This window comes from Roseateles sp. P2_H4, from assembly GCF_056403315.1.
On sequence record NZ_JBFUFR010000052.1, the window covers coordinates 1 to 41,157 of the forward strand.

General features: G+C 68.2%; 38 protein-coding genes and 1 pseudogene. 25 read left to right on the forward strand and 14 right to left on the reverse strand.

The window, feature by feature from the left end:
• Both AC1DW3_RS27225 and fabI read right to left on the reverse strand, forming a co-directional pair.
• A partial coding sequence (locus AC1DW3_RS27225) for a hypothetical protein (protein WP_477936810.1) occupies positions 1–365 on the reverse strand: 365 nt, incomplete at its 3' end.
• A gap of 217 nt (positions 366–582) precedes the next feature.
• Positions 583–1,362, reverse strand: coding sequence for an enoyl-ACP reductase FabI (fabI, locus tag AC1DW3_RS27230; RefSeq protein WP_477936812.1), 780 nt, complete (start codon positions 1,360–1,362; stop codon positions 583–585).
• Between the two features lie 248 nt (positions 1,363–1,610).
• Between fabI and rimP the strand changes: the two are divergent.
• From rimP to AC1DW3_RS27315, 17 genes and pseudogenes are all read left to right on the forward strand, one after another.
• Positions 1,611–2,117: pseudogene (rimP, locus tag AC1DW3_RS27235) on the forward strand (ribosome maturation factor RimP); the annotation flags it as partial.
• Between the two features lie 128 nt (positions 2,118–2,245).
• Positions 2,246–3,724 (forward strand): transcription termination factor NusA, encoded by a 1,479-nt coding sequence (gene nusA / locus AC1DW3_RS27240; RefSeq protein WP_477936814.1) that lies wholly within the window; start codon positions 2,246–2,248, stop codon positions 3,722–3,724.
• A gap of 47 nt (positions 3,725–3,771) precedes the next feature.
• Positions 3,772–6,789, forward strand: a complete 3,018-nt coding sequence (gene infB, locus AC1DW3_RS27245; protein WP_477936816.1) for a translation initiation factor IF-2 — start codon at positions 3,772–3,774, stop codon at positions 6,787–6,789.
• 62 nt (positions 6,790–6,851) lie between these two features.
• Positions 6,852–7,232, forward strand: a complete 381-nt coding sequence (rbfA, locus tag AC1DW3_RS27250) for a 30S ribosome-binding factor RbfA (protein WP_477936818.1) — start codon at positions 6,852–6,854, stop codon at positions 7,230–7,232.
• Positions 7,225–8,190 (forward strand): tRNA pseudouridine(55) synthase TruB, encoded by a 966-nt coding sequence (truB, locus tag AC1DW3_RS27255; protein WP_477936820.1) that lies wholly within the window; start codon positions 7,225–7,227, stop codon positions 8,188–8,190. The genes rbfA and truB overlap by 8 nt, the downstream gene beginning before the upstream one ends.
• Before the next feature lie 25 nt (positions 8,191–8,215).
• Positions 8,216–10,039, forward strand: a complete 1,824-nt coding sequence (gene typA / locus AC1DW3_RS27260) for a translational GTPase TypA (RefSeq protein WP_477936822.1) — start codon at positions 8,216–8,218, stop codon at positions 10,037–10,039.
• A 176-nt stretch (positions 10,040–10,215) separates the two neighbouring features.
• The gene (locus AC1DW3_RS27265; protein ID WP_477936824.1) at positions 10,216–11,088 is read left to right on the forward strand and encodes a DMT family transporter; all 873 of its coding nucleotides are present in this window, start codon (positions 10,216–10,218) and stop codon (positions 11,086–11,088) included.
• Positions 11,085–12,200 carry an enoyl-CoA hydratase/isomerase family protein gene (locus AC1DW3_RS27270; RefSeq protein WP_477936826.1) on the forward strand — a complete coding sequence of 372 codons (1,116 nt, stop codon included), beginning with the start codon at positions 11,085–11,087 and terminating at the stop codon, positions 12,198–12,200. The genes AC1DW3_RS27265 and AC1DW3_RS27270 overlap by 4 nt, the downstream gene beginning before the upstream one ends.
• Positions 12,201–12,280: 80 nt before the next feature.
• Positions 12,281–12,859 (forward strand): C-type lectin domain-containing protein, encoded by a 579-nt coding sequence (locus AC1DW3_RS27275; RefSeq protein ID WP_477936828.1) that lies wholly within the window; start codon positions 12,281–12,283, stop codon positions 12,857–12,859.
• 120 nt (positions 12,860–12,979) lie between these two features.
• Complete coding sequence (gene dusA, locus AC1DW3_RS27280; protein WP_477936881.1) at positions 12,980–13,945, forward strand: tRNA dihydrouridine(20/20a) synthase DusA; 966 nt, start codon at positions 12,980–12,982, stop codon at positions 13,943–13,945.
• Between the two features lie 2 nt (positions 13,946–13,947).
• Positions 13,948–15,462 (forward strand): serine hydrolase domain-containing protein, encoded by a 1,515-nt coding sequence (locus AC1DW3_RS27285; RefSeq protein WP_477936830.1) that lies wholly within the window; start codon positions 13,948–13,950, stop codon positions 15,460–15,462.
• On the forward strand, positions 15,459–16,049 hold the full coding sequence (locus tag AC1DW3_RS27290) for a methylated-DNA--[protein]-cysteine S-methyltransferase (protein WP_477936832.1): 591 nt from the start codon (positions 15,459–15,461) through the stop codon (positions 16,047–16,049). The genes AC1DW3_RS27285 and AC1DW3_RS27290 overlap by 4 nt, the downstream gene beginning before the upstream one ends.
• A gap of 79 nt (positions 16,050–16,128) precedes the next feature.
• On the forward strand, positions 16,129–17,379 hold the full coding sequence (locus tag AC1DW3_RS27295) for a DEAD/DEAH box helicase (RefSeq protein ID WP_477936834.1): 1,251 nt from the start codon (positions 16,129–16,131) through the stop codon (positions 17,377–17,379).
• A complete protein-coding gene (locus AC1DW3_RS27300) occupies positions 17,369–17,833 on the forward strand; it encodes a CYTH domain-containing protein (protein WP_477936836.1) in 465 nt (154 codons plus the stop codon). Before AC1DW3_RS27295 ends, AC1DW3_RS27300 begins: the two co-directional genes overlap by 11 nt.
• Before the next feature lie 89 nt (positions 17,834–17,922).
• Complete coding sequence (locus tag AC1DW3_RS27305) at positions 17,923–19,755, forward strand: M23 family metallopeptidase (protein WP_477936838.1); 1,833 nt, start codon at positions 17,923–17,925, stop codon at positions 19,753–19,755.
• A 158-nt stretch (positions 19,756–19,913) separates the two neighbouring features.
• Complete coding sequence (locus AC1DW3_RS27310) at positions 19,914–20,414, forward strand: hypothetical protein (protein WP_477936840.1); 501 nt, start codon at positions 19,914–19,916, stop codon at positions 20,412–20,414.
• Between the two features lie 94 nt (positions 20,415–20,508).
• Positions 20,509–22,596: a TonB-dependent receptor gene (locus AC1DW3_RS27315; RefSeq protein WP_477936841.1), complete on the forward strand. Its 2,088-nt coding sequence runs from the start codon at positions 20,509–20,511 to the stop codon at positions 22,594–22,596.
• On the opposite strand, the gene AC1DW3_RS27320 is transcribed toward AC1DW3_RS27315, so the two are convergent.
• A complete protein-coding gene (locus tag AC1DW3_RS27320; protein WP_477936843.1) occupies positions 22,580–23,080 on the reverse strand; it encodes a DUF2306 domain-containing protein in 501 nt (166 codons plus the stop codon). The genes AC1DW3_RS27315 and AC1DW3_RS27320 overlap by 17 nt on opposite strands.
• A 120-nt stretch (positions 23,081–23,200) precedes the next feature.
• Here AC1DW3_RS27320 and AC1DW3_RS27325 point away from each other — a divergent pair, with 120 nt between their 5' ends.
• Positions 23,201–23,890 (forward strand): heavy metal response regulator transcription factor, encoded by a 690-nt coding sequence (locus AC1DW3_RS27325; RefSeq protein WP_477936845.1) that lies wholly within the window; start codon positions 23,201–23,203, stop codon positions 23,888–23,890.
• Positions 23,890–25,341, forward strand: a complete 1,452-nt coding sequence (locus AC1DW3_RS27330) for a heavy metal sensor histidine kinase (protein WP_477936847.1) — start codon at positions 23,890–23,892, stop codon at positions 25,339–25,341. Before AC1DW3_RS27325 ends, AC1DW3_RS27330 begins: the two co-directional genes overlap by 1 nt.
• On the opposite strand, the gene AC1DW3_RS27335 is transcribed toward AC1DW3_RS27330, so the two are convergent.
• The 3 genes from AC1DW3_RS27335 to AC1DW3_RS27345 form a co-directional block, all read right to left on the reverse strand.
• A complete protein-coding gene (locus AC1DW3_RS27335) occupies positions 25,327–26,307 on the reverse strand; it encodes a recombination-associated protein RdgC (RefSeq protein ID WP_477936849.1) in 981 nt (326 codons plus the stop codon). The two genes, AC1DW3_RS27330 and AC1DW3_RS27335, sit on opposite strands and share 15 nt — an antisense overlap.
• Before the next feature lie 61 nt (positions 26,308–26,368).
• Complete coding sequence (locus AC1DW3_RS27340) at positions 26,369–27,700, reverse strand: PEP-CTERM sorting domain-containing protein (RefSeq protein ID WP_477936850.1); 1,332 nt, start codon at positions 27,698–27,700, stop codon at positions 26,369–26,371.
• 81 nt (positions 27,701–27,781) lie between these two features.
• Positions 27,782–28,432: a DsbA family oxidoreductase gene (locus AC1DW3_RS27345; RefSeq protein WP_477936852.1), complete on the reverse strand. Its 651-nt coding sequence runs from the start codon at positions 28,430–28,432 to the stop codon at positions 27,782–27,784.
• A gap of 141 nt (positions 28,433–28,573) precedes the next feature.
• Between AC1DW3_RS27345 and AC1DW3_RS27350 the strand changes: the two genes are divergently transcribed.
• The 5 genes from AC1DW3_RS27350 to AC1DW3_RS27370 all read left to right on the forward strand — a co-directional run bounded on the left by AC1DW3_RS27350 (position 28,574) and on the right by AC1DW3_RS27370 (position 33,602).
• A complete protein-coding gene (locus AC1DW3_RS27350; RefSeq protein WP_477936854.1) occupies positions 28,574–29,878 on the forward strand; it encodes a hypothetical protein in 1,305 nt (434 codons plus the stop codon).
• Positions 29,879–29,883: 5 nt separating this feature from the next.
• Positions 29,884–30,330, forward strand: a complete 447-nt coding sequence (locus AC1DW3_RS27355) for a hypothetical protein (RefSeq protein WP_477936856.1) — start codon at positions 29,884–29,886, stop codon at positions 30,328–30,330.
• Entirely contained in the window at positions 30,327–31,940 is a 1,614-nt protein-coding gene (locus AC1DW3_RS27360; RefSeq protein WP_477936858.1) for a diguanylate cyclase domain-containing protein, read from the forward strand. Before AC1DW3_RS27355 ends, AC1DW3_RS27360 begins: the two co-directional genes overlap by 4 nt.
• A 172-nt stretch (positions 31,941–32,112) precedes the next feature.
• On the forward strand, positions 32,113–32,976 hold the full coding sequence (gene yghU / locus AC1DW3_RS27365; protein ID WP_477936860.1) for a glutathione-dependent disulfide-bond oxidoreductase: 864 nt from the start codon (positions 32,113–32,115) through the stop codon (positions 32,974–32,976).
• Positions 32,973–33,602, forward strand: coding sequence for a glutathione S-transferase family protein (locus AC1DW3_RS27370; RefSeq protein ID WP_477936862.1), 630 nt, complete (start codon positions 32,973–32,975; stop codon positions 33,600–33,602). Before yghU ends, AC1DW3_RS27370 begins: the two co-directional genes overlap by 4 nt.
• 99 nt (positions 33,603–33,701) lie before the next feature.
• Here AC1DW3_RS27370 and AC1DW3_RS27375 read toward each other — a convergent pair whose 3' ends face one another.
• Positions 33,702–33,884 carry a hypothetical protein gene (locus AC1DW3_RS27375; RefSeq protein ID WP_477936864.1) on the reverse strand — a complete coding sequence of 61 codons (183 nt, stop codon included), beginning with the start codon at positions 33,882–33,884 and terminating at the stop codon, positions 33,702–33,704.
• Between the two features lie 492 nt (positions 33,885–34,376).
• Between AC1DW3_RS27375 and AC1DW3_RS27380 the strand changes: the two genes are divergently transcribed.
• Positions 34,377–34,715, forward strand: a complete 339-nt coding sequence (locus AC1DW3_RS27380) for a hypothetical protein (RefSeq protein WP_477936866.1) — start codon at positions 34,377–34,379, stop codon at positions 34,713–34,715.
• Here the strand turns inward: AC1DW3_RS27380 and AC1DW3_RS27385 are convergent.
• From AC1DW3_RS27385 to aptA, 7 genes are all read right to left on the reverse strand, one after another.
• Positions 34,699–35,094, reverse strand: a complete 396-nt coding sequence (locus tag AC1DW3_RS27385; protein ID WP_477936867.1) for a ribosomal maturation YjgA family protein — start codon at positions 35,092–35,094, stop codon at positions 34,699–34,701. The two genes, AC1DW3_RS27380 and AC1DW3_RS27385, sit on opposite strands and share 17 nt — an antisense overlap.
• Before the next feature lie 26 nt (positions 35,095–35,120).
• The gene (locus AC1DW3_RS27390; RefSeq protein ID WP_477936869.1) at positions 35,121–36,017 is read right to left on the reverse strand and encodes a hypothetical protein; all 897 of its coding nucleotides are present in this window, start codon (positions 36,015–36,017) and stop codon (positions 35,121–35,123) included.
• 26 nt (positions 36,018–36,043) lie between these two features.
• Positions 36,044–37,021 (reverse strand): succinylglutamate desuccinylase/aspartoacylase family protein, encoded by a 978-nt coding sequence (locus AC1DW3_RS27395; RefSeq protein ID WP_477936871.1) that lies wholly within the window; start codon positions 37,019–37,021, stop codon positions 36,044–36,046.
• A complete protein-coding gene (locus tag AC1DW3_RS27400; RefSeq protein WP_477936873.1) occupies positions 37,018–37,869 on the reverse strand; it encodes a PIG-L deacetylase family protein in 852 nt (283 codons plus the stop codon). The genes AC1DW3_RS27395 and AC1DW3_RS27400 overlap by 4 nt, the downstream gene beginning before the upstream one ends.
• Positions 37,870–37,878: 9 nt before the next feature.
• Entirely contained in the window at positions 37,879–38,766 is an 888-nt protein-coding gene (locus AC1DW3_RS27405; RefSeq protein WP_477936875.1) for a DMT family transporter, read from the reverse strand.
• A 2-nt stretch (positions 38,767–38,768) separates the two neighbouring features.
• Complete coding sequence (locus AC1DW3_RS27410; RefSeq protein ID WP_477936877.1) at positions 38,769–39,950, reverse strand: esterase-like activity of phytase family protein; 1,182 nt, start codon at positions 39,948–39,950, stop codon at positions 38,769–38,771.
• Between the two features lie 60 nt (positions 39,951–40,010).
• The coding region (gene aptA / locus AC1DW3_RS27415; protein ID WP_477936879.1) for an omega-aminotransferase AptA at positions 40,011–41,157 on the reverse strand (1,147 nt) is incomplete at its 5' end.

The window sequence follows — 41,157 nt, forward strand, 5'->3', positions numbered from 1 at the left end:
ATGCTCCACAGCCGTGGCTGGACCTGCGTGATGCTCAGCGTGATGCTGCCGGACTTGGCCGGGAAGGCCGTGCTCGTTGCCGTGACGGTGACATCACTCTGCATGGGCACGACGGCCGGCGCGGTGTAGAGGCCGCGGTCATTGACCGTGCCGACCGTCGTGTTGCCGCCGGCAATGCCGTTGACGGTCCAGGTGACGGTGTTGGGCGACAGCGGCACATAGGCGGTGAGCTGGCGCGTGGTGGCAATCGGCAGATTGCCGCTGCTGTAGACGGTGATCGTCTGGGCGATCACCGGGCCGGCGGCCAGGCTGCTGGCGAAAGCCAGGGCGGCGACGCGGACGAAATGGGGAGGAGGGCAAATCATGGAGTCGCTCCTGACTAGGGCAACTCCATGCTGCAACGCTCATGCCATGGCTGGCATCCCTCAAAACTGACGCCGTGCGTCGTTTCTCAGGGCCCGGGTGTCATGCGAACTGACGATTTGCGCTCAACGTGACCAAGCCTGTCAGTCTTTCAACCACTTGCGTGGCTGATTCTTGCAAATGTCACGAGTTGTACGTGACGCCGCGGGCTCGATCAGCTCAATCCATCGCCATCGCCGTGTGGCTGAAACCGCCGTCCACATAGGTGATCTCGGCGCTGATGCCGGCCGACAGGTCGGACAGCAGGAAGGCGGCGGTGTTGCCGACGTCGTCGATGGTCACGTTGCGACGGATGGGCGCCTGGGCCGCGAACTGTCCCAGCAATTTGCCGAAGTCCTTGATGCCGGAGGCGGCCAGCGTCTTGATCGGGCCGGCCGAGATGCCGTTGACCCGCACGCCCTTGGGGCCGAGGGCCGACGCCAGGTAGCGCACGCTGGCTTCCAGGCTGGCCTTGGCCAGACCCATGGTGTTGTAGTTGGGCACGATGCGCAGGGCGCCGAGGTAGCTCAGCGTCAGCAGGGCCGCACCCTGGCGCAGGCGCGGCGCCGCCAGCTTGGCCATGGCCGGGAAGCTGTAGGCCGAGATGTCGTGGGCGATGCGGAAGTTCTCGCGCGTCATGCCTTCGAGAAAATCACCGGCAATCGCCTCGCGCGGCGCGAAACCGATGGAATGGACGAAACCGTCGAACTCCGGCCAGACCTCGCCGAGTTGGTTGAACAGCGCTGCCATCTGTTCGTCGCTGGTCACATCGCAGTCATAGACGAGCTTGGAATCAAACTYGGCGGCGAATTCGGTGATGCGCTCCTTGAAACGCTCACCTTGATAGCTGAAAGCCAGCTCCGCGCCCTCGCGGTGGCAGGCACGGGCAATGCCGTAGGCGATGGAGCGGTTGGACAGTACGCCCGTGATCAGCAGCCGTTTGCCGGCGAGAAAGCCCATTCTTGTCTCCTGTGAGGTCTCAAACAGCCTCAGATTCTGGCACGCGCCGGGCGTAGCGGCTTGCCGGCACAGGACTTGCACAGTACAATACGAGCTTCACTGGAAATGAGGGTTGCCATTCAGGCGGCTTCTCAACGAGCGGCGGACGACATCCCCCGGCGCAGGATTCTGGTGAACGATTGGGCGGATTCATCCAGCCCATTTTTTTTGCTTTTTCGATTTTCTTCCGACCCGAATCCCATCCCCGCATGAGTTGGCAAACCGCTGTGGAAACGACCGTGACCGGCCTCGGTTACGAACTCGTGGACTGCGAACGCAGTGCCAGTGGTGGAACGCTGCGCGTGACGATCGACAGGCTGGCTGCCGACGCGGCTGCCGGTGAGTTGGTCACGGTGGAGGACTGCGAAAAGGTCACGCGCCAGCTGCAGTATGTGCTGGAGGTCGAAGGTCTGGAGTATTCCCGGCTCGAGGTGTCCTCGCCGGGGCTGGACCGGCCGCTGAAGAATGCCGCGCATTACACGCGCTTCGCTGGCCAGGAAATCGACATCACGTTGAAGGCGCCATTCCAGGGCCGCAAGAAATACCGCGGCCTCGTCAGCGCCCAGCCGGATGCGCCGAGCGACCAGGCCTGGCGCCTGGTGTTCGACGACGGYGAGGCTGACCAGGCGCTSGATTTCACGCTCGACGAGGTGCGCGAGGCACGCCTCGTGCCGTYGWTCAGCTTCAAGGGTCGAGGCGGCGAACCGGCGCCCGACCGCAAGCCGGGCCAGCGTGGCGTCATCAAGCCCAAGAAGCAGCCAAAAGAGGCAGCACTCAAGAAACAAGCGGGCGAGCCCAGTGATGCGGCGCCCGGCCAAGACAAGGTTGACGGAGGTCTCAAGCAATGAACCGCGAAATGTTGATGCTGGTGGACGCGATCTCGCGCGAGAAGAGCGTGGAGCGCGATGTCGTGTTCGGTGCGGTGGAAGCCGCACTGGCCTCGGCCACCAAGAAGATTTACGGCGCTGAAGCCGACATCCGCGTCAGTGTGGATCGCGAGTCGGGCGAGTACGAGACCTTCCGCCGCTGGCATGTCGTGCCCAACGAGGCCGGCCTGCAGAACGCCGACGCTGAAATCCTGCTGTTCGAAGCCCAGGAACAGATCGCCGACATCGAGGTGGACGACCACATCGAGGAGCCGGTCGAGTCCCTGCCCATCGGCCGTATCGGTGCCCAGGCCGCCAAGCAGGTCATCCTGCAGAAGATCCGTGACGCCGAGCGCGAGCAGCTGCTGAACGACTTCATGTCGCGCGGCGAGAGGATCTTCGTCGGCACCGTCAAGCGCCTGGACAAGGGCGACATCATTGTCGAGAGCGGTCGCGTCGAAGGACGCCTGAAGCGCGGCGAGATGATCTCGAAAGAGAACCTGCGCACCGGTGACCGCGTGCGCGCCGTCATCCTCGGCGTGGACCCGACGCAGCGTGGCCCGCAGATCATGCTGTCGCGCTCCAGCCCCGAGTTCATGAAGGAACTCTTCGCCCAGGAAGTGCCGGAAATCGAGCAGGGCCTGCTGGAGATCAAGAGCTGCGCCCGCGACAGCGGTTCGCGCGCCAAGATCGCCGTCGTCAGCCATGACCGCCGCGTCGATCCCATCGGCACCTGCGTCGGCGTGCGCGGTTCGCGCGTCAATGGCGTGACGACCGAACTGGCCGGCGAGCGTGTCGACATCGTGCTGTGGAGCGAAGACCCGGCCCAGTTCGTCATCGGCGCGCTGGCCCCGGCCAATGTGCAATCCATCGTCGTCGATGAAGAGCGCCACGCCATGGACGTCGTCGTCGACGAGGAAAACCTCGCCATCGCCATCGGCCGTGGCGGCCAGAACGTGCGCCTCGCGTCCGAACTGACCGGCTGGCGCATCAACATCATGTCGGCCGAGGAATCGGCCGCCAAGCACGAGCAGGAAAGCGAATCGGTGCGCAAGCTCTTCGTCGACAAGCTCGACGTCGATGCCGAAGTCGCCGACATCCTGATCGCCGAGGGCTTCACCAGCCTCGAGGAAGTGGCCTACGTCCCGATGCAGGAAATGCTCGAGATCGAAGCCTTCGACGAGGACACGGTCAACGAGCTGCGCACCCGAGCCAAGGACGCGCTGCTGACCATGGAAATCGCCCGCGAAGAGAAGGTCGAGGAGGTCTCGCAAGACCTGCGCGATCTCGAAGGCGTGACGCCCGAGCTGCTGAGCAAGCTGGCCGAAGGCGGCATCAACACCCGTGATGACCTGGCCGACCTGGCCGTGGATGAACTGGTCGAACTGACCAGCCAGGATGAGGCCGCTGCGCGCGCGCTGATCATGAAGGCCCGTGAACATTGGTTCAACGCCTGATCGACCACACGCCGCGCCGCACCGAAAGTAATTTGAAGGATCCCCACATGGCCGTGACTACCGTCGCCCAATTCGCCGCCGAGCTGAGCAAGCCGGCGAGCACGCTGCTGGAGCAGCTGCAAGCCGCGGGCGTCAAGAAGTCTTCCGTTGACGACTCGCTGAGCGAGACCGACAAGGAAAGCCTGCTCGACCACCTGCGCACCTCCCATGGCACTGCCGGTGGTGAGCGCAAGAAGATCACCCTCGTCAAGAAGTCGACCACCGAGATCAAGCAGGCCGATGCCTCCGGCAAGGCCCGCACGATCCAGGTCGAAGTGCGCAAGAAGCGCACCTTCGTCAAGCGTGACGATGCCTCCGACGAGTCCACCGCCGGTGCCGAAGAAGCCGACCTGGTGCGCCGCGAGGAAGAAGCCCAGGCCCAGGCCGCCGCGTTGCGCGCCCAGGAGGAGGAGCTGGCCGCCAAGGTGAAGGCCCGTGAGGACGCCGAACGCGCCGCACGTGAAGCCGCCGAAGCGCGCCGCGCCGAAGAGCAGGCCGCCGCCGAAGCCGCCGCCAAGGCTGCCGCCGAAGCCGCTGCTGCCGCTGCTGCTGCCGCGAAGACCGAGGACAAGACGGAAGAAGTGGCCGAGGCTCGCCAGCGCAACGCTGCTGCTGCCGCTGCGGAGGCCGCTGCCATCAACAAGGCCGCTTCCAAGCGTGGTGCCAAGGCCGTCGCGCCGGCACCCGAGCCCGAAGTCGTCGCCCCGCCGCCGCCCGCCCCAGCGCCCGCCCCTGAAGTCGTCGCACCGCCGCCGCCTGCCCCCGAGGTGGCGAAGCCGGCCCTGCGTGTCGTCAAGGCCGTGGACGCGGCTGCCGAAGAGAAGCAGAAGCAGGACGACCTGGCCCGCCGCCGCAAGGCTGCCGAGGACGAGGCCGCCAAGATCCGCGCCATGATGAATGCGCCCAAGAAGGTGCTCGTCGCGGCCAAGAAAGAAGAGCCCAAGCCGGCCGAAGCCGCCGCGGGCATCAAGGGCACCATCCACAAGAAGGCTGGCGCACCGGGTGCAGCACCTGCTGCAGCGGGTGCCGGCGCAGGTGCCGGCAAGCCGGGCGACAAGAAGTCGGTCAAGTCCGAGAAGCTGTCGTCCAGCTGGGCCGACGACGCCGCCAAGAAGCGCGGCCTCAAGACCATCGGTGCCGGCCCCGCCGGCGCCGGTCGCCCGGGTGGCGGTGGCAACTGGCGCGCTCCGGCGCGCGGTGGTGCCGGCGGCCGCCGTGGTGACCGTGGTGGCAACCAGTCCAACTTCCAGGCGCCTGCCGAACAGCAGACCCAAGAGGTGCACGTCCCCGAGACCATCTCGGTGGCCGACCTCGCCCACAAGATGTCGGTCAAGGCCGCCGAGGTCATCAAGCAATTGATGAAGCTGGGCCAGATGGTCACCATCAACCAGCAGCTGGACCAAGAGACGGCCATGATCCTGGTCGAGGAAATGGGCCACAAGGCCTTCCCGGCCAAGCTGGACGATCCGGACGCCTTCCTCGAAGAAGAGGGCACCACCGAGCAGCAGCACGAATCACTGTCGCGCGCCCCGGTCGTCACCGTCATGGGCCACGTCGACCACGGCAAGACCTCGCTGCTGGACTACATCCGCCGTGCCCGTGTGGCCGCGGGTGAAGCCGGTGGCATCACGCAGCACATCGGCGCCTATCACGTCGACACGCCGCGCGGCATGATCACCTTCCTGGACACCCCGGGTCACGCGGCCTTCACGGCCATGCGTGCTCGCGGCGCCAAGGCCACCGACATCGTCATCCTGGTCTGTGCGGCCGACGACGGCGTCATGCCCCAGACCAAGGAAGCCATCCACCACGCGAAGGCCGCTGGCGTGCCGATCGTGGTCGCGATGACCAAGATCGACAAGCCCGATGCCAACGTCGAGCGCGTCAAGAGCGAGCTCGTGGCCGAACAGGTCGTGCCGGAAGAATTCGGCGGCGACGCACCCTTCATCGGTGTGTCGTCCAAGACCGGCCAAGGCATCGACGACCTGCTGGAGCAAGTCCTGCTGCAGGCCGAAGTGCTGGAACTGAAGGCGCCGGTCGAGTCCATGGCCAAGGGCCTGGTCATCGAAGCCAAGCTGGACAAGGGCCGCGGCCCGGTCGCGACGGTGCTGGTGCAGAGCGGCACGCTCAAGCGCGGCGACGTCGTGCTGGCCGGCTCCACCTTCGGCCGCGTGCGCGCCATGCTGGACGAAGACGGCAAGGCCACGAACGAGGCTGGCCCGTCCATCCCGGTCGAGATCCAGGGCCTGACCGAAGTGCCGCAAGCCGGCGACGAGTTCATGGTGCTGGGCGATGAGCGCCGCGCCCGTGAAGTCGCGACCTTCCGTCAAGGCAAGTACCGCGACGTCAAGCTGGCCAAGCAGCAAGCCGCCAAGCTCGAGAACATGTTCAGCGAAATGGGCGCCGGCGACGTGCAGACCCTGCCGCTGATCATCAAGAGCGACGTGCAGGGCTCGCAGGAAGCGCTGGCCGCTTCGCTGCTCAAGCTCAGCAACGCCGAGGTCAAGGTGCAGATCGTCCACGCGGCGGTCGGCGGCATCAGCGAAAGCGACGTCAACCTCGCCATCGCGTCCAAGGCCGTCATCATCGGCTTCAACGTGCGGGCCGACGCCGGTGCGCGCAAGCTGGCCGAGGGCAATGCCGTCGATCTGCGTTACTACAGCATCATTTACGACGCTGTGGATGACGTGACCAAGGCAATGTCCGGCATGCTGGCGCCCGAGCAGCGCGAAGAAGCGCTGGGTACGGCCGAGATCCGCGTCGTGTTCGTCGCTTCCAAGATCGGCACGGTGGCCGGTTCCATGGTCACCAGCGGCCTGGTCCGCCGTGGCGCCAAGTTCCGCCTGCTGCGCGAGAACACCGTCATCTACACGGGCGAGGTGGACTCCGTGCGCCGCGAGAAGGACGACGTCCGCGAGGTCAAGGAAGGCTTCGAGTGCGGTATCAAGCTGAAGAACTACAGCGACATCAAGGAAGGTGATCAGCTCGAGTTCTTCGAAATCAAGGAAGTGGCCCGCACGCTCTGAACTTCAGTCCCGAGGGTTAACCCCGCCCCTCGGGGCGGGGTTTGTTCTTTCAGGAAACCGCCATGAGACATAAACGCGCCATCCCCAACCGAGCCTTCCGTGTCGCCGACCAGATCCAGCGCGATCTGGCGGAGCTGATCCGCGAGCTCAAGGATCCGCGCATCGGCATGGCGACGATCAATGCGATCGACGTCACGCCGGACTACGCCCATGCCAAGGTGTTCTTCTCGGTGCTGGTCGGTGACCCGAAAGAGACGCAGGAAGCGCTGAACGAGGCCGCCGGCTTCCTGCGCAACGGCCTGTTCAAGCGGCTGCAGATCCATACCGTGCCGACGCTGCACTTCCAGTTCGACCGCACCACCGAGCGTGCGGCCGAAATGAGTGCGCTCATCAACCGGGCCAATGCCACGCGGGCGATCGAGGACGAGGAGCCGAATGACTGAGGCCGTCGTCACAGCTTCTGCTGCCAAGCCTGCCCGGGTACGCATCCAGCGTCGCCCGCTGCATGGCGTGTTGTTGCTCGACAAGCCGCTGGGCTTGTCGAGCAACGATGCGTTGCAGAAGGCCAAGTGGCTGCTGCGTGCCGAGAAGGCCGGCCACACCGGCACGCTGGATCCGCTGGCCACCGGCCTGCTGCCGCTGTGCTTCGGCGCCGCGACCAAGTTCAGCCAAGTCAGCCTGGACGCCGACAAGCGCTACCTGGCCACGCTCGCGCTGGGCATCCGCACGACGACCGGCGATGCCGAAGGCGAGGTGCTGGAGCGCCGCGACGCTGATGGCATCACGCAAGAGCAGATCGCTGCCGCCTGCGCCGCCTTCACCGGCGAGATCGACCAGATGCCACCGATGTATTCGGCGTTGAAGCACGAAGGCAAGGCGCTGTACGAATACGCGCGTGCCGGCATCGAGATCGAGCGCAAGAGCCGTCGCGTGACGATTCATGCCGTCGACATCGTCGGCGTGCAGGCTGGCACCGTGACCCTCGACGTCCGTTGCACCAAAGGCACCTATATCCGCACGCTGGCCGAAGACATCGGCGCCAAGCTGGGCTGTGGCGCGTCGCTGGCGGCGCTGCGTCGCACCGGTTCCGGTGGCCTGACGCTGGACGGTGCCGTCACGCTGGCGCAGATCGAGGCCATGCCCGATGAAGAACGCGCCGCGCTGCTGACCTCGCCCGACCGCCTGCTGGCCGAAGCCCCCGAACTGCGCCTGCCTGCCGACGAAGCCACCCGCTTCCTGTCGGGCCTGCGCCGCCGCGTGGCCGTGCCCGACGCCGAGCGCGTGCGCGTCTACGGCCCCGAGCCGCGCGCCTTCCTCGGCAGCGCCCACATCACTTCTGGCGAACTGATCGCCGACCGCCTGTTGACCCCGCCGGAGGTCCAGGCTCTGCTTTCCGCCTGACCCGGTTTTCTTTCCAAGCATCACCATGACCACCCCGATCCGCAACATCGCCATCATTGCCCACGTCGACCACGGCAAAACCACCATGGTGGACCAGCTCCTGCGCCAGAGCGGCACCTTCGCCGAGCACGAGAAGGTCGTCGACACCGTCATGGACAGCAATGCCATCGAACGCGAACGCGGCATCACCATCCTGGCCAAGAACTGCGCGGTCAGCTGGGAAGGCACCCACATCAACATCGTCGACACCCCGGGCCACGCGGACTTCGGCGGTGAAGTCGAGCGCGCGCTGTCCATGGTCGACGGCGTGGTGCTGCTGATCGACGCCCAGGAAGGCCCGATGCCGCAGACGCGCTTCGTGACCAAGAAGGCGCTGGCCCTGGGTCTGAAGCCCATCGTCGTCGTCAACAAGGTCGACAAGCCGGGCGCCAAGCCCGATGCCGTCATCAACGCCGCCTTTGACCTGTTCGACAAGCTGGGCGCCAACGACGAGCAGCTCGACTTCCCGGTCGTCTACGCCTCCGGCATCAACGGCTGGACCTCGCTGGAAGAGGGCGCGCCGGGCGAGCAGTGGGGCCCCGACATGTCGGCCCTGTTCAACACCATCCTGAAGCACGTGCCCGCGCAAAAGGGTGACCCCGAAGCGCCGCTGCAGCTGCAGATCTCGGCGCTGGACTACTCCACCTTCGTCGGTCGCATCGGCGTGGGCCGCATCAGCCAGGGCACCATCAAGCCCGGCATGGACGTGGCCGTCATGGAAGGCCCGGACGGCAAGACCTACAAGGGTCGCGTCAACAACGTGCTGACCTTCCAAGGCCTGGACCGCGTGCAGACCAACTCGGCCGGCCCGGGCGACATCGTGCTGATCAACGGCATCGACGACATCAGCATCGGCGTGACCGTAACCAGCCTGACCGAGCCGGCCCCGCTGCCCATGCTCAAGGTCGACGAGCCGACGCTGACGATGAACTTCTGCGTCAACACCAGTCCGCTGGCCGGCCGCGAAGGCAAGTTCGTCACCAGCCGCCAGATCTGGGACCGCCTGCAGAAGGAACTGCAGAGCAACGTGGCGCTGCGCGTCTCGGAAACCGACGAAGACGGCATCTTCGAAGTCATGGGCCGCGGCGAACTGCACCTGACCATCCTGCTGGAAAACATGCGCCGTGAAGGCTACGAGCTGGCCGTCTCCAAGCCGCGCGTGGTGTTCCGCACCATCGACGGCGAGAAGCACGAGCCCATCGAGCTGGTGACGGCCGACGTGGAAGAAAACCACCAGGGCGGCGTCATGCAGGCCCTGGGCGAGCGCAAGGGCGAGCTGGTCAACATGGAGCCGGACGGCCGTGGCCGCGTGCGCCTGGAGTACCGCATCCCGGCGCGTGGCCTGATCGGCTTCACGAACGAGTTCCTGAACCTGACCCGTGGTTCGGGCCTGATCAGCAACATCTTCGACGGCTACGAGCCGCACAAGGGCGACATCGCCAGCCGCAAGAACGGCGTGCTGATCTCCATGGACGCCGGTGAGATCTTCACCTACGCCCTGGGCAAGCTGGACGACCGCGGCCGCATGTTCGTCAAGCCCAACGATCCGGTCTACGAAGGCATGATCGTCGGCATCCACAGCCGCGACAACGACCTGGTCGTCAACGCGACGCGCACCAAGCAGCTGACAAACTTCCGCGTTTCCGGCAAGGAAGACGCGATCAAGATCACGCCGCCGATCGACCTGACGCTGGAATACGGCGTCGAGTTCATCGAGGACGACGAGCTGGTCGAGATCACGCCGAAGAGCGTGCGTCTGCGCAAGCGTCACTTGTCGGAAAACGACCGCAAGCGTGCGTCGCGCGCTTGAGCGCAAGCGCCCAAGCGCGGAGCGCTGAATGTGGCGCTCCCCCATGCCGGGGCACGGAGGCCCCGTCCTTCGCCAGGCATGAACAGTCCTCAGGACTGTTCAAGTCCGGGCTCAGCCCCCTCCAGGAGGGGGTTCTAGTCAGTTGATTGCCTGCGCCCCGAAAGGGGCGCTTTGCCATGAGCCACCGATCTGCTGTGTTGCTGATGCTGCTGGTCACGCTGATGTGGAGTTCGGCGGGCGTGGTCACGCGGCATCTGGATGCGGCGCGCGGGTTCGAGATCACGTTCTGGCGCAGCAGCTTCAACGCGCTGGCTTTGCTGCTCATCCTCGGCGTCATGCGGGGCAGGGCGCTGCTGGGCAGCCTGAAGGGCGGCGCGGTCTGGGCGTCGGGCCTGTGCTGGGCCGTCATGTTCACGGCCTTCATGGTGGCGCTGTCGCTGACGACAGTGGCCAATGTGCTGGTCACGATGTCGCTGTCGCCGCTGTTCACGGCGGTGTTGGCAAGGCTCTTCCTGCATCAACCGATTCCGGCGCGCACCTGGTGGGCGATTGCCGTGGCCGGTGCAGGCATCGCCTGGATGTTTGGCGGCCAGTTGGGCGGGCCGCTGCTGGGCGTCTTCGTCGCGCTGGGCGTGCCGTTGGCCGCGGCATCCAACTGGTGCCTGCTGCAGAAAGTCGGGCAGGGCGCCGGCACCGACATGCTGCCCGCCGTCCTCATCGGCGCGCTGATCTCGATGGCCGCCATGCTGCCATTGGCCTGGCCGATGCAGGCCGGCGCGCATGACCTGGGGCTGCTGGCCTTCCTGGGCGTCTTCCAGCTCGCCGTTCCCTGCCTGCTGGCGGTGCGCTTGGCGCGCGAGCTGCCGGGTCACGAACTGGCCCTGCTCGGCCAGGCCGAAACCCTGCTGGGCGTGCTGTGGGCCTGGGCCTTTGCGGGCGAACACCCAGGCAGCGCGGCCCTGATCGGCGGTAGCCTCGTGCTTGCGGCGCTGATCGCCAACGAAGCGCTGGCTCCCCCTTCCGTCAAATCCGTCCTGAAGAACGCATGAAAGACCTGATCCCGCCTTTGGGTGCCGACGGCCAGATCCTGGCCGAGGTCAACGGCTGCCTTGGCCTCATCACGCTGAACCGACCGCAGGCATTGAACGCCCTGTCGCTGGCCATGATCCGCGACATGACGGCCTTGCTGCGCCAGTGGGCCGCGTCGCCCGAGATCGAAGCCGTGGCGGTGCTCGGCGCCGCGCGCGAGGGCAAGGCGCCGGCCTTTTGTGCCGGTGGCGACATCCGCTTCTTCCACCAGGCCGCCCACGCCGGCGATGCGGCGCTGGAGGATTTCTTCACCGAGGAATACCGCCTCAACCACCTGATCCACCACTTCCCCAAGCCCTATATCGCGCTGATGGACGGCATCGTCATGGGCGGCGGCATGGGCATCAGCCAGGGCGCCAAGCTGCGCGTGCTGTCCGAGCGCTCCAAGCTCGCCATGCCCGAGACCGGCATCGGCCTCTTTCCCGACGTCGGTGGCGGCTACTTCCTGGCGCAGTGCCCCGGCCATGTCGGCGAATGGCTGGCGCTGACCGGCCAGGCCATCGCCGCCGGCGACGCCATCGAGTGGGGCCTGGGCGATGTCTATGTGCCGGCGTCGCAATGGGCCGACCTCGTTGAAGCGCTGCGGGCCAGCCCGCAGCCCAGCGCCGAACATGTCGTCGCGACGATCATGGAACGCGCCGACCTCGCGCCGGCCGCCGACCCCAAGGCCGCGGCGGAGCGCATTGATCGCCACTTCGGCGAGCCGACGCTGGCCGGCATCCTCGCCTCCCTGGCCGCCGCCCCTGACGACTGGGCGCACCAGACGCGCGAGACCCTGCTGACGCGTTCGCCGACGATGCTGGCCGTGACGCTGGAACTGGTGCGCCGCGGCCGCAAGCTCAGCCTCGCCGATGACCTGCGCCTGGAGCGGGATCTCGTTCATCACGCCTTCCACATGCGCGGTGCGGCGCGCAGCGAGACGGTCGAGGGCATCCGTGCCTTGGCCGTGGACAAGGACCACGCCCCGCGCTGGCAGCCGGCGGCGATTGCCGACGTCAGTGCCGCCGAGGTGGCGGCCTTCTTCACCAGCCCGTGGCGCGCGGCCGAGCATCCCCTGCGCGACCTGAGCTGAAGCTGTCGCCCCCCGGATTGGGGGTTGGCCGGCAAGGCCTGTCTCCAGACACTCGCGAAAATTCTTCGACGGAGACCTCGATGCGCAAGCTGCTCATGACTGCCCTGCTGGCTACCGGCCTGATCGGCCAGGCCGCCAACGCGGCTCCGACGCTGTGGAGCGTTGGCTCCGGTGGCAATGGCCACTACTACGATTTCATCGACTCCAATGTCAGCTGGGACGACGCCTTCAAGGCCGCCCAGGCCATGAGCTTCATGGGCCAGACCGGCTATCTGGCCACCATCACCAGCGCGGGCGAGAACCGCTTTGCCTCCGTCACCGTGGCGGGCAGTGTGCTGGCATGGCTGGGCGCGTCGGACGCCGGCAGCGAAGGCAACTTCACCTGGCGTGATGGCCCCGAGGTCGGCCAGGCCCTGACCTACACCAACTGGAATCCGGGTGAGCCGAACAACTGCTGCGGTGGCGAGAACTACCTGCAGACCAACTTCGGCGTCGCCATGGGCTGGAACGATCATGGCGGCCCGGGCAATGGCGGCCAGATCAATGGCTTCCTGGTCGAGTTCAATGCGCCCAACAACGTGCCCGAGCCGGCCAGCCTGGCGCTCGTGATGGCAGCGGCCCTGGCCGGTGTCGGCGTCGCACGCCGTCGCGGCCGCTGAGCCCTCGCCCTCCAGCATTTCTCAACGCCCGCGTCAGCCCGACGCGGGCGTTGCCATTTCCGGGCCGGGATAATCACGCCCGTGACTGCCTTCTCTCCCTGGCGCCTGTCCGTCGCTCCGATGATGGACTGGACCGATCGCCATTGCCGCTATTTCCATCGGCTCATCACCCGCCAGACCCTGCTGTACACCGAGATGGTGACGACCGGGGCGCTGCTGCATGGTGACCAGCCCCGCCATCTCGACTTCAATGCCGAGGAGCATCCGGTCGCGCTGCAGCTGGGCGGCAGCGAGCCCGCCGACCTGGCCGCCTGCGCCAGGCTGGCCGAGCGCTGGGGCTATGACGAGGTCAACCTGAACTGCGGCTGCCCCAGCGAGCGCGTGCAGAAGGGCGCCTTCGGTGCCTGCCTGATGGCCGAGCCCCAGTTGGTGGCCGATTGCGTGAAGGCCATGCGTGACGCGACCACGCTGCCGGTCACCATCAAGCACCGCATCGGTATCGACAAGATCGAGAGCTACGACTTCGTGCGCGACTTCGTCGCCACCGTCGCCGAGGCCGGTTGCGAAGTCTTCATCGTGCATGCCCGCAATGCCTGGCTGCAGGGCCTGTCGCCCAAGGAAAACCGCGAGATCCCGCCGCTGCGCTATGAACTCGTGGAGCAGCTCAAGCGCGAGTTCCCGCAGCTGACCATCGCCATCAACGGCGGCCTGAAGACGCCCGACCAGATTGCCGGGCAATTGGCCGTGCTGGACGGCGTCATGATCGGCCGCGAGGCCTATCACGAGCCTTGGAGCATGGTCGAGTGGGACTCGCGCTTCTTCGGCCAGCCCGACCCGGTACCGAACTCGACGGCCGGGCGCGAGCAGGTCGAAGAGGCCTGGCTAGCCTACCTCGAGCGCGTGCATGCCTCCGGCCGTTCCTGGTCGTATGCGATGCGCCACGCCCTGGGCCTGTGGAATGGCACGCCCGGCGCGCGGCGCTGGCGCCAGGTCTGGAGCGATCACCGCCTGAAGACGCTGGCGCCACGCGAGGTGGCGGCGCAGGCCACGGCCGCGCGCCTGTCCGGCATCGCCGTCGCTGCCTGAGCATGACGACCGGCTGCGTCGGGGCCCTCGGCGAGCATGCGCGCATGCATGTTTGCCTGACCCGGACCGCCGCCCTGGCGTTGTGCCTCGCCGTGGCGGGCCACGCCCAAGCCACGCCCTGCCAGGACAAGCCAGGCGCGGCCGCTCGCCGGCAAGTCGTCGAGCAGGGTCTGCTGCCGGCGGTGGTTTTCGAAGGCGAAACGCGGCCGCAGACCCTGGCCGCCCGCATGGCCGAGCACGGCGTGCCGGGGCTGGCCGTGGCGGTGCTGCGCGGCGGCGAGGTGGACTGGATTGCCGTCTACGGCCGCCGCACATCAGAGGCGCAGGCGCCGGCGGTGGGCTGCGCCACGCTGTTCCAGGCCGGCTCGCTGGCCAAGCCCGTCACGGTGCTTGCCGCGCTGCGCCTGCAGGACGCCGGCCGGCTGGATTGGGACCGCGACATCGATGGCCTGCTCACGTCGCTGCAGCTGCCTGCGGGCAAGCAGACGCCCGAGCACCCCGTCACGCTGCGCGGCTTGCTGGCGCATACCGCGGGCATCACGCCGGGGGGCTACCCCGGCTACGCCCAGCATGGGCCGGTGCCCACGCCGATCGAGGTAGCGATCGCGGCGCCGGGCACGAACACGCCGCGGCCCGAGGTCGTGCGGCGTCCCGGCGAAGCGCTGCACTATTCCGGCGGCGGCTACACGCTGGCCCAGCTCGCCTTGCAAGACAGCCAGAAGCTGGCCTTCGAGCCGTTGATGCAGCGCTGGCTGTTGCAGCCCCTCGGCCTGCGCCGCGCCACCTTCGCGCTGCAACGCCAGAGCGCCGGCGGCGACGTGGCGGCCGGCCATCAGGGCGGTGCCAAGCCGGTGCCCGGCGGCTGGCTTCACCTGCCTGAAAGCGCGGCGGCCGGGCTGTGGTCGAACGCGGGCGACCTCGCCACGCTGCTCATCGAGCTGCGCAAGGGCTGGCAGGGCCGCAGCACGGTGTTCCGCCAGTCCAGCCTGCGCGAGCTGCTGGGCACGCCGGTCGAAGGGCATCTCTATGGATTCAGGCTCGCTGGCGAAGGCCAGCAGCAGTTCCTCGTCCACTACGGCGGCACGGCGGGCTACAACGCCGGCATGGCCATCAATCTGCACACGGGCGATGGGCTGGTCTACCTGGCCAACGCGGAGGCGGGCCGCGAGCTGAGCAGCGAACTGATGGCGGCCGTGTCGCGTGCCTATGGCTGGACGCAATTCCGCGAGACGCGGGTGCGCCGGGCCGAGGTGAGCGAGGCAGCCGTCCAGGGTCTCGCGGGCCGCTACTTCTTCGCCAGCATGGGGGTGCGCGTGCAGGTGGAGCAGGCGCAGGCGCAACTGACCCTGGTGTTCCCCAACGGCGACCGCCTGGCGCTGACGCCCATCAGCGTCGATGGTGCGCCACTGCAGTTCATCCACCCCACCGGTGTGCGTGTCGGCTTCCAGCGCGGCGAGGCCGGCGCGGTGACGATGCATCTCTACGGCGACCAGGGCATTCGCGAGAACTCGCCGTGAGCGAATTTGTAGACAGCCCGGATATCGGGCCCGTCCTGCCGCCCGACGAGCCGTTGTGGAGCCACAGCTTCGACACGGCGCTCGGCTGCTGCGGCGTCGTATGGAGCGAGCGCGGCATCGTCGCGTCGTTGCTGCCCGATGCCAGCCCGGCACGCCTGAAGCACCGCCACCCGAGCGCGCAGTCGACCGACGAACTGCCGACCCCCATCGCCCACGCCGTCGATGGCATCCGTGCGCTGCTGGCCGGCGAGGCGCGTGACCTGAGCGACATCGTCCTCGACGAGCGCGGCATCCCTGAATTCCGCCGCCAGGTGCATGCGCTGACACGCGCCATCCCGCCCGGCCAGACGCGTACCTATGGCGAGATCGCCGCCGCCCTGGGCCAGCCTGGTGCCGCGCGGGCCGTGGGCCGCGCCGAGGGCGACAACCCGTTTCCGCCCATCGTGCCCTGCCATCGTGTCATGGGCGCCGGCGGTGAACCCACGGGCTTCTCGGCGCCGGGCGGCGTCGAGACCAAGCGGCGCATGCTGCTGATCGAGGCGCGCGCGGTCGGCCAACTGGCGGGTGATCAGCAAAAACTTTTCTGACCCGCCCGCACCGCTTTTAGTCAGTTGAGGACAGAGCTTTTCGCTCCGCTCCAAGGTCTGTCCCGCAAAATCACCCACTATGTCCTTCGCTTCCCTGGGCCTCTCGCCCGCTCTGCTGCGCGCCGTGCGCGAGCAGGGCTATCACGCTCCCACCGCCGTCCAGTCGGCCGCGCTGCCGCCCATCCTGGCCGGCCGTGATGTGCTGGCACTGGCGCAGACCGGCTCCGGCAAGACCGCGGCCTTTGCGCTGCCGCTGCTGCAGCGCCTGGTCGCCTCACCGCCACGCCCAGGCCCACGCGCACTGGTGCTGGCACCGACCCGTGAGCTGGCGGCGCAGACGGCCGAGCTGCTGCGCAATGTCGCGGCCCTGCTGATGCACCGCCCCAAGATCGCCCTGGCCTTTGGCGGTGTGTCCATCAACCCGCAGCTGATGGCCTTGCGCGGTGGCTGCGACGTCATGGTGTCCACGCCGGGCCGGCTGCTGGACCTGCTGGACCACAACGGCCTGACCCTCTCCGGCGTGCAGTGCCTGGTGCTGGACGAGGCCGACCGCCTGCTCAGCCAGGGCTTTGCCGACGAGCTGCAGCGCGTGCTGGCGCAGTTGCCCGCGCAGCGCCAGTCGCTGCTGTTCTCCGCCACCTTCCCGCCGGCGGTGCAGGCCCTGGCCGACGCGCTGCTGCACGACCCCGTGCGCATCACCATCGAGGAAGCGCCGCCGCAGATCACGCAGCGCGCCATCCAGCTTGACCGCGCCCAGCGCCTGCCCGCGCTGCGCCAGCTGCTGGCCGAGCAGAATTGGCCGCGGGCGCTGGTCTTCGTGGCCAGCCGCTACACGGCCGAGCTGGTGTCGGACAAGCTCTTCGCCCACGGCTTCAAGGCCGGGGCCCTGCATGGCGAGCTGAGCCAGGGCGCGCGCAGCGATGTGCTGGCGGCCTTGAAGGACGGCAGCGTCAAGGTGCTGGTGGCCACCGACGTCGCCGCGCGCGGCCTGCATGTCGATGCGCTGGACGCCGTCATCAACTACGAGCTGCCGCGCTCGGCCGCCGACTACACCCACCGCATCGGCCGCACCGGCCGCGCGGGCGCCACGGGGGTGTCCGTCAGCTTCATCTGCGCGGACAGCCCCGAGAACGCCGAGAGCCATTTCCGCCTCATCGAGAAGCGCCAGGGCCAGCGTGTGCCGCGTGAGCGCCTGGCGGGCTTCGAGCCCGAGGCCGTGGCGACCGAGGCCCAGGCCACGGGCGGCATCAAGAGCACGACGCGCAAGAGCAAGAAGGACAAGCTGCGCGAGGCCGCAGCCCGTGCGGCCGGAGCGGACGATGGGCATTGAGATCGAGCGCAAATTCCTCGTCCATGGCGACGGCTGGCGCCAGCCCAGCGAACGCCAGACCCGCTTCAGCCAGGGCTATCTGAGCCGCGACCCGGTGCGCACGGTGCGCGTGCGCATCGCCGGTGAGCGCGCCTTCCTGACCATCAAGGGCGCCACGACCGGCGCGACGCGGGCCGAGTTCGAGTACGAGGTGCCGCTGGCCGACGCGCAAGCGCTGCTGGCGATGTGCGATGGCCCGGTCGTCGAGAAGATCCGCCACCTCTGCCCGTACGAGGGCATGACCTGGGAGGTCGATGAGTTCCTCGGTGCCAATGCCGGCCTCGTCGTCGCGGAGATCGAGCTCGAATCCGAGGGGCAGGTCTTCGGCAAGCCGGCATGGCTGGGCGTCGAGGTCACGGGTGACGCGCGCTACGTCAACGCCAACCTCGCGGTGCGGCCCTTCACGAGTTGGTGACGCAGGCCCCCCACGTCTGAGGCCGCCGCGCGGCTTGTGGCGCCCAACCCGGCGGCGCAGCATCGGCCTTTTCGTCCCGGAGCCTCGCCATGCTTGTCGTCGCACTCAAGCCTCAGATTTCGGTCGAAGTGCAGCCCAGGGTGGGCGGCTCGGTGCGCTACCTGCGCAGCGCGCCGAATGCCGGCGGTGCCGACGAGGGTTTGATGAACCTGGCGCTGTACATCACCAACACCTCTTCCAAGGCCATCCACATCGTGGGTGTCTCCGTCAAGGTGCTGAGCAGCAGCACGGCTCAGCAGGACATGGCGGTGTCCTGGACCTTCCAGCCCGAGGGCAGCGTCAATGCCAACGGAGCGGCGACCGACAGAGGCTGGTGTCCCTTGCCACAGAGCCATGTCTTCAGCATCCCCACCGGCACGCTGAGCGTGCGCGTGGCCATCACGTCGAGCACGGCCAGCCAGCCGCTGGAGCTGGTGCTGTCGCTGGAACGCGCCGCCAGCCCCGGCGGGGCCTACCGTTTCTGGTCGGACGTGCGCGATATGCGGCCCGGCGAGTTCTGGGCCGTCAGCGGACTGGGCCACAGCCACGACAACCCTGCCCAGGTGCATGCCTATGACGTGGGCGTCACCGGCGGCAACCCGTTGTCGCCGCTGTTGCCGGGCGGCGACCAGCACCGCAACGAGGACTACCGCATCTTCGGCAAGCCCATCTACGCGGTCGCCGATGGTGTGGTGCAGGCTTGCCGGAGCAACTTCCCGAACAACGCCGACGCCAAGAATCCGCTCAGCCAGACGGTGCTGGACCGGATCGAATCCATCGGCGACGGCAATGGCAACTTCTTCATGATCGCGACCGACGGTGGCGACGAGTCGGTGCTGTACGCCCATATGCAGAAGGGCTCGCTGAACCCCGACCTGGCGGCCGCCGGCCGCCACGTGAAGGCTGGCGACTTTCTCGGCCTGGCGGGCAATTCGGGGAGCTCCACCAACCCGCACATGCACATCCACAGCAACCGCCGCAATACGGGGCCCTTGTTCTGGGTCGATGCGCCCAGGCCCCTGACCTGGGTGCATGCCCGCGCCGTCGCCCGGAACCAGCTCGGCCAGGCCAATCCGCCCTGGGTGCCGCTGGCCGGCCGCGGCGTGCCGACGGGTGAAAGCGCGATCTGGCCATCGGACAACCCGGTGGTCACGACGCGTGCGGCGGCGGTGAGCCAGTTCGCGATCAGCTCGACCCGGCAGGTCTGGGTGGTGCGCAAGCCCGACGGGGCTGTGCGACTGAGCAGCCAGGCACTGCCGGCGCGCGGCTTCGTGGGCGTCTGGCTGGACCAGAACCCCGGCGGCAACGCCAAGGCCATTGCCGTGCGCGGCAGCCAGGTCTGGGTCATCGGCAGCGACGACGCAGTCTGGGAGGGGCGGGTGGATCATTGGGAACGGCTGCCCGGCAGCCCCTCGGCCAAGCGCCTGGCCGTCGACGCCGAAAGCGGTCAGCTCTGGTGCCTGACGACAGGCGGCGCGGTCAAGAGCTACTCGTCCAGCACCCACACCTGGAGCGCCCACCCCGGCAACGCTGTCGCGCAGGACTTGTGCGTCTACCAGGGCCGGCCGTTCATCTGCCACGCCAATGGCGCCATGATGAAGAGCGATGGCGCCAACGGCTGGGCGCCGTTCGCCGGGGGAGGCAGTGGCAAGCGCCTCACGGTGGATGCCGATACCGGCAAGTTCTGGGCCGTCGGGACGAACGACGGCATCTGGTCCTACCAGGGTGCATCGGGCTGGGATGAGCATCCGGGCGGCGGGCGGGCGCGCGAGATCTGCGTCAGCGACGGCCAGCCTTTCGTCATCGGCATCACCGGCGACGGCCTGTGGCAGAGCGCGGGTGAGCATGGCTGGCGGGCGATGAACGTCATCGAACCGGCCTAGGCAGACCGTTCCCCACGATTGAAGACGAGTCGGCTTGATCCAGTTGGGGCTTGCCTGCGTAAGAGGACAGGAGTGGGTGTCATACGCTGGCAATCCTTGCAGCCGAAGATGCGCCGTTTGCTTTCTCCTGTCGGTCACGCTCCTCCGTCATCACGCCCGTGCCAATCGCCCTGTCATCGCTGCTGCAACGAACGCGCGCCGCCGTCCTGGCGCTGCTGCTCGTCGTGTTGCCGCTGCAGGGCGTGGTGCAACTCGTGGCCGGCCTCCAGGGGCATCGGCATGTGCACACGGGCGCTGCCCATGATTCCCTGCTGTCCGGCCTGGCCCAGCCGCTGCGAGCCCTGCTGGATCAGCTGCACGCCGCCCAGGACCCGCGCCTGACCGGGTCCAGGGCCACCTGGCTGGCGAACAAGGGGCCGGCTGCCGGCATGCATGAACATGGTGGCGTCTTTCACAAGCACGCGGCTGACACCGCCGACGTGCTGGACCTCGGCGACGCAAGCGACGACACCGCGCAAGGCGGTGTGACGGCCTTCCTGGCCTGGCTCCCCGTGAGCCTGACCTTGCCCGCCGCTCGGGGTGACGACCACCCCGTTGCGGTCGATCTCGACTGGCGTGACCACGCCATCGCGCCGCCGCTGACGCCGCCCCGCGGCTGAGCATGCCGGCGCACTTGCGCCGCCCCGACGCTCTCCCGCCTTCCGCCCGTCCCGAGTCGACAGGCGGCGTGCTCCCGCGCTTTCCGAGATCTCCATGCCCAAGCATCGTTTGACGCTGCTGGCTGCCGCCAGCCTGCTCGTCGCTTCCATCGCCCATGCCCAGGCTGAGGTGCCGGTCATCGTCGCTGCCGCCGTGCTGGAAAAGGTCGAGATCACGGGTCGCCACTACGACAACGCCATCGGCAGCAGTGACGCCGCCTCGCAAGGCAGCATCCGCGCCGAACTGCTGAAGAGCCGCCCCGCGCTGCGCCCGGGCGAGGTGCTGGAGTTCGTGCCCGGCCTCATCGTCACCCAGCACTCCGGCGACGGCAAGGCCAACCAGTACTTCCTGCGTGGCTTCAACCTCGACCACGGCACCGACTTCGCGACCAGCGTGAATGGCCTGCCCGTCAACATGCCCTCACACGGCCATGGCCAGGGCTATTCGGACCTGAACTTCCTCATCCCCGAACTGGTCGACCGCATCGAGTACCGCAAGGGACCTTACTTTGCGAGGAACGGCGACTTCGCCGCGGCCGGCTCGGCCGACATCGCCTACCGCAGCACGCTGGACGAGAGCTTCGCCGCGCTGACGCTGGGCCAGCGCCAGTTCCAGCGCTTTGTCGGCGCGGGCTCCACGCATCTGGGCGACATGCATCTGCTGGGCGCCATCGAGGTGCAGCACAACGACGGGCCCTGGAAGCTGCCCGAACGCCTGCGCAAGCGCAATGGCGTGCTGACGCTGTCCGGCGGCACGCAGGCCGAGGGCTGGAGCGCCAGCCTGATGGCCTATGACGCCAGGTGGAACTCGACCGACCAGGTGCCCGAGCGACTCATGGCCACCGGCACCTTCAACGGCAAATCCTTCGGCCGCTTCGACGCGGTCGACACCAGCGACGGCGGCGAGACCCAGCGCAGCAGCCTGTCCGGCGAGTGGCATCGCAACGGCGACGGCGGCAGCACGCGCGTCGCCGCGTACGCGATGAACTACCGCCTCAAGCTGTTCTCCAACTTCACCTACGCGCTGGAGCGGCCCGATGACGGCGACCAGTTCTCGCAGCAGGACAGGCGCAGCGTCCACGGCTTCAACGCCAGCCATGCGGTCGATCACGCGCTGGGCGGGTTGCCCGCCCGCAGCGAGATCGGCCTGCAGCTGCGCCATGACCGTGCCCGCGTCGGCCTGTTCGATGCCATCGAGCGCCGCGTCACCGCCACCACGCGCGACGACGATGTGCGCGAGACGCTGGCCGGCCTCTATGGCCAGACGTCGGTCGAGCTGGCGCCCTGGCTGCGCGCCGTCGTCGGCCTGCGCGCGGACGAGGCGCGCTTCAAGGTACACAGCTACAGCAATGCCACCAACTCCGGCAGCGCCTCGGCCCATCTGCTGTCGCCCAAGTTCTCGCTGATCGTCGGTCCGTGGGCGAAGACGGAGTTCTTCTTCAACGCCGGCCGGGGTTTCCACAGCAACGACGCACGCGGCATGACGGCCACTGTCGATCCCAAGACGGGCGACGCGGTCGACAAGGTGCCGGGCCTGGTGGCGGCGCGTGGCATGGAACTGGGTGCGCGGACCGAATGGGTGCCGGGCCTGCAGTCGTCGGTCGCGCTCTGGAAGCTCGACTTCGACTCCGAGCTCGTCTACGTCGGCGACGCCGGCGCCACCGAGGCCAACCGGCCCAGCAAACGCCGCGGCGTCGAGTGGAACAACCGCTACATCCCGCTGCCCTGGCTACTCATCGACGCCGACCTGGCCTGGACGCATGCGCGCTTCGCCAACGCGGATCCGGCGGGCAACCGCATCCCCAATGCCGTGGACAAGGTCGGCTCCATCGCCGTCACCCTGCGTGACCTCGGCCCCTGGTCGGCCAGTGTGCAGTGGCGCTATCTGGGCGCGGGCTCGTTGGTCGAGGACAACAGCGTGCGCTCCCGCTCTTCGCTGACGACCAATCTGCGCGTCAGCCGCAAGCTGTGGAAGGGCAGCGAAGTGACCTTCGACGTCTTCAATCTCGGCAACCGCAAGGTCAACGACATCGAGTATTTCTACGAGTCGCAGCTGCCAGGCGAGGCCGCACCGGTGGCCGACAGGCATGTCCACCCCGCCGAGCCGCGCACCGTGCGCGTGACGTTCAAGCTGGGGTTCTGAGCGTGCGCTGTCGCCGTGCGAGCGCCTGCAGCACCGAGCCGGCCAGGAAGAGCAGCAGCCAGGCCAGCAGCGCCGACTTCACCAGCGGCGACTCCGGCCCGCTGGCCAGCGGTTGGCCGGCGGGCAGGCGGGTCAGCGTCTCGTTGATGCCCGGCACCAGCAGCAGGAAGAAGCTGAAGGACAGCCCGAAGTCGGCCAGATAGGGGCGCGCGCGGCCCAGGAAGGCCAGGCGGGGCGCCAGCAGCGAGCCGGTCACCGCCAGCAGCGCCAGGATGCCCAGCGCATGGCCGGGGTTGAAGCCGCCCGTGCTCGACAGGCCAAAGGCCGTCAGCACCGACAGCACCAGCCCGGCCACATAGACACGGCCGGAGCGCGTGCCGGGGGCGATGCGGCGATGGCGGGCGAAGGCGTAGAGGCCGGCGACGAGGGGCAGCAGGCTGATGGCGGTGTGGGCGATGCCCAGCGTGGACAGGGGGTGAGGCATGGGAGGCGCTGCGAAAGTTCGGAGGGCTGAACTCTAGAAATCCAGGCGCCGCTTGGGGGTGACATGTGGATGACAAAAACGTCATCTGCCGGGCGCCGCAAGTGCGCAAAATCCGCCCGCATGAAGATCCTCGTCATCGAAGACGATCCCAAGACCGGCGACTACCTGAAGAAGGGGCTGCGCGAAAGCGGCTATGCGGTCGACCTGGCCCGCACCGGCACCGACGGCCTGCAGATGGCGCTGGCCAACGCCTACGACCTGGTGGTGCTGGACGTCACGCTGCCCGGCATCGATGGCTGGCGGATCATGCCGACCCTGCGCAGCAAAGGGGGCGAGAGGGGCGACATGCGCGTGCTCTTCCTGACCGCGCGCGACCAGCTCGGCGATCGCATCCGTGGCCTGGAGCTCGGGGCCGACGACTACCTCGTCAAGCCCTTCTCCTTCACCGAGCTGGTGCTGCGCATCCGCACGCTGCTGCGGCGCGGTCCGGCGCGCGAGGTGGATGTCTACGAATTGGCCGACCTCAAGCTCGACGTGCTGCGCCGCCGGGTGACGCGCGAGGGCACCGAGATCGCGCTGACGAACAAGGAGTTCCTGCTGCTGCACCTGCTGGTAAAGCGCCAGGGCGAGGCGCTGTCGCGCACGCTGATCGCTTCCGAAGTGTGGAATATGAACTTCGACAGCGACACCAACGTCGTCGACGTCGCCATCAAGCGCCTGCGCGCCAAGGTGGACAAGCCTTTCGCAACGCCGTTGATTCACACTGTGCGCAGCATCGGCTATGCGTTTGGCGATGGGGTCATCGAATGATGACCCGCTGGTTGCCGCGCTCACTGGCGGTCCGCGTCACGCTGCTGTGCGCTCTGATCGCCGTCTGGACGACCGGCATGCTGGGCATGTATTTCTTCTTCGCCGCACGCACCGGCATCACCGCGCATGCCGATGAACAGCTGATCGCACGCGCCGAACATTTCCGTCGCCTCGTCGCGGATGCGCAGACCATTGCCGATCTGCGTGACCGTTCCCTGCTGTTCGAGGCGCTGCTGGGCACGGCCAGCGACGTGCTGATCCTGCGCCGCGCCGGCGAGGCGCCGCTGGTCGAGGTCAACCCCGACCATGCGCCGGTGCCCGCGGCCTTCGCGCCCGTGGCGGCTGACCGCGCCCTCGACCCTCAGCACGTGCGTGACGACCAGGTGCGGGGCCAGCCGCGCATGCATTGGGTCTCGGCCCAGGCGCGCTCCGGCCAGGATGGGGCGCTGATCGAGGTAGTCGCGGGCCATCCTCTCGTCAGCGAGATGCAGATGATCGTCAACGCCCGCAACCAGGCGCTCATCGGCACCTTCATGGCGATGGGCGCCTGCACGCTGCTGGTCTGGCTGGTGCTGCGCCACGGGCTGCGGCCGCTGCGCCGCGTGGCCGAGCAGGCGGCGCTGATCAACCCGATCAACCTGGCCCTGCGCCTGCCCGACAAGGACGCCCCGCAGGAGTTGCAGGACATGGTGGCCGTGTTCAACGCGATGCTGGACCGTGTGTCCAGCGGCTACGAGCGGTTGTCGCAGTTCTCCGCGGACCTGGCGCACGAGATCCGCACCCCCGTCGGGGTGCTGATCGGGCAGACGCAGGTGGCGCTGAACCGCCCGCGCAGCGCCGCGGACTACCAGCAGCTGCTGGAGTCCAACCTGGAAGAGCTGAACCGGCTGCGCCTGACCATCGACAACATCCTCTTCCTTGCCCAGGCCGATCACGCGACGCTGGAGCTCGAGCGCTCACCGCTGGTGATGGCCGATGAGTTGCAGAAGATCGCCGAGTATTTCGAGGGGCCGGCGGACGAGGCCGGCTTGCGTTTCGACGTGCAGGCCAGCGGGGCCGCCCTCGTCAACCTGCCGCTGTGCCGGCGCGCCGTCCACAACCTGGTGGTCAACGCGCTGCGCTACAGCACACCGGGCACGACGATCCGCCTGATCGGCACCCAGGACGAGGCCGGCTCCACGCTGGCGGTGGAGAACGACGGCCTGCCCATTCCGGCCGAGCAGCTGGAGCGGCTGTTCGACCGCTTCTACCGCGCCGATGCGGCGCGCGGCCGGCCGGCAGAGTCCAGCGGGCTGGGCCTGGCCATCGTCAAGGCCATCATGGCCCTGCACGGTGGCCAGGCGCGGGTGTCATGCACGCCGGCGGGGACGATCCGTTTCGAGCTGCGCTTCCCCGCGCAGACGGGGTATCTGAATTTCCCCGCGCGGCCCGGCCACTCACCAGGGCGGTGACTCGCTGAGGGCTTCCTCGGGCACGTTGGCGGGCAGGGCGGCCGGCACCGGGGCCGGTGCAGGGCCGGCGGCGAAGTCATGCTCGCCGCCCAGGCCTTCGATCAGCGCCGGGATCAGCCGGCTCAGCTCGCCGGTGGCCAGGGCCAGGTCGGCATCAAAGGCCTCGTCGCCGCTGGCTTCGGGCTTGCCTTCGAAGGCCAGGTCCAGGAAGCTGATCTTCTTGATCGTGAAACTCTCGGTCAGCGTGAAGGCGACGCGCTCGTTCCAGCTCAGGGCCAGGCGGGTCGGCATCTTGCCGCTGGTCAGATGGGCGCGCACCTCGTCGATGTCCAGCGGGTGGCGGGCGTAGCGCACGACGGGCTTCTCGTCGTCGCTGCCCTTGAGCTCGCATTCGCGTTCGATCTGGAAGCCCTCGGGCGTCACGCCGTCCAGCAGCCAGGCCGCCATGCAGGCGGCGGGGCTCTCGGCGGTCTGCACGAGCTGCAGGCTCAGACCCGGGCTGGCCTGGATCAGCAGCGTGACGACTTCATCGGCCCGGCTGCTGGAGCCGGCGTCGACGAAGAGCAGGCCTTCCTTGGGCGCAATCCAGACCTGCGTGGCCGAGGTCTTGGTGAAGGCGCGCGGCAGCAGCTCGTGCGTGGCCTGCTCCTTCAGATCCTTCTTGGCCTTCTTGCCGGGCTTGCGGCCGGTCGTGGCCTCGATGTGCTCGGCCAGCTCGTCGATGCGCTCCTGCACGACGGAGGAGGGCAGCAGGCGTTGCTCGCGCTTGAGCTTGACGAGCCAGTGGCCGTCCACGACTTCGACGAGGGGCGCGTGCTCGATACCGCGGGGCGGTGCCCAGCCGACGGCCAGGGGCTGGGTGGGGGCGCAGGCGAGGAAGGGTTCCTTGGCGAGCTGTTCGGCGAGCAGCTTGGCGTCGGCCGTCCAGCCTTCGCCGATGCGGTAGGTGATCAGGTTCTTGAACATGGGCGCTGGAGAAACGAGAAGCCCGCCAGCGGCGGGCTTCGGAAACTGAGTGCCTATTGTCTCAGGTCCGGCGGCGGCGCCATGTCAGCAAGGCGCCGGCTCCCGCCATCCAGAGCCAGCAAGTCGCAGGTTCCGGCACGGCGGTCGTGATGGCCTGCATGGTGCCCGTGAAGCTGCCGTCGGCCACGAAGGTGAGGCCGGTGACGAAGCCGGTCACGTCGAAGGCGTTGACGTTGGCAGACGATTCGATGCCGCGGATCTGGAAGCGATCCACGCCCGCCGCAAAGCCATGGGCCGTGAAGTCGAAGCTCGCGCCGGCCGCCACGGCGCCGGCGCTCTGCTGCCAGGCGCCGCCGCTCCAGGTCCAGACTTCGTAGAGGCCATCGCCGACATTGCTGGCCACCTGCACGGCCTTGAAGTTGGGGTCGCCCGCGCCCCTCGTGTAGCTGAAGCCGGTGGCGACGACGGGGTCGATGAAGGTGATCTGGTTGGGCCCGACGTTGCCGATGTTGAAGCCGTAGAGGGGGCCGGCGAGCAGGCCGCTGGTGGTTGGCACCGGGGTCAGCGTGGGCAGGGCGATGTTGCTGACGCCGGCGGGCAGGGTGGCCGGGTTGATGGGCGTGAAGTCGAAGTAGGAGCTGGAGCGCGAGAGCGGCGAGCCGTCGGCGCGGGTGTGGATCAGGTCGATGCTGATGGAGTAGCCGGTGCCGTAGTTCAGCAAGCCGGTGGGTAGCGTGAAGTCGGGGCTGGCGATCACGGGGCTCTGCCAGATCATGTCGGACTGCTGGAAGCTGCGCTGCACGCTGCCGCGGGACTCGACGGTGACCGGGTGGGTGTTGTCTTGCACGCGGATGCGCATCTGGTCGATGCCGTCCGGTGTGCTGGCCGGCAATGTCCAACTGACCTTGGGCGTCAGGCCCGCGCCGCTGATCGTCATGGACTGCACGAAGGGCATCATGCCCACGTTGCCCAGCTCGGGCGTCTGCACGATCAGCGTGTTGCCCGCGGTGTAGTTGGCGGCGGTGGACAGCAGCAGCCGCCAGCTGCCGGTCAGCGCCGGGTTGTAGGGCGTGGAGGCGAAGTACTGGTGCGGGTAGTACGTCCAGTCGCGCTCGTACAGGCCCAGCTTGCGCCAGTCCGGGTCGGTGGCGAGGGAGTCGCAGCTCAGGCCGGTCGGGCAGTTGGCCACGAAGCCGTAGACATAGGCGCCCGGGCTGCCCACGGGCGGCTGCACGTTGAGGATGCCCATGACGGCGATGTCGCCCGTCGCGAAATTGCCGCTGTTGGCGCTGTTGGCCTGGCGAATGTGGAAAGTGGTCTCGGCCGTGGGCGGCGTGGCCAGGGCGCAGGCGGCCGTGAGCAGGCCGAGGCTGGTGCAGGCAAAGGCTTTCATTTGGGGGCTCCCTGAGACCAGGGCAGCCTAGCCGGGCGTCCTGCACCGGGATACCCCCTCCGGAGGGGGCATGGCTATCGCTCAGGCGAGCCGGGGTTCGTCCATGACCTGGCGCAGCAACTGTTCGAAGACTTCGACCGACTGGCCGCCCTGGATCAGATGGCGCTGGTTGACGACGATGGCCGGTACGGCGTGGATGCCCTGGGCATGCACCTCGGCCTCGGCAGCAGCGACCTCTTCGGCATAGCGCTGGCCCGCCAGCAGTTCGCGCGCCTCGGCCTCGGGCAGGCCGGCGCCGGTGGCCAGCTCCAGCAGCACCGCGTGGTTGGACACGTCACGGCCTTCGGTGAAATAGGCCTTCAGCATGACGACCTTCAAGCTGCGCTGCGTGGCGCCACCGAAGGCCTCGTCGGCCCAATGCAGCAGGCGGTGGGCGTCGCGCGTGTTGTAGATGCGGCTGCGTGCGCCGGGCCTGAAGTCAAAACCCAGGGCTGCGCCCCGCTCGCTGATGGCCTGGCGCGTGCCGGCCAGCTGGGCCGGGCTGGCGCCGTACTTCTCGGCCAGGTGCTCGCCGATGTCCTGGCCCTCGGGGCCCATGCCCGGGTTCAGCTCGAAAGGGTGGAAGTGCAGGTCCAGTTCCAGCCCGGGGATGCGGGCCGCGGCCGCCTCGAGCGAATACAGGCCGATGGCACACCAGGGGCAGACGATGTCGGAGATGAAGTCGATACGCATGGGCGGCATTTTCGCGGGCCCTGGATGACCCTGGGGTTTGCAGGCTTGAGACAAGCGTGATGGGGTTGCAATTGATTGCGGTGGCAGTTGTTGCGCTGCGTGGTGCGAAGCTAATAATGGCTTTGCCGCACCCATCCCGTCATGCCCGCCCAGACCTGCAAAAGATTCTGCCGCTGGAAACATGGCCTGCTCTCAGGCCTGGGTGCCTTTGTGGCGATCGGGGCCGCCCAGGCGCAGGAGGCCGACAGACCGGCCGGTGGTTCGGCTCTGCGGTTCAGCGGTTTCGGTAGCCTCGGGCTGAGCCATGTGGAGGCGCCCGACGGCTGGGGCTTTCGGCGCGAGCTGGGCCAGTCAGCCAATGGCGATGGCTGGCGCCCCGACATCGACACCCGCCTGGGTGCGCAGCTGAACTACAGCCTGGGCACGAAGTTCGAACTCGTGGCCCAGGCCATTGCCAAGAAGCGTGGTTATTACGCAGCCGACAGCGACGTGCTGGAGTGGGCCTATGCGGCCTGGCGTCCCAACGCGGAATGGGCGCTGCGTGTCGGCCGCGTCAATCTCGACGCCTTTCTGATGGCCGACTACCGCAACGTCGGCTACGGCTTCATGACGGCCCGCCCGCCGGGTGAGCTCTACGCCATCCTGCCCACGACGCTGGACGGTGCCGACGTGGCGCGCAGCTGGATCCAGGGCGACGCGCAGTGGCGCGCCAAGCTGATGACCGGCACGGCGCAAATCGGCGACCTGCACACCGCCGAGCCCAGCCGCGTGCGCCGCGTGATGGGCGGCATGCTGTCACGCGAGGAGGGCGGCCTGCTGCTGCGTGCCAGCGTCGCCCGCACCCGCATCGACATCGACCTGTCCAGCGCCCAGGAGGCGGTGGCCGGCCTGGTCCAGCTCAGCAGCCTGCCCATCCCCGCGGTGGCTGATCAGGCCCGCGTGCTGCGCGACCGCCTGGGCGCCTCGGCCCTCTGGGCCACCTTCTGGGAGCTCGGCCTGCGCCACGAGATGGCGGACTGGCAGTGGAGCGCCGAGATCGTGCGCATCCAGGCCAGGCCGCTGATCGATCAGACCTCGGCCTATGTGACCGTGGGGCGGCGCTTCGGCGACTGGACGCCCTACGTCGCCTACGGCCGCACGCGCGATGCCATGCCCGCGCTGGCCATGCCCGCCTGGCAGGCGGTGCTGACGCCGGTCATCGGCCTGCCGGCCGCGGCCGGCGCCCAGATCCTGGGCAGCGCGGTCACGGCCTCGGTGAACGGCTCGCGCGTGCAGCAATCGACGGCGTCGATCGGCGCGCGCTGGGACTTCCACCCCCAGGCCGCGCTCAAGCTGCAATGGGACCGCATCCGCGTCGACGCCAATGGCACCGGCCTGTGGACGGGCACCGACAACACGGCCGGCCGCGCCAACGTCGCGACCGCCGTCGTGGACTTCATCTTCTGAAGGCCATGGGCATCCGCAATGTCCTCACCCTCGCCGCGGCTGTTGCCGTCGGGGGCCTGGCCTTGCCGGCGCACGCCGACTTCTACATCGTCGTGCACGCCAGCAACCCGCAGCACAGCCTGACGCAGAAGGAAGCCGTCGACCTCTTCATGGGGCGCAGCCGCGCCTTCGCCAACGGTGACTTCGCGCTGATCTTCGACCTGCCGCGCGACAACCCACGCCGCGGCGCCTTCTACCTGGCACTGACCGGCATGAGCGTGGCCCAGGTCAACAGCTACTGGTCGCGGCTGATGTTCTCCGGCCAGAGCGCACCGCCGCGATCGCTGCCGGACGAAACCGCCATGGCGACCATGCTGCGCCGCAACCCCGGCGCGCTGGGCTGGCTGAGTCGCGAGCCGACCGAGCCGGGCCTGCGCTCCGTGCTGGTCATCAAGGAAGCCGCGAGCCCATGACGCAGACCGCAGCGCCCCGGGTCCGCGGCGCGAACAGCCTGCAGCTGCGTTTCATGCTGGTGGTGTTTGCCAGCGCCACGCTGCTGGCCCTCGTCGTGGCCACCGTCGCCTACCAGCTCAGCCAGGCGCGTGCGCTGGCCAGTGGCCGCAGCAGCGTGGAGGCGCTGGCCACGGCCGTCGAGAAAACCCTGGCCATCGGTGCCTATGCCCGCGACGCCGTGCTGTTGCAGGAGGTGGCCGGGGGCCTGGTGCGCAACGAGCTGGTGGACGTGGTGGCCGTCGTGGCCGCCGACGGCAGCGCACTGGCCAAGGTGGTACGTCCAGGCGCCGTCGAACGTCAGACTGCCACCTTGCTGACGCGCCCGCTGATGTCGCCCTTCGACGCCAAGGAAGGCCTGGGCCAGTTGCGCATCCACCTGAACGACGCCAAGGTCAGGTCCGATGCGGACCGTGAGGCCTACACGCTGGCGGCTGCCATGGCGGGGCAGGCGGCGCTGCTGGCTTTCGTCCTTTACCTGGTGGCGGCACGCATGGTGTCCAGCCCCATCGTGCGCCTGGCCAGCGCGCTGCGGCGCATGACGCCGGGCTCGGCCCAGCGGCTGGAGGCGCCTCCCGGCCATGCCCGCGACGAGATCGGCGTGCTGATCGCGGGCGCCAACGAACTGCTGGACAGCAACGAGCGCCAGTTGCAGGTCGAACGCAAGCTGCGCGCCGAGGTCGAGTCCATGGAGGCCCAGTACCGCCAGATCTTCGACTCCAGCAGCGCCGGCATCTTCGTGCTCGACGAGAGAGGCCGCCTCATCAACGGCAATCCGACGGTATCGCGCGTGGTCGGCCTCAGCATGGCCGATCTGCGCAATCTCAGCGAGGACGACTTCATCACCCGCGTCTTCAGCCGGCCCGAGCAGGTCCGGCAGATGGTCGACGACGCGGTGAAGCGCGGCGAGACGGTGTCGGCGGACCTGGAACTGGTGCAGCAGGGCGACGAGAGGCGCTGGGTGCACTGCCTGATCTCCGTGCAGCATGTCGACGGGCGCACGGTCGAGGGCGTCATCTACGACATTACCGAGCGCAAGAGCGACGAGAACGAGGTGCGCCACCGGGCCGAGCACGATGCGCTGACGCAGCTGAAGAACCGCGCGGCGGGCCAGGCGACGCTGGAACGCTTCCTGGCCGATGCGCAGGCGCGCGGCACGTCCGTCTGCGTGGCCTGCGTCGACCTGGACGGCTTCAAGCAGATCAACGACACCCATGGCCATGCCAGCGGCGATGAAGTCCTCGTTGCCTGTGCCGACCGCATGCGCACCGCGGTGCGACGCTCCTCCGACCTGGTTGCGCGCCTGGGCGGCGACGAATTTCTCATCGCGCTGCGCGACGTCGGTCCCGCGGATGCGGTGCTGATCCAGGTCATGCGCGGCCTGCTCGACGGGTTGTCCCTGCCCATTCGGCTGTCCACGGGCGAGGAGGTCAGGGTCGGCGTCAGCATCGGCGTGGCCTGCCTACCGACGCACGGCACCGACCCGCAAGGTCTGGTGCGTGCGGCGGACGAGGCGCTCTATCACGTCAAGCGGAACGGGAAATTGGCTTTTGCGCTAGCGTTGACGGGTTGAGCAACCCCTCGCCCAGACTGGCCGCGCTGAACGCGGGCCAGGCTGGTCGGTCCCCCCGAGGGGACGGCGATGCATGCGGCTTTGAGCCGCACGCACATCGCCATCGCGGGCCGGCTAGGGAGCGGCCCGGCGCTCGGCCCGAAATACGCCTGCCCAAAAAACTGGAATTCTCATGACCGACTACACCCCACCCCAGGTCTGGACCTGGGACAAAGCCAGCGGCGGCCAGTTCGCCAGCATCAACCGACCCATCGCCGGGCCGACGCACGACAAGGCCCTGCCGGTGGGCCGCCATCCGCTGCAGCTCTATTCATTGGCCACGCCCAACGGCGTCAAGGTCACCGTGATGCTGGAGGAACTGCTGGCCCTGGGTCACGCCGGTGCGGAATACGACGCCTGGCTCATCCGCATCAACGAGGGCGAGCAGTTCGGCAGCGGCTTCGTCGAGGCCAACCCCAACTCCAAGATCCCCGCGCTGATGGATCACAGCGGTGCGCAGCCCGTGCGGGTGTTCGAGTCCGCGGCCATCCTCCTCTACCTGTCCGAGAAGTTCGGCGGCGCCTTCCTGCCCGAAGGCGGAGCGGCGCGTGCCGAAGCCCTGAGCTGGCTGTTCTGGCAGATGGGCAGTGCACCCTTCCTTGGCGGTGGCTTCGGCCACTTCTATGCCTATGCACCGACCAAGCAGGAATACCCCATCGACCGCTACGCGATGGAGGTCAAGCGCCAGCTCGACGTGCTGAACCGCCATCTGGCCGAGCGCCCGTATCTGGCGGGTGAGCAGTACTCCATTGCCGACATGGCCACCTGGCCCTGGTATGGCGCCTTGGCCAAGGGCCAGCTCTACGGCGCGGGCGAGTTCCTGTCGGTGCACGAATACACCCACGTCATCCGCTGGGCCGACGAGATCGCCCAGCGGCCCGCCGTCAAGCGCGGCCGCAAGGTCAACCGCACCTGGGGTGAGCCGGCCAGCCAGCTGCATGAGCGCCACGAGGCCAGCGACTTCGATCTGAAGACGCAGGACAGGCTCGCGCCATGATGACGCTCTACGACTGCGCCACCGCGCCGAGCCCGCGCCGTGCCCGCATCCTGCTGGCGGAGAAGGGCGCGCCCCACGAGACCGTGCAGGTGGACCTGCGCAGCGGCGAGCAGATGGGCGAGGCCTTCCGGCGCATCAACCCGCAGTGCACGGTGCCGGCGCTCGTGACCGAGGAGGGCGCCGTGCTGACCGACAACGCGGCCATCGCGGCCTATGTCGAGGCACGCTACCCCGAGCCACCGCTGCTGGGCCGCAGCCCGCTGGAGAAGGCGCAGATCGCGGGCTGGCAATGGCGTGTCGAGTTCGAGGGCCTGCTGGCGATTGCCGAGGCCTTTCGCAACAGCAGCCCGGCGATGGCCAATCGCGCGTTGTCGGGGCCGGTCGACTATGCGCAGATCCCGGCTCTGGCCGAGCGTGGTTTGGCGCGGGTGCGGGCCTTCTTCGCCGGGCTGAACGAGCACCTGGCCGAGCGTGACTTCATTGCCGCCGGGCAGTTCAGCATTGCCGACATCACGGCCGTCGTCGCGGTGGACTTTGCGCGGGTCGTGAAGGTCAAGCCGGGCGAGGAACACCCGTACTTGCGTCGCTGGCGCGAAGCGATGCAGGCGCGCGGGACGATGGGTTAGGCGGCCCGTAGAGCGCTTCGGTGCGCAGGCTGTAGTGCGTGAGGCGCAGGCGCTCGCGCGGCCGATCGACCTCGCGAGGAGACGAGGGCAAGAGCAGCGCTAATTGCATTCTGCGGCTACCCGCCTTTCAGCGGCCGCGATGGTGGCTTGGCGGTTCTCGTCCTTGACGTACTGACGTTCGCCTTTGTTGTCATGGGCGTAAATCTTCGCCCCCTCCGTCTTGACCACCCCCAACTGCTGCCGGGCGTAGTTGCATCGCTGCATTCGATTGAATGCATCCACTTTGTCGTCTTCGGCCCTCCTTTGCTCGGCTAGCAGCCTCTCGGCTGCGCTCTGCGGCCTCGGTCGCGACTCGGTCGCAACCTGGGGCGGGCGCTGAAGCGGCGCGGACCGCGTCGGAGCCGCGGCTTGGGATGGATAGCTCGGACTGGCTGGTCGTGGCCCGACGTTCCAATTCGCGCCTGGCCCGTTGTCTCTCTCCCGGAGCACTAGGGGTTTCGCAGCGGGTCGCGGGTCCGCGTCTGTCGTGCCAGGGCCGCAAGGGAAACCCTGGAAGACCTGGCGACCGTCCGCGGCCTTGCACTTGAACACCTGCGCGTCGGCGACAGCGTGAGTGCCAGCCAGAATGAGAAAAATGCAAACCGTGCGTGAGTTCATGCAAGATGTTTGAACAACCCCGGGAAAATTATCGCGTCTCACGAGAGCGCGCACACCAACTGATCGGCTGTTGCGCCCGTTGAACTTCGACAGGTCGCATCACTGAAAGACGACACCATGGGCGCAGACGCATTCATCGCCTTCTACGGCATCAAGTTCGAGCTCGATCCCGACGATGAGGACGGGCTCGACGCCTGCGATACGGGCGCCGATGCCCGCTGCCTGAAGGCGCGGCATGTCGGCCTGGAAACCTATACCGGGCGCATGACAGACGGCGAGGACTACTTCCTGTACATCGGCACAAGGCTGGCTTCGCTGGGCATCGAGCATGATCAATACGTGACGCAATCCGTCGAGCAGCTTTCGGCTCTTGCCGCCGACGTCCAGGCCAAGCTGAGAGCCGCGGAATTCCCGCAATCGCCCGAGCTTCACTTCCAGTTCATCGGGCAGTACTAGGCCGGTGCAGCAGCAGCAACTCAGCCGCCGCGCCTATGACCACCCCCACGCTGTAGGCCAGCAGATCCAGGGCATGAAAGCCTGAGCCCAGCACCAGGTGCCCGAGCGTCGTGTGCCGCACCGCGTTGATCCAGTCGGCCTGGTAGAGCTGACTGAACTCGACCGCGAAGGAAGTCGCCAGCGCCGCTGCCGCCGCGCGTGCGATCGACCAGCCGGGCCGGGCCAGCCCGTAGAGCAGCATCACCATCAGCGCCCACAGCGCATCGCCCGGGTATTTGCCGAACTGCGCCGGTAGCAGCCAGGGGTATCGGCGCGACGCCAGCCCCGCGGCAATGACGGCCAATACCAGCAGCGCATACAGGGGTCGGCTTCTATGCATCTCGGTGGGCAGCTGTGTAGATGGGCCTAAGGCCGCCCCGCCGTTTCCAGCGCCACGACGGCATCCAGCAGCCAGGGCCTGTCGTTCTCGAAGAAGCTCTTGTCGATGTTGGTGTTGGGCAGGCGGAAGATCTTCAGGCGCTTGTTGCGCAACAGCTTGAGGCTGTCGCCGAAGCTGCTCTTGAAGAGCCGGTCGGCCTGCCCGTTGGCATAGGCCTTCTTCAGGCCGTACTCCAGCCGCTGGGCCAGCTCGGGCTGGTTCCTGGCAACGAAGAAATACATCGGCATATAGGTGTAGACGGCGAACTGGTTGACGACGAGCAGGCCGGGGTGGGCCTGTTGCTGGGCCTGCAGCTCGGGTTCGACCTCGTAGATGCCGCGCATCAGCAACTGAAAGCGCCCCGAATGCAGCATCGGGATCAGCGTGGGGTGGGCGCCGCCGTAGACGACCTTGAAGCCGTTGTCCTCGAGGATGCGTGCGGTGGACCAGCCCGGGCCCTGGCCGATGCTCAGCGCGCGCAGGTCATTGACCGTGCTGACCGATTCGTAGAGCGGCAGCTCGCTTTGCCGCCCCAGGAAGAACCTGAAGCTGGCCAGGCCGCGCATGATGGGCACGCGCACCGGCAGCGCACCGTCCAGCCATTCCTGCGTCGGCATGGCCACGGCGACGGACAGGCTGCTGCCTTTCTCCAGCTCCAGCAGCTGGCGGCGGATGACGGTCTCCTCGCGTTGCTGGACGACGCGGTAAGCCCCGTACTTGTCGCGTGACAGCTCCAGCGCAAGGGCGAGCAGTTTGTCGGCGTAGGCGCGATGGGACGCCTCGCGCTCCATGTAGGGAATGGTGACGACCAGGGGCATGCCGACGTCCGCGCCCAGCGCGGGCAGGCAGGCCAGCGCCCATGACAGTGCCCACAGCAGGCGCATGCCGGAGCCTGATGCGGGCGGCCCGCTCAGAGCTGGCGGTTGCTCGGCCTGGCCAGGTAGAACCATTCCGTGCCGGGCTGCGACTTCACGTTCGGGAACACGATGCGCCCCTCGCTGGGCGCCAGCACCGCCTCGCCGCTGGCGCGGGTGCCGATGCGCTGGCCCTGCGCGAGGGTGTCGAAGCTAGCCCATTCGCGTTCGAAGCTGTCGCCCATGTCCTCGCGGTCGATGACGTCGTAGAGCTGCAGCAGCTCGGGCGCCTGCGTGGGGCGGTGCGGTTCGACGGCGCTCTCGTCCAGCATGCCGAGGAAGACCAGCGTGCGCAGGATGGCCAGGCGGGCCACCGTCGGGCCGTTCGGGTCCAGATGCTGGCCGCATTCCAGCGTGATGGCCCAGCCGCCGGTAGAGCGCATGTATTCGGTGGTGCCGACGCCGTAGTGCGGGTCGGAGATCAACGAGGAACGGCGCGAGCCGTCGTGCTCGCGCTGCTGGCGGCGCTGCAGGCCCAGCGCATAGGTGGACAGCCAGCCCTCGACGATGCGGCCCACGCCCAGGCGCGCGGCGAGCGCCGATTCGGTCGCTTCCTGCGAGAAGGGCTCCAGCTCGTCGCTGTTGTTGCGCGGGCCGATCATCGCGAAGGCCGGGCCGTTGCCCTGGAAGCTGTGCAGGTCGAGCAATCCATCGTGCTGATTGAGGAGCGCACAGAGCTGGCGCGCGATGCGGTCCTCGAAGTCATGGGCGATGACGGGCGGGCGCAGGTTGCGGTTCAGGTTGCGGTCGCCCTCGCGGCGGTTCAGCTGGTGGGCCAGCGGGTTGACGATGGGCACCAGCGTCAGCGTGCCGCGCTTCAGCGTCAGCTCGCCCGCGTCCAGCTGGCGAATGATCTCGGCCATCGCTTGGGTGCCGTGGACTTCGTTGCCGTGCACGGCGCCGGTGACGAGCAGGCGCGGGCCTGTCTGCAGGCCGGCGAACTGGTGAACGCGGATATGGGTTGGATGAGTCATGACTTGAGAAGAGCGGAAGACAGGGCCTGGTCGGCGGAGAGGACGCGGCGCGGCAGGTCGGCCACGACTTGGCCGGCGCGATAGGCGACGAGGCGGTAGAGGGTGGCGAAGGCGAAGTTGGGCACTTCCTCGCCGGCGCCCAGCACCAGCTCGCCGCCACGGCGCACGGCGTCGGCCAGGAAGGCGGGCAGGCGCAGGTGATAGGGATTGCGCTCGATCTCGCCGGTATGGCGCTCCAGCGCGGCGATGAGGCGGGCCGTGTCGGCGATGCTGGTCTGCACCAAGGCGTTGGGCTCGGCCTGGGTGGACCAGAACTCGGTGTGGGCCAGCACGGTGTCCAGCTGCGCCGCCGTGATCGCCTCGGCGACGAGGCGGTAGACGCCGCGATGGCTGGGGTTGTCGTCCAGCGCATGCGGCGCCAGCACCAGGGCAGGGCGATGCTGGGTGAGCAGGGTGGCGATGGTGGCCACATGTTCGGCCCACAGGGCGGGCTCACGCTCGGCCGTGTCGGCGCGCACGTCCGACAGGCCGTCTGCGCCGATGCGGATGCAGTCGAAGCCCAGCACGCCGCAGGCATCCACCAGCTCGGCCCAGCGCGACTCGCGGCGCTCGGGATTGCTGCCCAGCGTGACGGCGACATTGCTGACGCGCCAGCCCGCCTCCTGCTGCAGGCGCAGCGGCAGCGCGCCGACGATGCATTCATCGTCCGGGTGGGGCGCAAAAATCAGGCAGCTGCCCGGCCGGGCTTCCGGCGCGGGCGCGGCATGGCCGTCGGGCGGGTCGCCCAGCAGGGCGGCGAAACGGTTCAGGTGCTCGCGCCAGCGGGCGAGGTCGGCTTCCAGGGACATGCCGGCATGCTAACGAACACTGGAATTCCCGGGCCATGTCGCCAGCAGCACACCCAATAAGGCCAGGCCATAGGCGAGGGCCTGCACGGCGGAAATCGATTCGCCGAGCGCCAGGCCGATCAGGGCCGTGCTGATGGGCAGGAAGACCATGAAGACACCCGCCTTGGCCGCCGGCAGGCCCTTCAGGCCGGCCATCCACAGCCAGACGGTGATGACGCTGGCCGTGGCGGCGTAATAGGCCAGCAGCGCCCAATCCAGCACGCGCGGTGCGCCGAAGTCGAAGCTCAGCGCCTGCCAGATCGCCAGCGGCGCGACCAGCACCAGGCCCCAGAGGTTGATCAGCGCGCTGATGCGCTTCGGCCCCAGGCCGGCGGTCAGCTTCTTGCCGATGACGACATAGCAGCCCTCGCAGAACACGGCCGCCAGCAGCAGCAGGGCGCCCAGCGGCGTCGTTTGCGCACCGCCCTGCTTGCCGCCGGCCACCAGCGCGATGCCGCCGACCGCGCAGGCGATGCCGGCCAGCACGCGGCCGCTCAGGCGCTCGCGCAGCAAGGCCCAGCTCAGCAGCGCCACCGCCGCCGGGATGCCGGCCAGGATGACGCCGGCGACCACGGCCGAGCTCTGCCGCAGGCCGAACAGCATGCAGATGGAGAACAGGAAGTTGCCGAGGAAGGACTCGAGGAAGAGCAGCCAGCGTGAGCGCGCATCGAGCGGCGCCTCCTGGGCCGGTTTCTTCAGCCAGGGCAGCATCAGCAGCGCCGCGAAGCCGAAGCGCAGGCCGGCCAGCAGGAAGACGGGAAAGGCCGCCACCAGCAGCTTGGACAGGCCGACATAGCTGCCGACCAGGCTGGTGCTGGCCGCGAGCAGGGCGTAGGCGCGCCAGGGGATGGGGTGCATGCTCAGTTCAGAGCGCCATCGAGCGTGAAGGCGATGAACTGCGTGAACTGGGCCGGGTTGAAGTTGTTGTCGGAGACGAGGATCAGCGTGCGCTTGCCCTCGTGCATCGGGCCAAAGGTGATGCCTTCGATGTTGTCCAGGGCCAGCACGCTGCCGTCGTCGTTCTTCAGCGAGGACAGGTCCAGCAGCATGGCGCGCTTGACCGGCACGACCTCGCGGCCCTTGATGCTGGGCCAGCCCGACACATCGGTCGCGCCGCGGGTGTCGATCAGGTAGAGCTTGATGGTGTTGCTGGTGGGCTGCTTGGTCAGCGCGGCGACGCCCGGTGTCACGGCACCGACGGCGAAGGCGCGCTCGATGACGATGAACTCGTGGGCCGACAGGGCCAGCATGTCGGGCACGCCGTTGGTGGCGAAGTCGCCCTGGCGCGCCGGCGGGAAGGGCACGGGGCCGACGTCGTAGATGTATTCGGCACCCGCCTTGCCGCTGTCGAGGTCGAAGGACAGCATGCGCGCGCGGCTGCCGCGGCCCACGGCGGTGGGCAGGCTGTCCTGGGCCAGGCCGTTCTCGCTCATCGTCCACAGCGTCTTGCCGTCGGGCGTGATGGCGATGCTCTCGAAGGYCAGGTTGTTGTAGACGCCGACGTCACCGGCCGCGATGCCGCTGGCGCTGCCCGCAGGGTGGTAATAGCTCGGCACGGGGAATTCGCCGGCCGGCCTGCCCTCGGGGCTCATGCGCCGGATGGTCGGGTTCTGCAGGGCGCCCGACACGCGTTGGCCCTCGTTGGCCCAGTAGATGAGGTTGCGCTTGGCGTCCAGGCGCAGGCTCTCGGGGTCGACCTGGTTGCGGCCGAAGGGCTGGCCGTCGAGGTCGAGGATGGTCGTCATGTTGACCCAGGCCACGCCGGCGTCACCCGGGCTGGCGCTGCGGCGGAACTTGGCCAGGTCCAGGCTCAGCTCGTAGTAGCGCGCCGGGGCACGGTCGCTGCGGTCATCGCAGATGGCGAGGTAGCGGCCCGTGGCCGGCACGTAGTCGATGCTGGACAGGCCGCCGATCGGCGCGCCTTTGAAGCTCGGGCTGCCCTGCACGATCTGCTGGCCGAGATAGGTCAGCGTCTGGGCGACGGCGGGCAGGGACAGCAGCAGGGAGGCCGCGACGGCGGCACAGCGGGCGAACAACTTCATCAACTCGATCCTCGAGGGCGGCATGGGCCGCGGCGGCGGCGCGCAGTCTAGTCGGACCGCTCAGGCAGCCCGCCGCAGGGCGCCGCGCAGCGTGTCGATGATGCGTTCGATGTGGCCGCTCTCGATGATCAGCGGCGGTGACAGCGCGACGGTGTCGCCGGTGGTGCGCACCAGCAGGCCCTTGTCCCAGCAGTCCAGGAAGACGTTGAAGGCGCGCTTGGCCGGCTGGCCGTCCAGGGGCTTCAGCTCGACGCCGCCGACCAGGCCGATGTTGCGCACGTCGATGACATTGGGCTCCTCGCGCAGCGAGTGCAGGGCCTTGGCGAACTCGCCTTCCATGCGCGCGGCGCGGGTCAGCAGATCATCGTCGGCATAGGTGTCCAGCGTCGCGATGCCGGCCGCGCAGGCCAGCGGGTGGGCCGAGTAGGTGTAGCCGTGGAAGAACTCGATCAGGTGCTCGGGCCCGGTCATGAAGGCGTCGTGGATCTTCTGCTGGGCGAACACGGCACCCATGGGCACGCAGCCATTGGTGATGCCCTTGGCCACCGTCATCAGGTCGGGCGTCACGCCGAAGGTCTGGGCACCAAAGGGCTTGCCGGTGCGGCCGAAGCCGGTGATGACCTCGTCGAAGATCAGCAGGATGCCGTGCTTGTCGCAGATGTCGCGCAGGCGCTGCAGATAGCCCTGGGGCGGAATCAGCACGCCGGTGGAGCCGGCCACCGGCTCGACGATGACGGCGGCGATGGTGCTGGCGTCATGCAAGGCGACCAGGCGCTCCAGGTCGTCCGCGAAGTCGGCGCCATGCTGGGGAATGCCGACCGAGAAGGCGTTGCGCGCCGGGTCGTGGGTGTGGCGGATGTGGTCGACGCCGGCCAGCAGGCTGCCGAACATCTTGCGGTTGGCGACCATGCCGCCCACCGAGATGCCGCCGAAGTTGACGCCGTGGTAGCCGCGCTCGCGGCCGATCAGCCTCGTGCGGGCGCCTTCGCCGCGTACGCGGTGGTAGGCGATGGCCATCTTCAGCGCGGTGTCCACCGACTCGGAGCCCGAGTTGGTGAAGAAGACGCGGTTCATGCCCGTGGGCGCGATTGCGGCAAGGCGCTCGGCGAGCTCGAAGGCCTTGGGATGGCCCATCTGGAAGGGCGGCGCGAAGTCGAGCTCGGCGGCCTGGTCCTGGATGGCCTTGACGATCTTGCTGCGGTTGTGT

Excerpts from the sequence above, each read along its gene's own strand:
- AC1DW3_RS27315 (WP_477936841.1), top strand. The coding sequence starts at position 20,509 with ATGCCCAAGCATCGTTTGACGCTGCTGGCTGCCGCCAGCCTGCTCGTC.
- typA (WP_477936822.1), top strand. The coding sequence starts at position 8,216 with ATGACCACCCCGATCCGCAACATCGCCATCATTGCCCACGTCGACCAC.
- AC1DW3_RS27320 (WP_477936843.1), bottom strand. The coding sequence starts at position 23,080 with ATGCCTCACCCCCTGTCCACGCTGGGCATCGCCCACACCGCCATCAGC.
- AC1DW3_RS27370 (WP_477936862.1), top strand. The coding sequence starts at position 32,973 with ATGATGACGCTCTACGACTGCGCCACCGCGCCGAGCCCGCGCCGTGCC.
- nusA (WP_477936814.1), top strand. The coding sequence starts at position 2,246 with ATGAACCGCGAAATGTTGATGCTGGTGGACGCGATCTCGCGCGAGAAG.
- AC1DW3_RS27345 (WP_477936852.1), bottom strand. The coding sequence starts at position 28,432 with ATGCGTATCGACTTCATCTCCGACATCGTCTGCCCCTGGTGTGCCATC.
- AC1DW3_RS27270 (WP_477936826.1), top strand. The coding sequence starts at position 11,085 with ATGAAAGACCTGATCCCGCCTTTGGGTGCCGACGGCCAGATCCTGGCC.
- AC1DW3_RS27385 (WP_477936867.1), bottom strand. The coding sequence starts at position 35,094 with ATGCATAGAAGCCGACCCCTGTATGCGCTGCTGGTATTGGCCGTCATT.
- AC1DW3_RS27330 (WP_477936847.1), top strand. The coding sequence starts at position 23,890 with ATGACCCGCTGGTTGCCGCGCTCACTGGCGGTCCGCGTCACGCTGCTG.
- AC1DW3_RS27285 (WP_477936830.1), top strand. The coding sequence starts at position 13,948 with ATGACGACCGGCTGCGTCGGGGCCCTCGGCGAGCATGCGCGCATGCAT.
- AC1DW3_RS27380 (WP_477936866.1), top strand. The coding sequence starts at position 34,377 with ATGGGCGCAGACGCATTCATCGCCTTCTACGGCATCAAGTTCGAGCTC.
- AC1DW3_RS27360 (WP_477936858.1), top strand. The coding sequence starts at position 30,327 with ATGACGCAGACCGCAGCGCCCCGGGTCCGCGGCGCGAACAGCCTGCAG.
- truB (WP_477936820.1), top strand. The coding sequence starts at position 7,225 with ATGACTGAGGCCGTCGTCACAGCTTCTGCTGCCAAGCCTGCCCGGGTA.
- AC1DW3_RS27300 (WP_477936836.1), top strand. The coding sequence starts at position 17,369 with ATGGGCATTGAGATCGAGCGCAAATTCCTCGTCCATGGCGACGGCTGG.
- AC1DW3_RS27395 (WP_477936871.1), bottom strand. The coding sequence starts at position 37,021 with ATGACTCATCCAACCCATATCCGCGTTCACCAGTTCGCCGGCCTGCAG.
- AC1DW3_RS27325 (WP_477936845.1), top strand. The coding sequence starts at position 23,201 with ATGAAGATCCTCGTCATCGAAGACGATCCCAAGACCGGCGACTACCTG.
- yghU (WP_477936860.1), top strand. The coding sequence starts at position 32,113 with ATGACCGACTACACCCCACCCCAGGTCTGGACCTGGGACAAAGCCAGC.
- AC1DW3_RS27400 (WP_477936873.1), bottom strand. The coding sequence starts at position 37,869 with ATGTCCCTGGAAGCCGACCTCGCCCGCTGGCGCGAGCACCTGAACCGT.
- AC1DW3_RS27350 (WP_477936854.1), top strand. The coding sequence starts at position 28,574 with ATGCCCGCCCAGACCTGCAAAAGATTCTGCCGCTGGAAACATGGCCTG.
- AC1DW3_RS27405 (WP_477936875.1), bottom strand. The coding sequence starts at position 38,766 with ATGCACCCCATCCCCTGGCGCGCCTACGCCCTGCTCGCGGCCAGCACC.
- AC1DW3_RS27275 (WP_477936828.1), top strand. The coding sequence starts at position 12,281 with ATGCGCAAGCTGCTCATGACTGCCCTGCTGGCTACCGGCCTGATCGGC.
- AC1DW3_RS27295 (WP_477936834.1), top strand. The coding sequence starts at position 16,129 with ATGTCCTTCGCTTCCCTGGGCCTCTCGCCCGCTCTGCTGCGCGCCGTG.
- infB (WP_477936816.1), top strand. The coding sequence starts at position 3,772 with ATGGCCGTGACTACCGTCGCCCAATTCGCCGCCGAGCTGAGCAAGCCG.
- AC1DW3_RS27305 (WP_477936838.1), top strand. The coding sequence starts at position 17,923 with ATGCTTGTCGTCGCACTCAAGCCTCAGATTTCGGTCGAAGTGCAGCCC.
- AC1DW3_RS27355 (WP_477936856.1), top strand. The coding sequence starts at position 29,884 with ATGGGCATCCGCAATGTCCTCACCCTCGCCGCGGCTGTTGCCGTCGGG.
- AC1DW3_RS27265 (WP_477936824.1), top strand. The coding sequence starts at position 10,216 with ATGAGCCACCGATCTGCTGTGTTGCTGATGCTGCTGGTCACGCTGATG.
- dusA (WP_477936881.1), top strand. The coding sequence starts at position 12,980 with ATGATGGACTGGACCGATCGCCATTGCCGCTATTTCCATCGGCTCATC.
- AC1DW3_RS27390 (WP_477936869.1), bottom strand. The coding sequence starts at position 36,017 with ATGCGCCTGCTGTGGGCACTGTCATGGGCGCTGGCCTGCCTGCCCGCG.
- AC1DW3_RS27340 (WP_477936850.1), bottom strand. The coding sequence starts at position 27,700 with ATGAAAGCCTTTGCCTGCACCAGCCTCGGCCTGCTCACGGCCGCCTGC.
- AC1DW3_RS27335 (WP_477936849.1), bottom strand. The coding sequence starts at position 26,307 with ATGTTCAAGAACCTGATCACCTACCGCATCGGCGAAGGCTGGACGGCC.
- rbfA (WP_477936818.1), top strand. The coding sequence starts at position 6,852 with ATGAGACATAAACGCGCCATCCCCAACCGAGCCTTCCGTGTCGCCGAC.